Annotated in this window: 63 protein-coding genes (2 of these 63 only partly in view); 20 read left to right on the forward strand and 43 right to left on the reverse strand. The window is 57.6% G+C overall.

The features are described 5' to 3' along the window. A protein-coding gene (locus AC2FHX_RS17525) for a c-type cytochrome (protein WP_281973609.1) crosses the window boundary here: on the reverse strand, positions 1–28 show its 5' portion. It extends 440 nt beyond the left edge of the window; the window shows 28 of its 468 coding nt (coding positions 1–28); it begins with the start codon at positions 26–28; its stop codon lies beyond the left edge, outside the window. A gap of 86 nt (positions 29–114) precedes the next feature. On the opposite strand from AC2FHX_RS17525, the gene AC2FHX_RS17530 reads away from it, so the two are divergent. Together AC2FHX_RS17530 and AC2FHX_RS17535 are read left to right on the forward strand one after the other, a co-directional pair. Further along, positions 115–960 (forward strand): LysR family transcriptional regulator, encoded by an 846-nt coding sequence (locus AC2FHX_RS17530; protein WP_496703107.1) that lies wholly within the window; start codon positions 115–117, stop codon positions 958–960. 435 nt (positions 961–1395) lie between these two features. Then, positions 1396–2094, forward strand: a complete 699-nt coding sequence (locus tag AC2FHX_RS17535; RefSeq protein ID WP_281973611.1) for a hypothetical protein — start codon at positions 1396–1398, stop codon at positions 2092–2094. A gap of 469 nt (positions 2095–2563) precedes the next feature. Here the strand turns inward: AC2FHX_RS17535 and infB are convergent, their stop codons facing one another. The 6 genes from infB to pip all read right to left on the reverse strand — a co-directional run bounded on the left by infB (position 2564) and on the right by pip (position 9856). Next, the gene (gene infB, locus AC2FHX_RS17540; RefSeq protein ID WP_496692727.1) at positions 2564–5041 is read right to left on the reverse strand and encodes a translation initiation factor IF-2; all 2478 of its coding nucleotides are present in this window, start codon (positions 5039–5041) and stop codon (positions 2564–2566) included. Between the two features lie 8 nt (positions 5042–5049). Next, on the reverse strand, positions 5050–5673 hold the full coding sequence (locus tag AC2FHX_RS17545; protein ID WP_496703106.1) for an RNA-binding protein: 624 nt from the start codon (positions 5671–5673) through the stop codon (positions 5050–5052). Between the two features lie 22 nt (positions 5674–5695). Then, positions 5696–7309, reverse strand: coding sequence for a transcription termination factor NusA (gene nusA, locus AC2FHX_RS17550; protein ID WP_142638259.1), 1614 nt, complete (start codon positions 7307–7309; stop codon positions 5696–5698). Then, positions 7309–7899 carry a ribosome maturation factor RimP gene (rimP, locus tag AC2FHX_RS17555; RefSeq protein WP_282022176.1) on the reverse strand — a complete coding sequence of 197 codons (591 nt, stop codon included), beginning with the start codon at positions 7897–7899 and terminating at the stop codon, positions 7309–7311. The genes nusA and rimP overlap by 1 nt, the downstream gene beginning before the upstream one ends. Before the next feature lie 161 nt (positions 7900–8060). After that, a complete protein-coding gene (locus AC2FHX_RS17560; protein ID WP_282022177.1) occupies positions 8061–8882 on the reverse strand; it encodes an ABC transporter substrate-binding protein in 822 nt (273 codons plus the stop codon). Continuing rightward, positions 8879–9856 (reverse strand): prolyl aminopeptidase, encoded by a 978-nt coding sequence (gene pip, locus AC2FHX_RS17565; RefSeq protein WP_142638265.1) that lies wholly within the window; start codon positions 9854–9856, stop codon positions 8879–8881. The genes AC2FHX_RS17560 and pip overlap by 4 nt, the downstream gene beginning before the upstream one ends. A 48-nt stretch (positions 9857–9904) precedes the next feature. On the opposite strand from pip, the gene ubiG reads away from it, so the two are divergent. Next, a complete protein-coding gene (ubiG, locus tag AC2FHX_RS17570) occupies positions 9905–10651 on the forward strand; it encodes a bifunctional 2-polyprenyl-6-hydroxyphenol methylase/3-demethylubiquinol 3-O-methyltransferase UbiG (RefSeq protein ID WP_142638267.1) in 747 nt (248 codons plus the stop codon). 2 nt (positions 10652–10653) lie between these two features. Here the strand turns inward: ubiG and AC2FHX_RS17575 are convergent, their stop codons facing one another. Genes AC2FHX_RS17575 through AC2FHX_RS17590 form a run of 4 tightly spaced genes read right to left on the reverse strand, consistent with a single transcriptional unit; the run spans position 10654 to position 12933 of the window. Next, positions 10654–11094, reverse strand: coding sequence for a MarR family winged helix-turn-helix transcriptional regulator (locus AC2FHX_RS17575; protein ID WP_496703102.1), 441 nt, complete (start codon positions 11092–11094; stop codon positions 10654–10656). Positions 11095–11109: 15 nt separating this feature from the next. Beyond that, a complete protein-coding gene (locus AC2FHX_RS17580; RefSeq protein ID WP_271950785.1) occupies positions 11110–11940 on the reverse strand; it encodes a carbon-nitrogen hydrolase family protein in 831 nt (276 codons plus the stop codon). Continuing rightward, a complete protein-coding gene (gene grxC / locus AC2FHX_RS17585; RefSeq protein ID WP_142638273.1) occupies positions 11940–12197 on the reverse strand; it encodes a glutaredoxin 3 in 258 nt (85 codons plus the stop codon). The genes AC2FHX_RS17580 and grxC overlap by 1 nt, the downstream gene beginning before the upstream one ends. Before the next feature lie 37 nt (positions 12198–12234). Then, a complete protein-coding gene (locus AC2FHX_RS17590) occupies positions 12235–12933 on the reverse strand; it encodes a ComF family protein (protein WP_496730987.1) in 699 nt (232 codons plus the stop codon). A gap of 46 nt (positions 12934–12979) precedes the next feature. Between AC2FHX_RS17590 and AC2FHX_RS17595 the strand changes: the two genes are divergently transcribed. Beyond that, positions 12980–13810 carry a methyltransferase domain-containing protein gene (locus AC2FHX_RS17595; RefSeq protein WP_496703098.1) on the forward strand — a complete coding sequence of 277 codons (831 nt, stop codon included), beginning with the start codon at positions 12980–12982 and terminating at the stop codon, positions 13808–13810. 57 nt (positions 13811–13867) lie between these two features. Further along, a complete protein-coding gene (gene hemH / locus AC2FHX_RS17600; RefSeq protein ID WP_496703096.1) occupies positions 13868–14917 on the forward strand; it encodes a ferrochelatase in 1050 nt (349 codons plus the stop codon). Positions 14918–14992: 75 nt separating this feature from the next. Here the strand turns inward: hemH and AC2FHX_RS17605 are convergent, their stop codons facing one another. Both AC2FHX_RS17605 and AC2FHX_RS17610 read right to left on the reverse strand, forming a co-directional pair. Continuing rightward, complete coding sequence (locus AC2FHX_RS17605) at positions 14993–15175, reverse strand: hypothetical protein (protein ID WP_142638281.1); 183 nt, start codon at positions 15173–15175, stop codon at positions 14993–14995. Positions 15176–15314: 139 nt separating this feature from the next. Continuing rightward, positions 15315–15914 carry a L,D-transpeptidase gene (locus AC2FHX_RS17610; RefSeq protein WP_496703094.1) on the reverse strand — a complete coding sequence of 200 codons (600 nt, stop codon included), beginning with the start codon at positions 15912–15914 and terminating at the stop codon, positions 15315–15317. Between the two features lie 168 nt (positions 15915–16082). Here AC2FHX_RS17610 and dalA point away from each other — a divergent pair, with 168 nt between their 5' ends. Next, positions 16083–16598 (forward strand): divisome-associated lipoprotein DalA, encoded by a 516-nt coding sequence (gene dalA / locus AC2FHX_RS17615; RefSeq protein ID WP_142638285.1) that lies wholly within the window; start codon positions 16083–16085, stop codon positions 16596–16598. 50 nt (positions 16599–16648) lie between these two features. On the opposite strand, the gene AC2FHX_RS17620 is transcribed toward dalA, so the two are convergent. From AC2FHX_RS17620 to AC2FHX_RS17650, 7 genes are all read right to left on the reverse strand, one after another. Then, positions 16649–17113, reverse strand: a complete 465-nt coding sequence (locus tag AC2FHX_RS17620) for a PTS sugar transporter subunit IIA (RefSeq protein ID WP_142638287.1) — start codon at positions 17111–17113, stop codon at positions 16649–16651. A 60-nt stretch (positions 17114–17173) separates the two neighbouring features. Beyond that, positions 17174–17737, reverse strand: coding sequence for a ribosome hibernation-promoting factor, HPF/YfiA family (hpf, locus tag AC2FHX_RS17625; protein ID WP_271950796.1), 564 nt, complete (start codon positions 17735–17737; stop codon positions 17174–17176). A gap of 252 nt (positions 17738–17989) precedes the next feature. After that, complete coding sequence (gene lptB / locus AC2FHX_RS17630) at positions 17990–18748, reverse strand: LPS export ABC transporter ATP-binding protein (RefSeq protein ID WP_142638291.1); 759 nt, start codon at positions 18746–18748, stop codon at positions 17990–17992. After that, positions 18748–19200, reverse strand: a complete 453-nt coding sequence (locus AC2FHX_RS17635) for an LptA/OstA family protein (RefSeq protein ID WP_142638458.1) — start codon at positions 19198–19200, stop codon at positions 18748–18750. Before AC2FHX_RS17635 ends, lptB begins: the two co-directional genes overlap by 1 nt. 42 nt (positions 19201–19242) lie before the next feature. Further along, positions 19243–19842 carry an LPS export ABC transporter periplasmic protein LptC gene (locus tag AC2FHX_RS17640; RefSeq protein ID WP_496697374.1) on the reverse strand — a complete coding sequence of 200 codons (600 nt, stop codon included), beginning with the start codon at positions 19840–19842 and terminating at the stop codon, positions 19243–19245. 11 nt (positions 19843–19853) lie between these two features. Continuing rightward, positions 19854–20822 carry a KpsF/GutQ family sugar-phosphate isomerase gene (locus tag AC2FHX_RS17645; protein ID WP_142638295.1) on the reverse strand — a complete coding sequence of 323 codons (969 nt, stop codon included), beginning with the start codon at positions 20820–20822 and terminating at the stop codon, positions 19854–19856. Further along, positions 20819–21433, reverse strand: a complete 615-nt coding sequence (locus AC2FHX_RS17650) for a ribonuclease D (RefSeq protein ID WP_496703091.1) — start codon at positions 21431–21433, stop codon at positions 20819–20821. Before AC2FHX_RS17650 ends, AC2FHX_RS17645 begins: the two co-directional genes overlap by 4 nt. Before the next feature lie 161 nt (positions 21434–21594). Between AC2FHX_RS17650 and AC2FHX_RS17655 the strand changes: the two genes are divergently transcribed. From AC2FHX_RS17655 to AC2FHX_RS17685, 7 genes are all read left to right on the forward strand, one after another. After that, positions 21595–22914, forward strand: a complete 1320-nt coding sequence (locus AC2FHX_RS17655; protein ID WP_496703089.1) for an MFS transporter — start codon at positions 21595–21597, stop codon at positions 22912–22914. Between the two features lie 55 nt (positions 22915–22969). Next, on the forward strand, positions 22970–23398 hold the full coding sequence (locus AC2FHX_RS17660) for an Lrp/AsnC family transcriptional regulator (protein WP_142638301.1): 429 nt from the start codon (positions 22970–22972) through the stop codon (positions 23396–23398). A 157-nt stretch (positions 23399–23555) separates the two neighbouring features. Next, positions 23556–24170 carry a lytic transglycosylase domain-containing protein gene (locus AC2FHX_RS17665; RefSeq protein ID WP_496703087.1) on the forward strand — a complete coding sequence of 205 codons (615 nt, stop codon included), beginning with the start codon at positions 23556–23558 and terminating at the stop codon, positions 24168–24170. A gap of 69 nt (positions 24171–24239) precedes the next feature. Next, on the forward strand, positions 24240–26267 hold the full coding sequence (flhA, locus tag AC2FHX_RS17670) for a flagellar biosynthesis protein FlhA (protein WP_496703160.1): 2028 nt from the start codon (positions 24240–24242) through the stop codon (positions 26265–26267). Further along, positions 26264–27037, forward strand: a complete 774-nt coding sequence (locus tag AC2FHX_RS17675) for a flagellar biosynthetic protein FliR (protein ID WP_496703085.1) — start codon at positions 26264–26266, stop codon at positions 27035–27037. The genes flhA and AC2FHX_RS17675 overlap by 4 nt, the downstream gene beginning before the upstream one ends. Beyond that, the gene (gene flhB, locus AC2FHX_RS17680; protein WP_496703083.1) at positions 27034–28119 is read left to right on the forward strand and encodes a flagellar type III secretion system protein FlhB; all 1086 of its coding nucleotides are present in this window, start codon (positions 27034–27036) and stop codon (positions 28117–28119) included. Before AC2FHX_RS17675 ends, flhB begins: the two co-directional genes overlap by 4 nt. Further along, a complete protein-coding gene (locus AC2FHX_RS17685) occupies positions 28119–28505 on the forward strand; it encodes a hypothetical protein (RefSeq protein ID WP_496703082.1) in 387 nt (128 codons plus the stop codon). The genes flhB and AC2FHX_RS17685 overlap by 1 nt, the downstream gene beginning before the upstream one ends. A gap of 17 nt (positions 28506–28522) precedes the next feature. Here AC2FHX_RS17685 and AC2FHX_RS17690 read toward each other — a convergent pair whose 3' ends face one another. Genes AC2FHX_RS17690 through AC2FHX_RS17730 form a run of 9 tightly spaced genes read right to left on the reverse strand, consistent with a single transcriptional unit; the run spans position 28523 to position 33073 of the window. Continuing rightward, on the reverse strand, positions 28523–29032 hold the full coding sequence (locus AC2FHX_RS17690; protein WP_496703080.1) for a flagellar basal body-associated protein FliL: 510 nt from the start codon (positions 29030–29032) through the stop codon (positions 28523–28525). A 12-nt stretch (positions 29033–29044) separates the two neighbouring features. Further along, positions 29045–29776, reverse strand: coding sequence for a flagellar basal body L-ring protein FlgH (gene flgH, locus AC2FHX_RS17695; RefSeq protein ID WP_416383935.1), 732 nt, complete (start codon positions 29774–29776; stop codon positions 29045–29047). Next, positions 29776–30192, reverse strand: coding sequence for a flagellar basal body P-ring formation chaperone FlgA (gene flgA / locus AC2FHX_RS17700; RefSeq protein ID WP_496703078.1), 417 nt, complete (start codon positions 30190–30192; stop codon positions 29776–29778). The genes flgH and flgA overlap by 1 nt, the downstream gene beginning before the upstream one ends. Beyond that, positions 30192–30977 (reverse strand): flagellar basal-body rod protein FlgG, encoded by a 786-nt coding sequence (flgG, locus tag AC2FHX_RS17705; protein WP_142638319.1) that lies wholly within the window; start codon positions 30975–30977, stop codon positions 30192–30194. The genes flgA and flgG overlap by 1 nt, the downstream gene beginning before the upstream one ends. Positions 30978–30998: 21 nt before the next feature. Further along, positions 30999–31709 carry a flagellar hook-basal body complex protein gene (locus AC2FHX_RS17710; protein ID WP_496703076.1) on the reverse strand — a complete coding sequence of 237 codons (711 nt, stop codon included), beginning with the start codon at positions 31707–31709 and terminating at the stop codon, positions 30999–31001. Then, positions 31709–31981 (reverse strand): flagellar biosynthetic protein FliQ, encoded by a 273-nt coding sequence (locus AC2FHX_RS17715; RefSeq protein ID WP_496697355.1) that lies wholly within the window; start codon positions 31979–31981, stop codon positions 31709–31711. Before AC2FHX_RS17715 ends, AC2FHX_RS17710 begins: the two co-directional genes overlap by 1 nt. A gap of 3 nt (positions 31982–31984) precedes the next feature. Then, positions 31985–32275, reverse strand: a complete 291-nt coding sequence (fliE, locus tag AC2FHX_RS17720; RefSeq protein WP_142638325.1) for a flagellar hook-basal body complex protein FliE — start codon at positions 32273–32275, stop codon at positions 31985–31987. Between the two features lie 11 nt (positions 32276–32286). Then, a complete protein-coding gene (gene flgC / locus AC2FHX_RS17725; RefSeq protein ID WP_496697353.1) occupies positions 32287–32673 on the reverse strand; it encodes a flagellar basal body rod protein FlgC in 387 nt (128 codons plus the stop codon). A 13-nt stretch (positions 32674–32686) separates the two neighbouring features. After that, on the reverse strand, positions 32687–33073 hold the full coding sequence (locus tag AC2FHX_RS17730; protein ID WP_496703074.1) for a FlgB family protein: 387 nt from the start codon (positions 33071–33073) through the stop codon (positions 32687–32689). 87 nt (positions 33074–33160) lie between these two features. Between AC2FHX_RS17730 and AC2FHX_RS17735 the strand changes: the two genes are divergently transcribed. The 6 genes from AC2FHX_RS17735 (at position 33161) to AC2FHX_RS17760 (ending at position 40403) form a co-directional block, all read left to right on the forward strand. After that, complete coding sequence (locus tag AC2FHX_RS17735; RefSeq protein ID WP_496703073.1) at positions 33161–34498, forward strand: FliI/YscN family ATPase; 1338 nt, start codon at positions 33161–33163, stop codon at positions 34496–34498. An 85-nt stretch (positions 34499–34583) separates the two neighbouring features. Then, entirely contained in the window at positions 34584–35423 is an 840-nt protein-coding gene (locus AC2FHX_RS17740; RefSeq protein WP_496703071.1) for a flagellar motor protein MotB, read from the forward strand. Positions 35424–35521: 98 nt separating this feature from the next. After that, the gene (locus AC2FHX_RS17745; RefSeq protein WP_496703069.1) at positions 35522–36817 is read left to right on the forward strand and encodes a flagellar hook protein FlgE; all 1296 of its coding nucleotides are present in this window, start codon (positions 35522–35524) and stop codon (positions 36815–36817) included. Positions 36818–36850: 33 nt separating this feature from the next. Next, on the forward strand, positions 36851–38302 hold the full coding sequence (gene flgK / locus AC2FHX_RS17750) for a flagellar hook-associated protein FlgK (protein ID WP_496703068.1): 1452 nt from the start codon (positions 36851–36853) through the stop codon (positions 38300–38302). Positions 38303–38304: 2 nt separating this feature from the next. Continuing rightward, positions 38305–39312 carry a flagellin gene (locus AC2FHX_RS17755; RefSeq protein WP_496730994.1) on the forward strand — a complete coding sequence of 336 codons (1008 nt, stop codon included), beginning with the start codon at positions 38305–38307 and terminating at the stop codon, positions 39310–39312. Beyond that, positions 39309–40403, forward strand: a complete 1095-nt coding sequence (locus tag AC2FHX_RS17760; RefSeq protein WP_496703064.1) for a flagellar basal body P-ring protein FlgI — start codon at positions 39309–39311, stop codon at positions 40401–40403. Before AC2FHX_RS17755 ends, AC2FHX_RS17760 begins: the two co-directional genes overlap by 4 nt. A 52-nt stretch (positions 40404–40455) precedes the next feature. Here the strand turns inward: AC2FHX_RS17760 and AC2FHX_RS17765 are convergent, their stop codons facing one another. Genes AC2FHX_RS17765 through AC2FHX_RS17800 form a run of 8 tightly spaced genes read right to left on the reverse strand, consistent with a single transcriptional unit; the run spans position 40456 to position 48029 of the window. Next, on the reverse strand, positions 40456–41100 hold the full coding sequence (locus AC2FHX_RS17765; protein WP_496689870.1) for a DUF1523 family protein: 645 nt from the start codon (positions 41098–41100) through the stop codon (positions 40456–40458). Positions 41101–41110: 10 nt separating this feature from the next. Further along, positions 41111–41377 (reverse strand): hypothetical protein, encoded by a 267-nt coding sequence (locus tag AC2FHX_RS17770; protein WP_282022190.1) that lies wholly within the window; start codon positions 41375–41377, stop codon positions 41111–41113. A gap of 1 nt (position 41378) precedes the next feature. Further along, positions 41379–42716 carry a DUF6638 family protein gene (locus AC2FHX_RS17775; protein ID WP_282022191.1) on the reverse strand — a complete coding sequence of 446 codons (1338 nt, stop codon included), beginning with the start codon at positions 42714–42716 and terminating at the stop codon, positions 41379–41381. Beyond that, the gene (locus tag AC2FHX_RS17780) at positions 42713–43477 is read right to left on the reverse strand and encodes a hypothetical protein (RefSeq protein ID WP_496703062.1); all 765 of its coding nucleotides are present in this window, start codon (positions 43475–43477) and stop codon (positions 42713–42715) included. Before AC2FHX_RS17780 ends, AC2FHX_RS17775 begins: the two co-directional genes overlap by 4 nt. Continuing rightward, positions 43474–45405, reverse strand: a complete 1932-nt coding sequence (locus AC2FHX_RS17785; RefSeq protein ID WP_496703060.1) for an AAA family ATPase — start codon at positions 45403–45405, stop codon at positions 43474–43476. Before AC2FHX_RS17785 ends, AC2FHX_RS17780 begins: the two co-directional genes overlap by 4 nt. A 22-nt stretch (positions 45406–45427) precedes the next feature. Continuing rightward, positions 45428–46546, reverse strand: a complete 1119-nt coding sequence (locus AC2FHX_RS17790; RefSeq protein ID WP_496703058.1) for a hypothetical protein — start codon at positions 46544–46546, stop codon at positions 45428–45430. Beyond that, a complete protein-coding gene (locus AC2FHX_RS17795) occupies positions 46543–46935 on the reverse strand; it encodes a hypothetical protein (RefSeq protein ID WP_281995567.1) in 393 nt (130 codons plus the stop codon). Before AC2FHX_RS17795 ends, AC2FHX_RS17790 begins: the two co-directional genes overlap by 4 nt. Positions 46936–46949: 14 nt before the next feature. Further along, positions 46950–48029, reverse strand: coding sequence for a coiled-coil domain-containing protein (locus AC2FHX_RS17800; protein WP_271950875.1), 1080 nt, complete (start codon positions 48027–48029; stop codon positions 46950–46952). Positions 48030–48287: 258 nt separating this feature from the next. On the opposite strand from AC2FHX_RS17800, the gene AC2FHX_RS17805 reads away from it, so the two are divergent. Next, the gene (locus AC2FHX_RS17805) at positions 48288–49763 is read left to right on the forward strand and encodes an NAD-dependent succinate-semialdehyde dehydrogenase (RefSeq protein ID WP_496703056.1); all 1476 of its coding nucleotides are present in this window, start codon (positions 48288–48290) and stop codon (positions 49761–49763) included. Positions 49764–49885: 122 nt separating this feature from the next. On the opposite strand, the gene AC2FHX_RS17810 is transcribed toward AC2FHX_RS17805, so the two are convergent. From AC2FHX_RS17810 to AC2FHX_RS17835, 6 genes are all read right to left on the reverse strand, one after another. Continuing rightward, on the reverse strand, positions 49886–50353 hold the full coding sequence (locus tag AC2FHX_RS17810; RefSeq protein ID WP_142638359.1) for an Hsp20 family protein: 468 nt from the start codon (positions 50351–50353) through the stop codon (positions 49886–49888). 122 nt (positions 50354–50475) lie between these two features. Beyond that, a complete protein-coding gene (locus tag AC2FHX_RS17815; RefSeq protein ID WP_496703054.1) occupies positions 50476–51249 on the reverse strand; it encodes a trypsin-like serine peptidase in 774 nt (257 codons plus the stop codon). A 38-nt stretch (positions 51250–51287) separates the two neighbouring features. Then, positions 51288–52079 carry a trypsin-like serine peptidase gene (locus AC2FHX_RS17820; protein WP_281973552.1) on the reverse strand — a complete coding sequence of 264 codons (792 nt, stop codon included), beginning with the start codon at positions 52077–52079 and terminating at the stop codon, positions 51288–51290. A gap of 116 nt (positions 52080–52195) precedes the next feature. Beyond that, positions 52196–53518, reverse strand: coding sequence for a glycolate oxidase subunit GlcF (glcF, locus tag AC2FHX_RS17825; protein WP_496703052.1), 1323 nt, complete (start codon positions 53516–53518; stop codon positions 52196–52198). Positions 53519–53522: 4 nt separating this feature from the next. Then, positions 53523–54623 carry an FAD-binding protein gene (locus AC2FHX_RS17830; protein WP_496703051.1) on the reverse strand — a complete coding sequence of 367 codons (1101 nt, stop codon included), beginning with the start codon at positions 54621–54623 and terminating at the stop codon, positions 53523–53525. A gap of 14 nt (positions 54624–54637) precedes the next feature. Continuing rightward, a protein-coding gene (locus tag AC2FHX_RS17835; RefSeq protein ID WP_496703049.1) for an FAD-linked oxidase C-terminal domain-containing protein crosses the window boundary here: on the reverse strand, positions 54638–55381 show its 3' portion. Its footprint extends 711 nt past the window's final position; only the last 744 of its 1455 coding nucleotides appear in the window; its start codon lies beyond the right edge, outside the window; it ends in the stop codon at positions 54638–54640.

Here is a 55381-nt window from a genome sequence, read left to right on the forward strand (position 1 = left end):
CCGCCAAAATTGAGAACTTCTTCATCATGATGTCTCTCCCTGTTCAATACTTCGAATGTTAGCTTGAACGAATTTACTTGTAATTGTTTGTTATTCGCCGCCTCCTGTTAATTTATGAACAACGATAATTGGGATGACATTCGATATGTGCTTGCCGTTGATAGATTCGGTTCGCTGAACTCGGCGGCGGAAGCTTTGCGGGTAACGCATGCGACAGTCCTGCGCAGAGTGGTTGCCTTTGAACAGAGAAGTGGCTGTGCGATTTTTCGGAAGAGCTCTTCTGGATATTCCGCGCTGCCTGAGGCCAGAACAATTCTCTCGGCTATGGAAAACGTTGAAGATGCGGTGCTTTCAGTAGAGAGGGCAATCGTAGGCGCGAACCGCTCTCCTGTTGGTCACGTTCGCATCACGTCCACTGACAGTCTTTGCCAGATGGTATTGCCTCAGATTTTGAATGAAATTTCCAAAGAGTACCCAGGGTTGGAACTGACTTTGTTGAGTAGCAACAGCCACCGTGATCTATCCCGGCTGACTGCGGATATCGCTGTGCGCCCATCGATTAAACTTGAGGACGGCCTGGTCGGAGAACGATCAGGTACATTGTCGTTTGGGGTCTATGATGATGGTTCCCCAAATCGTAAATGGATGAGGCTTGACGGCGCGTTGAGCCGCTCTCTGCCTGCCAAGTGGCTAGCAGAAAACGCGAAAACCGAACAAGCTACCAACGGAGCAGACAGTTTTTTGGTGCTTCAGCAGATGGCCGCTTCCGGAGCGGGCAAGACATTTTTACCAGAATTCATCGGCGATGCTGACCCCCGCCTTCATAGATCGCACGGCATGAATCCCCAAATCGAAGTTCCGCTCTGGGTCGCAACACTAGAGGAAATCGCGCAGACACCAAGGTTTGCTCTCGTGCAACGGGCCTTGGTTGAACGTATAGCCAAAGCTCTAGCCAACTGAAATCACCCAAAAACAGTTGTAAGCAGTCGCATTATTTGCAGAGCAGCATTACGAGTTCAGTGTTTCAAAGGCCGACATTCCGATGCAAGGCATTCAGCGCAATAGCGGCTTTAGGCTGACTACGGACATTGCCGCAGTCAAGTCGGAAAGCTGCTTTGTCCAGCATCTGAGGCAATCGATCACAGCACGGTGGTGGAGTACGTCTGTCAGACCGGGCGTTCGCAATACTCGCGGCGAAAGTTTCGTGCGAACCCCATTTTGGGTTTGCCACAATGGTGACGAAAGTCGGCCATAACGTCTGTGCCGACCAATATTCCGTCAAGATATGTTTCGAAGGCTGAACTGTCATGTTCTCTAATCCCTGTGCGCTAATCGTGGACCCAAGCAATGCATACGGCTAGCATCGGAGATCAAACAGCAAGAAGGGAGAATCACATGTCGAAGTTCACCAACAGAACAGCTGTCCATGGGGTTGCTGCACTCGTAATCTGCTGTTTCGCGGCAATCGTTCAGGCACAATCGGCAGGCGATGAGATGTCGTTCTTCATCACTAGTGTAGGCAAAGGAGACGGTGCCAATCTAGGCGGCCTCGACGGCGCCGATGCTCATTGTAATGCACTTGCTTCTGCGGTCGGTTCTTCCAAAACTTTTTCGGCCTATCTGAGCACGTCAATGTCCATTGATCGCAGCACCGACCCGATGACAATAACCAACGGTATTTCGGCACGCGACCGAATCGGGGCGGGTCCATGGTACAATGCCAAGGGAGAACTCATCGCCAACAATGTAGAAGACCTACACAGCGACAGCGTGAACATTAGTATTCTGACCGCACTCGATGAAAACGGTAACCCTGTAAATGGGCGTGGTAGTCAGCCGAACAAACATGACATTTTGACTGGCTCCGATTCTGCCGGACATTTCTCGACGGCAGGTGGCGATACGACATGCAGCAACTGGACTTCGAATAGTGAAGACGGGTCCGCGATTGTCGGACATCATGACCGTGTGGGTCTCAATGATGCGCGAAACATGGTGTCTTGGAACTCGTCGCACGGCTCGCGTGGTTGTGGAGAAGAACATCTGCCACGTTCTGGCGGGGCGGGTCTGTTTTATTGCTTCTCAACGGACTGATCAGACAGCGCTGGTGCGTGTGCCTCCCGCATTGCCGCTAGTATTCACCAGGTCAATTTTTCGGGGCGCATTCTGGAAGCGCTCGTTGTCGCCATCGTAAGCAATGAGCGCTGTTTCATGCGTCCAGATTGTCCAATCTGGATGCACCGAAAGCTCCGTTCGAAATTCGGACTATGACCTTGCCTTGAATGGCCGGTTTGACGAAAAAAGTTGCACCGCAGCGATGCGCGTGCAGCAGCTGCTCACCGATGCTGCGTCAGCAATAGCAGCAGTTGCATAAGGCTGCTTTGACCGCATAGCCGACACCAACCTAGATTTACTTTGCCTCTTGAACCAAGGCTACCCGGTGCGACTTGATGATTAACTTCAAACAAACTCGCGCATAAAGTCAAAGGCTCACGTCAGCTCTCCAAAAGAAAAACAGCGGCCCGTTAGAGCCGCTGTTTTCCGAATTTCAGTTCTGTCCGGATCAATCCAGTGTCCGGGTGACCTCTTCGCGCTCGAAGATTTCGATGACGTCTCCGGCGCGGATATCGTCATAGTTCTCGAATGCCATACCGCATTCCTGACCCGACTGAACCTCGGCCACTTCGTCTTTGAAGCGCTTCAGCGTCTTCAGCGTGCCTTCGTGGATCACCACGTTGTCGCGCAGCAGGCGGACACCTGCGGAACGACGCGCCACGCCTTCTGTAACCAGACAGCCAGCAACCTTGCCAACGCCTGTAACCTTGAAGACTTCGCGGATCTCGGCATAACCGATGAACTTTTCGCGGATCTCGGCGCTCAACAGGCCTGATGCGGCGGCTTTCACGTCGTCGACCAGATCGTAGATCACCGAGTAGTAGCGGATTTCCACGCCCTTTTGGTTCGCGGTGTTCCGGGCTGAAGCATTGGCACGCACGTTGAAGCCCAAGATCGGGGCTCCGGACGCTTCCGCCAAGCCGACATCCGTTTCGGTGATCGCGCCGACGCCTGAATGCAGCACCCGCACGCGCACTTCGTCGTTGCCGATCTTCTCCATCGCCTGAACGATGGCTTCGGCAGAACCTTGCACGTCCGCTTTCATCAGAATTGGCAGTTCGGTGACGTTTTCGTCTTCCTTGGCCTTTTGCATCAGCTGTTCAAGGGTGGTTGCGGCACCGGCGGCGGCGCGTTTGTCCTTGGCGGCCTGTTCACGGTAGGCGGCGATTTCACGCGCCTGCGCTTCAGTCTCGGTCACGTTCAGAACGTCCCCGGCCTCGGGCGTGCCATTCAGACCCAGAACCTCAACCGGAACCGAGGGGCCTGCCTCTTTGACGCGTTCGCCCTTGTCGTTGATCAGTGCACGGACTTTACCGTATTGCTCACCCACAACAAAGATATCGCCCTGACGCAATGTACCGGTTTGAACCAGAACGGTAGCAACAGGTCCACGGCCCACATCCAACTGCGCCTCGATCACGGCACCCTGGGCGGCGCGATTCGGGTTGGCTTTCAGCTCAAGAATTTCGGATTGCAACGCGATGGCTTCCAACAGCTCATCCAGACCCTGACCGGTAATGGCGGACACTTCGACGTCCTGAACCTCACCCGACATTTTCTCAACGATGACTTCGTGCTGCAGCAGATCGGTGCGCACCTTGTCCGGGTTCGCATCCGGCTTGTCGACCTTGTTGATCGCAACGATCATCGGGACACCCGCCGCTTTGGCGTGGTTGATCGCCTCGATCGTCTGCGGCATCACCGCGTCATCCGCAGCAACAACCAGAACCACGATATCCGTGACCTGCGCCCCGCGCGAACGCATCGAGGTAAAGGCCGCGTGACCCGGTGTATCCAGGAAAGACAGCGTTGTGCCGCCATCGGTTTTCACCTGATAAGCGCCAATATGCTGGGTAATACCCCCGGCCTCACCCGCCACAACGCGAGCGTCGCGGATCGCGTCCAGCAACGAGGTCTTACCGTGGTCAACGTGACCCATGATGGTAATGACCGGCGGACGCGACTGCAGATCGCCTTCGCTGTCTTCGATCTCTTTGATGACGTCCTCGACGTCAGAGGCCGAGACGCGCGTGACCTTGTGGCCAAATTCTTCGATGATCAGTTCCGCAGTATCAGCGTCAATGGTCTGGTTCTGCGTGACCATCATGCCCATGTTCATCAGCGATTTGACAACGTCCGCGACACGCTCGGCCATACGGTTGGCCAGCTCGGACACGACAATCGCCTCGGGCAGCTGTACGTCACGGATAACCTTTTCCCGCTCGACAGCGCCGCCCATGGCTTTCTGACGCGCGCGCTCTTGCTTACGCTTCATGGCTGCCATCGAACGCTGGCGGTTGCCTTCACCACCGGTCGCCTGACCCAGAGTCAGCTTGCCTGAACGGCGGTTATCGTCACGGCCCTTGGTGCGCGTGCCGCGCTGTTCACGCTCGCGATCCTGCTTGCGTGGCGTTGCTGCGGGCGCAGGCTTGCTGGCCGGGCTGCGGGCGGCTTTTGGCTCTTCAGGAGTCGGGGTCGCCGCGACACGCTTAGCGGCATCTTCAGCCTCTTTGCGCTTGCGTTCTTCCTCTTCGGCCTTGGCGCGCGCGCGTTCTTCGGCCTCGCGCTGTTCGCGCTCTTTGGCCTCTAGTTCCGCACGGCGACGGGCACGCTCTTCCTCGCGCGCTTTTTCAGCGGCCTGACGCTCGGCGGCCTCTTCGACCTCACGCGCCTTGGCAGCCTGCAGCGCCTTCATCCGGCGCGCCATTTCCACGTCGGAAATCCCGGCTGGACGACGCGACGGATCACCTGATGGCGTAGCTCCACCACCGGTTTTGGCCGCACCCGGCTTGGGGACCACCACGCGTTTGCGTTTGGTTTCCACCACGACATTCTTGGTACGTCCGTGGCTGAAACTTTGTTTCACATTTCCGGGGCGCGCCCCGCCACGAAGACCCAATGTCTTTTTGCCGTCACTATCGCTCATAAAGCTTCTTACCCTTCCGCGCGGCCCTTGCCGCCGTCATCCGTTTCGCGCAAGCCATGCAGGCGCTGCGCTTCCTCTACAACACGTTTGGCGAGTCCGCCAGAGGCCAAGGCCGCATGAATCACGGTTTGGCGCCCAAATGCCGCCCCAAGTTCGTCTGCGGTCAACCAGCCGATGTATTTCCCAAAGTGCGGCGTGCTGAGTTTCGACTTGCCACGCCCCGATCCATCAGAAGCCTGAAGCAATACCTGGGCCTCTTCCCGGTCCAGCATTGCCTTGACCTTTTCATAGCCAGCAACCGCATCACCGGACTTGCGCGCGAGGCTCAAAAGCTCGATCACGCGCCGCGCAATCTGCTTTTCAACCTCATCGGCCAGATCCTTTGACACAGTGACCTGCGCCTTGAACCCCCGCGCGAACAATTTCTTGCCGATGGCTTTGTCCAACGCGCTGCGGTCGGCCGAGACATAAACACCGCGCCCCGGCAGTTTTGCCGCGACATCAGGAAAGACCTGACCGTCTGGCCCGACCACAAAGCGGATCAGCCCATATCTAGGCTGAACCTCGCCAGTGGCAATGCACTTGCGTTCGGGTCCGTCAGACCGATCCTTATGGACGCCACCGCGACCCATGTGCGCCACCCGAAGCCTGCGATCAGGCCTCGGCTTCCTCGTCGGCCGCTACGCCGTCTTCTTCAGCCTGCTCCAGTTCGGCAGGATCAACCCAGCCCAACATGATGCGTGCGGTCATGACCAGATCCTGCGCCTCTTCCAGCGTTATGCCAAAAGGCTCCAGAACGCCGTCATCCTTGATACGCTCACCATCAACTGTGGTCCAACCACCAGCCAGTTCCCAGTCAGCGCAGGTGGCAAAATCTTCCAACGTTTTCACGTCGTCCTTGGCCAGCGCTTCTACCATCTGGGGTGTCAGACCTTCGAATTCAATAAGGCTGTCCTCGACACCCAGCTCACGCGCTGCATCCAGCGCCGCTTTGGCCTGTGCTTCCAGGTGCTCACGCGCACGAGTCTGCAGTTCCTGCGCGGTGCCTTCGTCGACGCCGTCAATGACCAACAGCTCGTCAAGCTCGACATAGGCGACTTCTTCCAGGTTGGTGAAGCCTTCCGATACCAGCAACTGAGCAAAGAATTCGTCTAGATCCAGGCTTTCCATAAACAGGCCGGTGCGGGCTTCGAACTCTTTCTGACGACGCGCCGATTCTTCGGCCTCGGTCATGATGTCGATGTCCAGGTTGGTCAGCTGGCTGGCCAGACGTACGTTCTGACCACGGCGACCGATGGCGAGGCTCAGCTGTTCCTCGGGAACCACAACTTCGATCTTGCCGGCTTCTTCGTCCAGAACCACCTTGGACACCTCGGCGGGCTGCAGCGCGTTCACCAGGAAGGTGGGCTGATCTTCATTCCATGGAATGATGTCGATCTTTTCGCCCTGCAGCTCATTCACGACGGCCTGCACACGGCTGCCGCGCATACCAACGCAGGCACCGACAGGGTCGATCGAGCCGTCATAGGAAATGACAGCGATCTTGGCGCGCGATCCGGGATCACGAGCAACAGCTTTGACCTCGATGATGCCGTCATAGATTTCCGGCACTTCCATCTTGAACAGTTCAGCCATGAATTCAGGCGCGGTGCGCGACAGGAAGATCTGGTGGCCACGAACCTCGCGACGAACTTCCTTGATATAGGCGCGCACACGGTCATTGGGGCGATAGCTTTCGCGGCCAATCTTGTCGTTGCGGCGCAGAACAGCCTCGGCACCGCCCAGATCGACGATGACATTGCCGAACTCTTCGCGCTTGACCGCACCGTTGATGATGGTACCTGCGCGATCCTTGAAGTCTTCGTACTGGCGATCGCGCTCGGCTTCGCGAACCTTTTGCAGAATCACCTGCTTAGCGGATTGCGCCGCGATCCGGCCCATTTCGACCGGAGGCACTTCTTCGACATAGACGCTACCGACTTCCGGCGCTTCCATGTATTGCTTGGCCTGCTCGACGGTCATCTCGGCCTGATAGTTCTCAAGCTCTTCATCCTCAACCACGGTGCGGACGCGGGTAAAGGTCGCTTTACCGGTCTTGCGGTCGATGCTGACGCGGATATCCATCTCGGCGCCGTAGCGGCTTTTGGCGGCACGGGCGAGCGATTCTTCCATCGCTTCGACAACCAGACCGGGGTCGATCATCTTTTCGCGGGCCACGGCCTCGGCGGTCTGCAGCAGCTCCAGCTGGTTGGCTGAGGTGATTGCCATCAGTTCGTCTCCTCTTCGGACCCTTCGGTCTCAATCTCGTCGAAAGCGTTTTCGTTCAGGGCACCGGCGTCCTTGCGCTGGCGCAGCATCTCTTTGATCAGATCATCGGTCAGGACCAGCTTGGCATCGCTTAGCCAGTCAAACTGCAAGCCGATGGTGATCGTCTCATCTCCCTCGGAGATATTGATCAAAACCTCATCGCCTTCGATCCCGGCCAGCTCACCTTTGAAGCGGCGACGGCCTTCGATCAGTTCGGCGGTTTCAATCTTTGCCTCATAGCCCTCGAACATCTCAAAATCCTTGAGACGTGTCAGAGGCCGGTCGATGCCGGGGCTGGACACTTCCAGCGCATAGGCGTCAAGGATCGGATCTTCGACATCCAACGTGGCACTGACTGCGTTCGATATCTCGGCGCAATCATCCACTTCGATGCCACCATCGGGCTTGTCGGCCATGATCTGCAAGGTGGTCTGCTTGCCGCTCATCAGGCGGATACGGACCAGCTCATACCCCAGATCTTCGATCACTGGGGTGATGATCTCGGCCAGTCTCCGATCAATGGCAGCTTTGGCTATCAGTTCGTTTGTCATCAGCTACTCTACCCTGTCAGTCGGGCACAAAAAAACGGGCGCGCGGCCCGTCGAAATTCCCGGTGGAGCCCCAGACCAGAAGTCTGACACGCCGCTGTTGCAACTGCATATACGCAGGGTTTCCCGAGTCTGCAACCCCCGGCAGGAACCCTGACCGGAATTTACGCCAACCACCACCGTTCAGCGATGCGTCCGTCGTCCAGCGCGCGCGCGCCACCGATCTGCTGGGGCATACCAACATGAGCAGCCGCCGCCAGCGCAATATCCGATTCGCTGGGGTGAAGGCGCAGACCGCGCAGCCCATTCAAGCCTTCGGATGATGGCAGGGCAGCAATATCCACATAGCCATCCCGCAATGCTTCGGCCCGGACGCGGGCATCAGGAATGACGATAATCTCAAAAGCATCCGCCCAGCCGGCCTGAGTGCTCTTATAATGGTCAACAACTTTGCGGCCCAGAAAGTGGCGATCATCCTCAGCCCGTTCGACACGGTAGCATCCGGTGCCATTGGCGATCTGCAGCGGTTTGACGCTCTGACCAGCCCGCGGGATGACAAATTGACTTTCGGCCAGCAGGAAAGGCAGGCCGGGATTAGGTTTGGACAGTTCAAGATGCAGCCGGTTAGGGGCCAGCGCTTCGGCGCGCCCGACTTCGGCCAAAACCGCCATCACATCAGCGATATCCAATGCTACGCCGTCGTGGAACACCGCATCATCGCGCAGATCAAACGTCCAGATCCGGGCATCCGTATCGGTCTGCCATCCTGTTGCCAGCTCACCTCGCAAGGTACCGTCCGGTGCGATTTCGGTCAGCGTGTCAAACACCGCCCCCCGTGCAACCTGTTCAAGACTGTCGTCACGCGGCACCGCAAGCCGCAGGGTTCCGCCCGGCTTGGGCGTATTCGCCAGTGAGGCGCCTGTTGCCGCCAACAGCGCCGCAGCGGCACCTGATGCAAACAACGCGCGGCGGTCAATGCGGGTCATGCTACCCCCTCGGCCACGCGGTTCATAATGCGGACCAATTCGGCACTGATGCCGGGTTCAGACAGGGCATGGCCCGCCTGACGGACCATCTTCAATTCGACATTCGGCCAGCGCTCGGCCAGGTTCCAGGCAGAATGCGGTGGGCAGATCATGTCATAGCGGCCCTGAACGATATGGCCGGGAATATGAGCGATCCGATCCATCTGCTCCAGAATCTGCCCGTCCTGATCAAGGAAAGCCCGATTGATGAAATAGTGGTTCTCAAGCCGGGCAAAGGCGCGCGCATACTCACCCGGGCTTTCTCCGGTGGATCCGTTCGAATGGATTGACGCCAGCGCATTTTCCCAGGCGGACCAGGCCCGTCCGTACAGAACCTCAGTCGCCCGATCCCCTGAGAACAGGCGTTTGTTATAGGCCCCAATCGTATCGGAAAGCTCTGTCTCGGAGAGCAGAGCGGTGAACTTGGACCATTGCTCGGGCCAGAACTTGCCCGCGCCACCACCATAGAACCAGTCCAGCTCGGCCTGCGTTGCCAGAAACACGCCGCGCAATATCAGCCTATTCACCCGGTCGGGATGCGCCTGCGCATAGATCAACGCCAGGGTTGCGCCCCAGCTTCCGCCGAAAACGGCCCAGTCACTGATGTTCAACAGGGTGCGCAGCCGTTCGATATCGGCCACCAGATGCCAGGTTGTGTTGTCTGTGACCGACGCGTGCGGGCGCGAGCGTCCACAGCCTCTCTGATCAAACAGAATCACCCGAAAGACGTCCGGATCGAAATAGCGCCGCATTGCGGGGCTGCATCCGCCACCTGGGCCTCCGTGCAACACGACCACCGGCAGGCCATCCGGATTGCCGCATTGTTCCATATAGATAAGGTGACCATCGCCCACATCGACCATGCGCTGATCGAACGGGTCGATCGGCGGGTAAAGATATTGCACTGCGCGCTTTTGGTCCGGGTACTTGTCCATTATGGCCCTATATAGTCCTTAAACGTAAAAGAGCATACGGAGACAGGAATGCAAGCGCATCCGAACACGGTAGACCCGTCCGAGATCGCAAAATTCGAGGCGATGGCCGCCGAATGGTGGGACCCGCATGGGAAATTCAAGCCCCTGCATATGCTGAACCCCTGTCGTCTGGATTATATCACACAGCAAATCGCAGGCGAATTTGACCGTGATCTGAAGGCCCCGCGCCCGTTCGAGGGCCTGCGCCTGCTGGATATCGGATGTGGAGGAGGCTTGCTGAGCGAACCCATGGCTCGCCTTGGCGCTGAGGTCGTGGGCGCCGATGCCGCCGAGGGCAACCTGCCCGTCGCCCGCATCCATGCCGAGCAATCGGGGCTTGGGATCGACTATCGCCACACCACTGCCGAGGCTATGGCCGCCGCAGGTGAGCAGTTTGATGTGATTCTGAACATGGAGGTGGTCGAACATGTGGCCGACCCGCTCAGCTTTCTGACAGCCACGCGGGATTTGCTGAAACCAGGCGGACTTGAGATTTGTTCGACCATCAACCGCAACCCGAAATCCTATGCGATGGCTATCTTTGGTGCCGAGGTGATCATGCGCTGGCTGCCGCGCGGCACGCATGAGTGGAACAAGTTCATCACCCCTGACGAGTTGTTCGACCTGTTGCGTCAAGCCGGGTTGGACCCGGTGGACCGCAAGGGTTTCGTGTTCAACCCGATACTATGGAGCTGGTCGATCTCTGACCGGGATTTGAGCGTGAATTATGTGACGGCGAGCGTGAAGCCGGGGTGAACCTATTCCCCCTCCAACTGCGATCGCAAATCCCGCAGCACGGGCAGCGTGCTGCGCACCCGCTCCAGCCCCAGCTCTCCGACCACGCGATTGATCAGCGGCGCAATAGAGGAGATCGCCTGATCCCGAGCACTCCGCCCAGCGGGGCTGATGGCGACCATCTTGCGGCGGGCGTCGTCCCAGTCGGGGCGGATGTGGATATATCCGGCCCATTCCAGCTTGGCCAAGGTATTGGTCATGGCACCTCGGGTCACGTGAAACGTATCGGCTAGCTGTGCCGGGCTGCGTTCGTTGCCGACAAAGACAAGATGGTTCAAAACCGAGAAATGCGAAATTTCCATGCCCCTGGGCAGCACCCGGCTGAGCCGGTTCCGCAATAACTGGTCTGCGGTCAGGATCTCGCTGAACAGCGTGACCGCGAGGGCATTGGTATCGTTTGTCATAGTCCAGATTCTGGATCAGGGGCCGTCAAAGGGACGGACATGTGTCAGCGAAGGCACGCGGCTTCGTGCTTCTGTAACAGAACTATCATCCAAATTGAAAAAGTGAATGCCCTGATCGGTCCCTGCGTCGATGACGACCTCTCCCCATGGGGCAACGACCATGCTGTGACCGTAGGTTTTGCGGGTCTTTCCCCTGGTTTTAGGGTGTTCACCGGTCTGCGCCGGGGCCAACACCCAGCATCCGTTTTCAATCGCCCGCGCCCGCAACAGCGACTTCCAATGGGCCTCACCCGTGACCGGTGAAAAAGCGGCTGGAACCGTCAGAATGCGCGCTCCAGCCTGCGCCAGAGATGCGTATAGTTTGGGGAAGCGGATATCATAACATATACTCAGACCCACCTTGCCGAAATCTGTCTCGGCTATGACCGCCCGTGTGCCGGGACGGTAGTTTTTGGACTCGCGAAACGTCTCGGCCTCGGACACCTGCACGTCGAACATATGGATCTTGTCATACCACGCCACGATCTGCCCCTGAGGATCAATCATGAAAGACCGATTGGCAAACCGACCATCCGCATCATGTGTTTTGATCGCCAACGAGCCGATCAATAACCAGATCCCCAGGCTCGCGGCCTGCTCGCGCAGCCCCGCAAGTGTCAGGTCATCTTCTTCGTATTGCAGAATTTCCCGCTGCCGTGTGGACGAGGTGGACACGCAATTCGTCACCTCGGGCGTCAGAACGAACCGCGCACCCTGCCCTGCCGCTTCGGACATCAGGGCGCGCACCATTTTCAGGTTTTCAGCCGGATCATCCGACGAGGTGATCTGAAGCAGGGCGCTCTTCATCAGGCCGCCAGCAAACCGTCCAGCTTGCCCTGACGTTCCAGCTCATACAGGTCGTCGCATCCGCCCACATGCTGCGATCCGATAAAGATCTGGGGTACGGTCCGCTTGCCACCGGCGCGCTGGATCATTTCAGGTTTGCGTTTTGGGTTCCTCAGCACATCGACTTCCTGAAACTCGACGCCCTTCTGATTCAGCAGCCGTTTTGCAGCGTGACAGAAGCCACAGAGCGGCGAGGTATATATTTCTACCGATTTCATATTCCGTACCTTTGGGTTTCGCACAATCCTGGGCGAGTTAGGTATCCTTGGCAACGCGCGCTAGGGTCAACACAAAAATATGATTTGCCCCGGATGCACGACAGACACGTGCACATGAGGTCAATGTTGCGCCTGATGTCATGACATCATCGACCAGCAGAATATCGCGCCCCTGCATCTGCCGAAGCCGCCTGGGATGCGCTGCAATCGCATTCTCCAGCGTTTCCATGCGCTGTGCGGCTGTTTTTCCATCCAAAACAGGCGTTCTTGTCCGTCGGACCAGAAGGTCCGGACAGGCCTCCAACCCGGTTTGCCGCCCCAGATGCTGCGCCAACAGGGCGGATTGGTTGTACCTGCGTTTCAGCAACCGGGACCAATGCAGCGGTACCGGCGCGATCAGCATGTCCTCGCGAAACAAATCCCGACCCGCCAGGGCCATCCAGCGCGCCGCAGGGCGTGCAAGCTCGGGCCGGTCCCCATGTTTCAGAGCCAGAATCAGGGATCGCGCCTTGCCATCATACAAAAGCGCAGACCGCCCATCGCGCCAGGGGCGCGGCGTTTTCATACAGTCATCACATTCGATTCGGTGGCCATCGGCCTCACCCGGCAAGGGCACGCCGCAGCTTTCACATACAGCGCCACCGATAAAGGGCGTTTCACGCCAACAGGAGCCACAGAGGCCGAAATCCGCCTCGGTCAAATCACCGCATCCCAGACAGCGCGGGGGATAGATCATCTGGACAGCGGTTTGAATCCGCTGCCACATGCGATAGTTGCGCCCTATGAAACTGCCTGATTCCAACGCACCCTCACTGTTCGACCGCGCAATCCTTGCACGGCGTCGGTCCCGCGCACGGGAAGATGCCTTGTTCTTGCACCGCGCCGCAGTTGACGAGGTTCAGGATCGGCTCGCCTTGGTTAATAAAAGCTTTACGGCCCCGGCGATCGTGACCCCTTTTGCGCAAGTCTGGCAGGATGTGTTGCCAATGGCGCGGATCATCCCGGATAACGAGGTGCTGGACCTGACCCCCGGTACCCATGATCTGGTGATCCATGCTATGGCTCTGCACTGGACCAATGATCCGGTTGGGCAGTTGATCCAGTGTCACCGCGCGCTGCAGCCTGATGGGCTGTTGCTGGTGATCTGTCTGGGCGGTGAAACCCTGCAGGAACTACGCGCCTCACTTGGGCAGGCCGAGGTTGAGGTCACGGGCGGCCTCAGCCCCCGCATCGCGCCTATGGCCGAGCTGCGCGATCTGGGCGGGTTACTGCAACGCGCCGGACTGGCCCTGCCGGTTGCTGATACCGCGCGATTGACGGCGGAATATCGCGATCTGACCCACCTGATGCATGACCTGCGGGCAATGGGTGAAACCAACAGCCTGCAAAACCGCATGAAACACCCCACAAACCGGCAGGTCTTTGCCCGGGCGCAAGACATCTATGCCAATCATTTCAGCACTGATCAAAAACGCCTCAAGGCGACATTCGAGCTGGTCTGCCTAACCGGCTGGTCGCCCGATGAAAGCCAGCCAAAACCGCTGCGTCCGGGCTCGGCCCAGATGCGGCTTGCGGATGCTCTGGGTGCAAGCGAAGGCAAACTGTCCGATTGACGAATACGGAATTCCGGTTATCTCAGCCCGAAGCAAAGACATCTCAGGAAGTGAAACATGTTTGACGCCACACGCCCCGATCATGCCCCGGCGGATCACCCCAAAGTCAAAACGGGCCGCGTCGGCATCCTGCTGGCCAATCTCGGCACCCCCGACGATTACAGCTATTGGCCCATGCGCCGTTATTTGAACGAGTTTCTGTCGGACCAGCGCGTGATCGACTATCCCAAGTGGAAATGGCAGCCAATCCTGCAGGGGATCATCCTGACCAAACGGCCCTTCAGCTCGGGTGAGGCGTACAAGTCGATCTGGAACCACGACAAGGGCGAAAGCCCGCTGATGACGATTACCAAGGACCAGACCGCCAAATTGCGTGACGCGATGCAGGCACGCTATGGCGACAAGGTCATGGTGGAATTCTGCATGCGCTACGGCAACCCATCGACAAAATCAAAAGTCCGGGAAATGGTCGCGGCAGGCTGCGACCGGGTTCTGTTCTTTCCACTGTACCCACAATACGCAGGCGCCACGACCGCCACAGCCAATGACCAGTTTTTCCGCGCTCTGATGGATGAGACGTGGCAACCCGCCAGCCGTACCGTGCCCGCCTATTTTGACGAACCCGCCTATATCGACGCATTGGCGGGCTCGGTTAAAAAGGCCTATGCCGCGATGGTGGACAAACCGGACATACTGGTCTGTTCCTACCACGGCATGCCGGAACGCTACCTGCTACAGGGCGACCCCTATCACTGCCAATGCGCAAAAACGACTCGGTTGCTGAAAGAAAGGTTGGGCTGGTCGGACGACCAGCTTGTATCGACCTTCCAGTCACGATTCGGCCCGGAAGAATGGCTCAAGCCATATACGGTCGACCACGTGGCCGAACTGGCAAAACAGGGTAAGAAGAAGATCGCCGTTATCGCACCAGCGTTTTCCGCCGATTGCATCGAAACGCTGGAAGAGATCAACGAAGAGATCAAAGAGAGTTTTGAGGACGCGGGCGGCGAAAGCTTTACCTATATCCCATGCCTGAACGATGACGAATCGCACATAGCGGCCCTGGGCAAGGTGATCGAGGATAATTTGAAGGGTTGGCTGGACTAAGCCACCCAGTCGACTAGGCACAAAAAAAGGCGGTGGAAAGCTCCACCGCCTTTTCTTTAGATATCGCTTGTCGAATTAGCTTGCTGCAACAGCTGCGGCAACAACAACCAACAGGATCAGCGGCAGGATGATGCCGTTTGACGAACCCTGAGTTTCTTCAACAACAACAGGTGCTTCAACAACCGGCTCTTCCAGGTTGCCTGCATAAGCGGTCGAAGCAGCAGCAGTCAGTGCAGCGGCGAGAACGAGTTTCTTCATATTAACCTCCAGGATACGCACGGTTCCGTATAGTGAAACCATGCACTCAAGACTTACCTCGTGTTTTTTTCTAATCAGCTATCCAACTGGAATGCAAATGGAAGTTGCGTCACAAGCGGGTACCTGCGCGGAAATGTCGTCAAATTAGCAACACTTGCGTGCCAACCTTGGCCATTGAGAACAGTTCGGCAATATCGTTGTTGAAAAGACCGATGCACCCATTCGAAGATCGACGCCCGATTTTGCGCGTATCATGGGTTCCGTGAATTCGGTAATATTTCCAGCTTAGATATAAAGCATGTGTTCCCAATGGGTTATCTGGACCCGGCGGGATATAGTCCGGCCATTCCGGATTTCTTTTCTTCATCGAGGGTGTTGGCGACCAGCTTGGGCCCTCGACCTTGCGGATCACACTGGTCCGGCCGCGGCGCGTCAGCTCTTCGGTCAGGGGAACCGACGACGGGTATAGTTTGTACACCGATTGATCGTCAGACCAGTAATGCAGCGCCCGCGATACTGTATCGACAAGGATAGCGCCGTTTTTCGTGTTGGAAAAATAGGGCTGCCAGTCCAGCGCCCTGAAGCCAGAGATGTTACGGCGCACCGCAGGTTCGTCCTCGGGTGCGGGGCGCAGCGGGTCTCCGGGGGTGTATTGGGCAAACGCAGGCGAGGCGACCAGAGCCGAGACACCCGCGACGAATCCGCGTCGGGTTGTATGAGTAATGCTTTTCTTGACCATGATCGCAGGTCCTTTTCACAGAAAATCTAAAAATCCTGTGCATTTTATTGCCAGAATGCTTCAGTCGCAATTGAAACCGGCAGAATCACGCAGAACAAAGCCATTGTGCGTTTGCCCACAGCCTTCTGTCACGCTATGCCGTATGGCAACACAATAATCAGGTCGATCATGACGCGCATCATTTCATTACTGTTTGCTAGCTTTATTGCACTGGCCGCCTGTACGCCGGGTGGATCCCCAACCTATGGAGCAGATGGGCGCCCCCTGCCAACGGTGTACAAGATCCGTGGCAATCCAGAAAAGCTGCAATTCCGGATGTTGGATTCGGTTAACGCCCTCCGCCAGGCATCGGGCCTTCAGCCGGTACAACTGAATGCTCAGCTCAATGCCGCGGCCGCCACCCATTCCAAGGATATGGCGCGACAGAATCGGCCCTGGCACTTTGGCTCGGACGGATCTTCGCCGTTGGATCGGGCGACGCGCGTCGGCTATTACGGCACCTTCCTCGGCGAGGCGATCTCGGAAACCTATGAGACCGAGACCGAAACGCTGGCCGCCTGGATGCAGGAACCCGGACCGCGAAATGTCATCATGGATGCCAAAGCCACTCAGATGGGCTTTGCCTGGCACCAGGAGAACGGCGGGAAAATCTGGTGGACCCTGGAAATGGGAACCGGCGGTTAAAACGCAAAAGCCCCCGAAAACTGGGGGCTTTTTTATTGCCTTTGGGGCAGTTAAGCCGCCTGGACCGACTGCGCCTCGGTCAGAATTGCATAGAGCTTGACCGGATCAGGATTGGCGCGCAGCTTTGCGCAAACCGACGTATTGCGCAGCGTTCTGGACACCAGCGCAAGCGCCTTTAGGTGGTCCACACCTGCCTCTTCCGGGGCAAACAACGCAAAAGCGACATCAACCGGCTGGCGGTCTACCGCACCGAAATCAATCGGCTTTTCCAGCATTACGAAAACGCCAGCCACTTCGGCCAGATCACCCAGCCGCGCATGTGGCAGGGCGACTCCATGACCAACGCCTGTTGGGCCAAGGCTCTCCCGCTCGAGCAGGCCATCCACAACAACCTGCGCGTCAAGACCAAGGGCCCCCTCGGCAACATCGCCGATTTCCTGAAACAGCCGCTTCTTGCTGGAAGCGGCGGACAATACACGTACTGCCTCGGGCTTCAGTATGCTCGAAAGCTCCATGATCACGCTCCATGGCCTTGCCCCTGCTTGTGCAGGGGCTTGCCTTGCTATTCTTGCCTGTTACGGATCAATCCAGCCAATGTTGCCGTCCTCACGGCGATACACGACATTCAATCCGTCCTTGTTTTCATTCCGGAACACCAGCACCGGGGCGCCGGCTAGTTCCATCTGCATAACGGCTTCACCAACACTCAACGATGGGATCTTGGTTTCCATCTCAGCCACGATCATCGGCTGCAGCGTTTCAGGTTCATCAGCCGACTCTGATTCGTCAGAGGCGAGGATATAAGAGGAAGCACCAAAGAGTTCAACCGGCTCGGATCGGTCCTTGTGATGGTCCTTGAGGCGGCGCTTATACCGGCGCAACTGCGTTTCCATCTTGTCACAGCAGGCCTCGAATGCTGCGTAGATTTCGATAGCGTGGGCCTTGGCCTGCGCAGTCAGGCCGGTCGAAAGATGCACGGTGGCTTCGCAAACATACTCATGCGCAGAACGGGAAAAGACGACATTGGCGTCGGTCGGGCGCTGGGCATATTTTCCAACAACCTCCCCTAGCTCGGTCTGCACATGGGTCTGCAGTGCCTCGCCGATGTCGATCTGTTTTCCGCTAATTTGGTAACGCATGTGATCTCCTTCACAATTCACACCCATTTTGACGCTGCGTTACGCAGCGCACGTGTTTTTATCGGGTGGGGGATATCGGCATATTCCGCAGTTGCTGAGAAACGTACCCCTTAGCAAAGGTGCACCGCGATCCCGACTGGAACTGAAGAAATGCCATAACCCAATTGAGGCAAGAGACGGCGGCAGAGTCAATCAAAACAGGCGTGTATATACGTGATTTCAGCCATGCGCTGGGCGCAATTCCGCGCAAGCCTATGAAATACGGAAGTTTTCGCCCAAATAGACCCGGCGGACATTTTCGTTCTCGACGACTTCATCCGGCGTACCCGACATCAGCACCTGACCATCATGCAGGATATAGGCCCGGTCCACGATTTCCAGTGTTTCGCGCACGTTATGGTCAGTGATCAGCACGCCGATGCCGCGCTTTTTCAGGTCCGCTACCAGATGGCGGATATCGCCGACGCTGATCGGGTCTACGCCAGCAAATGGCTCGTCCAGCAACAGATATTTCGGATCAGCCGCAAGACAACGGGCAATTTCGACACGGCGACGCTCGCCGCCGGACAATGCCAATGCCGGGGCGCGGCGCAGATGTTCGATCGAAAAATCGGACAACAGCTCTTCCAGCCGCTCTTTCCTGCGATGGCTGTGCTTCACGGTGATGTCCAGAACGGCGGCAATGTTGTCCTCGACACTCATCCCGCGGAAAATCGACATCTCTTGTGGCAGATATCCGATCCCAAGCCGCGCGCGCCTATACATCGGCAGGGTCGTCACGTTTTGGCCGTCAATGGTCACAGTGCCAGCTTCGGGAAAGACAAGCCCGGCGACCGAATAGAACGTTGTGGTCTTGCCTGATCCGTTCGGACCCAACAAGGCAACCACCTCGGACCGGCCCAACGTCATCGAGACTTCGCGTATTACGGTCTTCTTACGGTATGATTTCCGCAGTTTCTCGATCCTGAGGCCGGAACCGCCTTCGGCCACAGACAAATTCGGACGCTCCATCAGTTGCTATCCGGATTCAGAATGGTTTTGACGCGGCCAGTCATCTTTGCCGTTCCGGTCGTCAGATTGGCATTCATCTGATCGCCGCTGATAACGCTGGGGCCTTGCGTCAAAAGCACATTTCCGCGCATCACGATTTCGCCCGAGTCGATTGTGTATTCGGCCCAGTCGCCTTCGGCTGCATCAGGCGGGCTGACAAGAACCACATCATTTGTCGCCTCCATCCGCTCGATTCCGGACCTGTCGGCGTTGTAGATGACCAGGACCCGCTCGGCGGTCAGGCGCATCTCACCCTGCACGATCAGGACGTTACCGATAAACTCGGCCGTGCCGTCTTCTTGATTGACGTTTAGGGATTCCGAGGTGACTTCGACCGGCTGGCTTGGATCCGCCTTGGCTGACCCGAAGGCGACCTGCGTTTCCTGTGCCGACGCCGAAAAGGCACCGACCATCAGCGCAAAACTAACAACAGCAAATCGCAAATCAATCACGGCTTATCTTTCTGTTTTTTCAGGCTCGTATACCAGCTTAACACCATCTGTAAAAAGAATATGGACCGGCCCATCCTTTTTTTCGGTTCCAAATGTCATGCGTCCCGCGGAAAAATCTCCGATGATGCCGGTGCCATCGACCTGACCCGGAGTGTCGCCGCGGATTTCATCCAGAGAGGTATTCAGAAGATCAGTTCTGACCTGAATTCCGTCTGTCGTCGTTATCAGGACGTCCCCAACAAACGTTGCGGAATTCTTGTCCGGGCGGATCATGCCGGAATTTGAATCCATCGTTATGATGCCGCCATTCAACAATCCCAACCGCCCTCTAAATTCGGCAGTCGTGGGCAATGACCCTTCGCGCCCCTGGGTCGCTTGGGCCGCCTGAATTTGAACTTCCTCGCCTTTTCTGGTTGTTCCAAGATAATGGGGTTGGGTCACCACTTGGTCGGCCAGACGTTCATCTATGTCTTTTTGGGTAAACGGGACGGACACGCTGGTTTCGATGCTGCGTGACAGCAGGAAAACCGTCGACAGCAGCACAATGGCTGCCAAAGGCAGCAACACCTTCAGAAATTGCACCATCCGGGAATGTCCGTCCATCGAACGCCCCTCTACCCCAGACCAACGCGCAGGCAATCATGGATATGCAGCACGCCCAAGGCCTGGCGATCACTGCCCTCCTCGACCACAAACAAAGAGGTGATCTTGCGGTCATTCATGATGGCCACCGCCTCTTCGGCCAACGCGCCGGGCGGGATGGTTGTTGGGTTCTGCGTCATCACCTGCTCGGCCGTTTTGCCCAGCAAGCCCTCCATATGACGCCGCAGATCGCCATCGGTGATGATGCCCACCACCTGACCTTGCGGATCGACAACCCCGGCAACGCCAAAGCCCTTGCGGCTGATCTCGATCAGCGCATCGCTCATGGGTGTTCCGACCGAAACCAGCGGCAACGCATCGCCCTTGTGCATCAGATCCTGCACCGTGCTCAGCTGTGCACCTAGTTTTCCACCGGGATGAAAGGCGCGGAAATCTTCGGGTTTGAAGTTGCGATACTTCATCAACGCTATCGCCAGCGCGTCGCCCATGGCCAAAGTCAACGTCGTGGAAATCGAAGGCACCATGCCATAGCCGCAGGCCTCGCCCAATGACGGGATCAATAGATGCACGTCTGCCTGTTTCATCAGCGTGCTTTCCGGCTTGCTGGACAGGCCAATCAGTGGAATGCCAAAGCGGCGGGTAAAAGCCAGCAGGTTGGCAAGCTCTGGCGCTTCGCCCGAATTCGAGATGGCCAGAACCACATCGCCTTTTGAAACCATGCCCAGATCGCCATGGCTGGCCTCGGCCGGGTGCACGAAATAGGCCGGTGTACCGGTGCTGGCCAGCGTGGCCGCGATCTTGTGCCCGATATGACCCGACTTGCCGATGCCGCTTATGATGATGCGGCCCGAGGCCTGCAAAATCAGCTGAACCGCTTGGGCAAAATGTTCATCCAGACCGTCGGCCAGTACCTCCAGCGCGCGGGCCTCGTCTGTCACCACCTGACGGGCGGTTCTCAGAAATGCTTCGGTATCAGTCATGAGTGCGCAAAAATATCCGTTTCTGGCCATCCGGCTAGATCGAGTTTCGCACGCATCGGCAAGAAGTCAAAACAGGCCTGCGCCATCTCGGTCCGGCTCTCTCTGGCCAGGCGCTTGTTCAACTCCTCCCGCAGGCGGTGCAGATACAGAACATCCGAGGCGGCATAGTCCAGCTGCGCCTCGCTCAACGTTTCGGCGCCCCAATCGCTCATCTGCTGCTGTTTCGAGATATCGACGCCGATCAACTCGTTGCACAGGTTTTTCAGCCCGTGCCGGTCGGTATAGGTGCGCACCAGACGGCTGGCGATCTTGGTGCAATAGACTGGCGCGGCTAACGCACCAAAGGCGTGATACATCGCGGCAATGTCGAAACGGCCAAAATGGAACAGTTTCAGCACATCCGGGTTTTCCAGCATGGCACACAAGTTCGGTGCCTCGGTCTTGCCCTTTTCGACCTGAACGATATGCGAATTGCCATCGCCGCCCGACATCTGGATCACGCAGAGGCGGTCGCGATGCGGGTTTAGACCCATGGTTTCACAGTCAATGGCCACCACCGGCCCCATATCCAACCCGTCCGGCAGGTCGTTTTTGTACAAATAGTTAGCCACCCGAGTATTCCTTTGCGCGGTATCGCCACCGAGATAGGCGCTTTATTCCCTAAACTCAACGCCATCCCTGTACGCCAGCCGGTTGCCGCTGTCGCAGTTGGTCAAGACCTAAATGAAGGTTTGGGGTGACAGAGCCTTTAGACTGCGGCAGATATCAATCAATGTTGAGCGTTCTTAGAAATCGGACCTATCGCCACCTGTTGGCCGCGCAGATCGTAGCCCTGACGGGCACTGGGCTGGCCACGGTCGCGCTGGGTCTGTTGGCCTTTGAACTGGCAGGGGATGCGGCCGGCCTGGTGTTGGGCACCGCGATGACCATCAAAATGGTGGCCTATGTCACGGTCGCGCCATTGGCGGCCGCGTTTGCCGAGCGGCTGGACCGGCGCAAGATGTTGGTGGTGCTTGACCTGATCCGTGCGGCTGTCGCGCTGTGTCTGCCTTTTGTGACCGAGGTCTGGCAGGTTTATGTCCTGATTTTCGTGCTGCAATCTGCCTCGGCCGGATTTACCCCTGCATTTCAGGCTACAATCCCCGATGTACTGACAGATGAGCGCGAATACACCCGCGCCCTGTCCCTATCGCGGATGGCATATGATCTGGAGAGCCTGCTAAGCCCCGTATTCGCCGCAGCCCTGTTGTTGTTGGTCAGCTTCAACAGCCTGTTCTGGGGCACCGCCCTGGGATTTGTCGCTTCGGCGCTGCTGGTGGTGTCGGTGGCTTTGCCATCACCCAAACCAAGTAAGCCGCGCGGGATATACGAACGGACAACACGTGGCATACGCATCTATTTGAATACACCCCGGCTGCGGGGCCTTCTTGCCCTGAGTTGGAGCGCGGCAGCACTCAGCTCAATGGTGATCGTCAACACTGTGGTCATCGTGCGATCAGATCTGGGGCTGTCGGAAAGCGCCGTTGCCGCTGCGCTGGCCGGTTTTGGTGGCGGCTCTATGCTTGCCGCTTTTATCCTGCCCCGGATGCTGGACCGGATCGAGGATCGAAAGGTCATGTTGGCCGGCGCCCTTCTGTGCTGCGTCACCATGGCCGGAGCCGCCGCGATATTTGCGACAACCCCGCTGTCTTTGGGTCTGTTGATCGTTTTGTGGGCCCTAGCTGGCTTTGGCTATTCCACCACGCTGACGCCGTCTGGCCGCCTGCTGACCCGCTCGGCCCATCCCGAAGACCGCCCCGCCGTCTTTGCGGCCCAATTCACGCTGTCTCATTGCTGTTGGCTGGTGCTGTATCCTCTGGCAGGCGGGCTGATGACCCTGTTTGGGGCCACAACCGCCCTGAGCTTTATGGCGGCGATGTCCTTTCTGGGTATTATCGGTGCGGTCACCCTTTGGCCGCGTTCTGATCTGCATTCGGTGATCCACGACCATCCTGACCTGCCGCGTGACCACCCGCACATGGCCGGCCCGCCACCGCATGCTCATCCCGTCATAATAGACGACCTGCACCCCCGTATCCCGCGTGAGCCTTGAGCCCTGCTGCCGTTTTGCCCTAAACCGGAAAAACCAGACCCGCACCGGAGCGCCAATGGATCAGCTTGACCGCCGCATCATCTCAGTCCTGCAACATAATGCCCGCGAGTCGACCACAAAAATCGCGGCAAAACTGGGCGTTGCCCGGACAACCGTGCATGAACGCATCAGCCGGATGGAAGAACGCGGCATCATTGCCGGCTATTCCGTGATCCTGAACAGCCCCGAAGATGCCCCCCGCGTCCAGGTTGTCGTTCTGCTCGAGGTCCAACAGAAGGAAACCACCCGTATCATCAAGCGGCTCGAGGCCTATCCCGAGGTTAAACTCTGTCTTTCGATCAACGGTGACTTTGACCTGCTGTTGACCGCTGACGCGCCAAGGATCGAGGATCTGGATATTCTCGTTGATGATCTGGCACGAATCCCCGGTGTTCTGCGCACCAATACGAGCGTTGTTTTTGGCCGGCGGATTGATCGAATCTGATTGACTGATAACCCTCTGTAAACCAAGGCAAGGCTAGCGTGGCCCGGATTGATCAGAATCCCGGACCGGCAGAATGCCAAATCGCCTATTCATTGTCATAGCATGTGTTGCGTTGCTTCTGGCAGCGCGTCAAAGCTTTGCGGGCGCGGAGGCCCGGATGTCTCAGACATGTGATCAGGCCGCCCGCCGCGCGGCCCTCGCCCAAGACATACCGCTTGATGTTTTGCGTGCCATAACGCGGGTTGAAACTGGCCGCGCGATCAAAGGCCGACTTGAGCCTTGGCCATGGGCAATCAATGTCGAAGGGCGCGGCCATTGGTTCCAATCTGAGCTGGAGGCTAAAGCCTATGTCGCGGATATTTTCCAAGCCGGAAAGCGCAGCTTTGATATCGGGTGCTTTCAAATCAACTATCGCTGGCACGGGCAGGCCTTTCAGTCGATCGATGCCATGTTCGACCCCGAGACTAACGCCAGCTACGCGGCGCAGTTTCTGAAACAGCTTTACGCCGAACTTGGGTCATGGTCGGCAGCGGCAGGTGCCTACCACTCGCGAACCCCGGCTTTGGCAAAAGCCTATTCCAGCCGATACCAGAATGTTCACGCGCAGCTTGATCCGGCCCCGGCAGTGCAAACCGCACGCATGTCGCGTGACCCTTTCACACAATCCGCCACACCGCTGTTTCCGGTGCAAACGACCCAGTTTCCGACCGGTGCGATGGGCTCTTTGATGCCCGCATCGGACACCCAAACAGCCTTTATCATCTTCAACTAGGAGAATTACGTGCCCAGACTTGACGTCCGCTCCCTGTTTTCTCCGACTGTATTGCTGGCGCTTGCGTTGATGACCGTCATCGTAATGATGATCCTGCCCATGCCGTCCTGGGTCCTGGATTTCGGGCTGGCCACGTCCTTCGCCCTGGCGATCCTGATTTTCACGCTGACCCTGTTCATCGAACGGCCGCTGGATTTCTCTTCCTTCCCGACTATCCTTCTGGGGTCTTTGATGCTCCGGCTGTCGTTGAACGTCTCATCGACCAAGCTGATTATCGGTCAGGGGCACACCGGCCCCAATGCCGCCGGCGATGTGATCGAGGGATTCGCAAGCTTCGTCATGGGCGGCAGCATATTCCTGGGCCTTGTCGTGTTCGGCGTCCTGTTAATCGTGAACTTTATGGTCATCAACAAAGGCGCGGCCCGCATGGCCGAAGTTGGTGCGCGATTTGCCCTGGATGGGATGCCCGGGAAACAGCTGGCCATCGACAGCGATATGTCCGCGGGCGCCATCGATCATCAAGAGGCCAAGGAACGACGCGAACGGGAACAACAGGAAACCACCTTTTTCGGCTCGCTCGACGGGGCGTCGAAATTCGTCAAAGGAGACGCGGTTGCCGGGCTTTTGATCACCCTGCTGAATCTGGTCATGGGTCTGGTCATGGGCGTGATCGTGCATGGGATGCCGGTGTCATCGGCGTTCGAAACCTACGCCATCCTGACTGTTGGCGATGGCTTAGTCTCGCAGATACCGGCTGTGATCATCTCGATCGCCTCCGCTTTGCTTCTGGCACGTGGTGGCACGCAGGGCGCAACTGACACCGCCATCTTATCGCAACTGGGGCGCCACCCGGCCGCCCTTGGCACTGTTGCCGGTTTGATGGTGCTTTTCGCGCTGGTTCCGGGTCTGCCGTTTCTGCCCTTTATTCTGGGGGCCTGCGTTTTGGGCTACGCCGCCTATGCGGTGCACCGAAAACAGCACCAGCGAGAAACTCAGGCACAAACCGCGACGGATGAGGCGGACACAGCGGTGTCGCAGGCGATTGGCGATATTCTCGACCTCGATGATGTTCACTTGGAATTCGCACCGGATCTGGTCAGCATGGTCCTGAACCCGGGCACCGGTCTGGATGCGCGCATTGCGAATATGCGGACCTATGTCGCCTCGACCTTTGGATTGATCCTGCCCGATATCCGCCTGACCGACCGGGCCGAGCTGCCGATGGGGACATATGTGATCAAGGTGCACGGCGTGGAACAGGCCCGTGGTGCGCTGAACCCCGATCTGATTCTGGCGCTTGTTCAGGACGGGCACGATCTTTTGCCCGAGGGGAGGGATGTCACCGAACCCGTCTATGGTGCACCTGCACGTTGGATCCTGCCCAAGGATCAAGAGGCCGCAGCAATGAGCGGCGCTACGATTGTCTCACCCCCGGAAATACTGGCCACGCATCTGCTGGAAATCATCAAACAGAACTTCTCGCGTCTGTTGACGCTCAAGGCCCTGCGCAAACTGCTGTCCGAGATGACCCGGCTCAGCGACCCGGTTCGCGCCGAGGCAAACCGGAAAATGCTAGACGAGTTGATCCCCGACAAGGTTCCAATCGACACGCTTCACGCAGTCCTGCGCCTTTTGCTGGACGAACGGGTTTCGATACGCAATCTGGCGCTTATCCTCGAAAGCATCGCCGAGGCGCGCCTGACCACCACCCAACCCGAGGGGATTTGCGAACTGGTGCGGCAGCGACTTGGGTTCCAGCTTGTGGCTGACATGAAACGCGAAGACGGGTCGATCCCGCTGATCCAGCTGGCACCGGAATGGGAAGACACATTTGCCACCTATCAGGTCGATGCGCCCAATGCCGGGCTGGATGTCGCCCTGCCGCCGAACCTGTTCAACAAGCTTGCGGACGGCGTGGTGGACAGTGTCTCACATTCTGCTGACCATGGCATCTTTCCCGCCGTCGTGACCTCGACCCGGCGCCGCAGGCTGCTGCGTACGATCATGCATGCGCGCGGCGTGTCCAATCCGGTCCTGTCATTTGAGGAAATCGGGCTCGAGGCGCGGCCCGCACTTGTAGGCACGGTACCCGCATGATCGCCCTCCCACCCGATCTCTTGCCGCACCTGGGCTCTGGGGCCTGGCATTTCTTCGGTGTTTTCCTACGCGTTTCGGCAATGGTATCCTTGATGCCTGCATTCGGAGAACGCAGCATCCCCACCCGTGTCAAACTTGGCACTGCCGTTGCCTTTACGTTGATCGTGGCACCGGCAGTGCCGACAAAGGAATTCAATCCCGAATTCCTGTCCATGGTCCAGCTGATCACCACCGAAATTCTTGTCGGAATGGCGCTGGGGATGGCGCTGCGCATCTTTGTTCTGACCCTGCAGACGGCAGGGTCCATCGCCGCACAGGCAACGTCACTCTCGCAAATTCTGGGCGGGGCAGCGGCTGATCCGGTTCCGGCCATGGGCTATCTGCTGACGCTGGCCGGGTTGGCCCTTGCTGTACTACTTGGCCTGCACATCCGTTTGGCAGAGTTCTTGATCCACAGCTACGATCTGTTTCCCACCGGGACCACACCGGAGGCGCCGGATTTGTCCCAATGGGGCGTGGAACGGGTCTCGTACAGTTTCAGCCTGGCATTCGCCCTGGCAATGCCGTTTGTGATTGCCTCGCTGATCTACAACCTTGCGCTTGGTGTCATCAACCGCGCCATGCCACAGCTGATGGTGGCGTTTGTCGGCGCCCCGGCCATCACATTTGCGGGGCTGTTCCTGCTGTTCGCCGGCGCGCCTCTGATCCTGTCGGTCTGGTCCGATGCCCTGTTTGATTTCATGCAGAACCCGCTGAAAGATCCGAGATGAGCGGACAGGACGACGACAGCGACAAGTCATATGACCCGACGCCGCAAAAGCTTCTGAAAGCGCGGGAAAAGGGTGAGGTCGCCAAGTCGAACGACCTGTCCGTGGTCGCGGCATATGTCGGGCTGCTGATCGGTTTGCTTTTCGCAGGCCAGATGGGCGTTCAGCATCTGGGCACCTTGTTTGTCGTCCTGATCGACCAATCCGATAAGATCAGCACCATGTTAACGGCTGGCCCCGCCGACGGCCTGGTGGGTGGGATGCTTGGCAAAGCTGCAATCTCGATGGCAACGATATTTGTTCTTCCTGCGACGGCGGTTCTGCTAAGCCTGATCGCCCAAAAGGCGCTGGTTTTTGCCCCCAGCAAGTTGCAGCCCAAGCTGTCCCGGATTTCGATCCTCTCCAATGCCAAGAATAAATTCGGGCGCGGTGGTCTGTTCGAATTTGCCAAAAGCTTTGCAAAGCTGCTGATCTACGGCATCTGCTTGTTTTTGTTTCTGCGCGCCAATCTGCCCGAGATTCTGACCGCCAGCGCCGCACCGCCGCAATCGTCGATCGTATTGATGATGAACCTGTTGTTCCGGTTTCTCTTCATCGTTGTTACCATCGCACTGGCCGTAGGGGTCGTCGACTATATGTGGCAATATTCCGAACATATGCGCAAGAACCGGATGTCCCGCAAAGAAATTCAGGACGAGACCAAAGACGCCGAAGGCGACCCGCATGTCAAACAACAGCGCCGCCAGCGCGCGCAGGAAATTGCGGCAAATCAGATGATGGCGGATGTCCCAACTGCGGATGTAGTCATCGTGAACCCGACCCATTATGCGGTAGCTCTCAAATGGCAGCGGACGGCGGGGTCGGCACCGATCTGCGTGGCGAAAGGCGTCGACCAGATTGCGGCCGCCATCCGCGCCTCGGCGGCCGAGGCCGGGGTTCCGATCCACTCGGATCCCCCCACCGCGCGGGCGCTCCATGCGACCGTCGAAATCGGGAATGAGATCGCCCCCGAACACTATCGCCCGGTCGCAGCGGCCATTCGCTTTGCTGAAGCCATGCGCAAACGTGCGAAGGACAAAATCTGATGCGGTTTACCGGACTTGCCGATCTGGAGCGTTTATCCGACGCGACCTTCCAAAAAGAGCAACAGACCTTGCGCCCATATGTCGAAGCCGAGGCCGAGATTTTGCAAAAACTGAGTCGATTGGATGCACAGCTTCAGCAGACCCGACAAAACAGCGGTCAAGCTGATGGATATCAGGTCACCGGCACTGATGTTCTGTGGCGTGGATGGGAAGAGGCAACCCGACGAAAACTCAATACAGACCTCGCGCGCGTCCGAGCGCAAAAGCTAACCAAGATGCAAGCCTTGCGGAAAGCGTTCGGACGCAAACAGGCCCTAGGACAGCTGATTGAAGAACAACAAAAGGCCCGCCGAGACATGCTTATGAAAAAGCGATCGCGGCAATAAGCGGGCCGAAACAGGCTTCAAGTATCCTGACGGTTAACACTCATGATCAGGACTTGCAGCACGTCATCACCCAAATCCTTCTTGGCGACCTGCAGCAAAGCCTTTCGGACCAAATCCAGATTGTCGGATTCCGTAAAGTTGCCGTTGAAACCACCGGTATTTGCGTGATCGAACAGAACCTGCAGAAACCCATCTCTCAACTTTGGCTCAAACTCATAAATCGTTTCAGCAACGCCGGGTTTGGTTTCCAGGCTCAGCGACATTGTGACCAACGCGGCAATCCGGTCGGACTTCACGACCGGGATCACAAACTGTTTCGTCATCTTCAGATATTCATACTTGCTGGACGCATCCTTTTTGTCCGACTTGGTCTTAGTGGCCTTCTCCTTGGCTTTCTTGGGTTCGGCGGCAGCGGATTTATCCATGTCACCATCTTTGGTTTTTCCAGAAGGAGACATGGCAATTCCCGCACCAATTCCACCGCCCAGGCCAACAAGCAGAAACAATATAGGAATTAGATTTTTCATTGTTATACGACCTCAGAACGGCAAAACTGTATCAAGGACCTGCTGGCCGTAACGGGGCTGCTGCACATCCATGATCTGACCGCGGCCACCATAAGACACGCGCGCCGAAGCAATCTTGTCATAGGTGATTTCATTTTTCCGCGAGATATCCTGTGGCCTCACATATCCCGTGACCAATAGCTCTCGGAGTTCGAAATTCACGCGCAGCTCCTGCGAGCCCGATATGGCCAGCACACCATTCGGCAAGGCGTCGATGACGGTTGCGGCGACTCTGAGTGTCAGCTTTTCCTTACGCTTGACCGAGCCCTTGCCCTTACTAACCGATGATGAGTCGATCCCAACAGCTTCGTCCAGCGTCGCCCCGTCGGGCAGCCGTTCCAGCGCCCGCTGCGGCAGGCCGAACAGGTCGGGAACCTCAAGGCTTTCTGACCCGCTGCGTGAGCGATTTGTGTCGTTGGATATCTCGGCTTTCTCGTCCAACTCGATGACAACCGTCAGAATATCGCCTTTTTTGATTGCGCGCTGATCTCCCAAAAGCGATTGTTGGCCACCGCTCCATAGCGAGGACCGATCAACATTGCGCTGTGGCTGCGTGTGCAACGGCAAACCCGGCCACAGCATGGCAACATGTTCAGCAGACTCGTCCGCGGGTGTGAAACTTGGCGGTTTTCCCAAATGATCCAGTCGACCACAGGCGGTCAGAGCCAGACATGCCATCATCAACAGTTTTAGTTTTCCGAACATCATTTTACCTCGATTTGACCGTTAGGCCGGATAAAGCCAACAACAGTTGTACGTGACGACAGATTCATGACCCGAATACGATCGCCGACAGCCCCGCGCCCAAGGGCACGGCCTTCGGCCGTGATCGAAAGGGGACGACGGTCAAAGACCAGAACCACCAGATCATTGCGGTCCACCAGCGCGGGCGGCCCGACATCTGCTGCGCGAACGGGGCGTCCGGGGTAAAGCGCGACGCGTGCTTCCTGACCGATCAGATCATCGGGGTTTGTGACCGCTCCGGGGACAACCTGATCTTTGATCTCAAGATCGGCGGCCGAGATCACCTCTTTGGCGCTTATGGTCCGGATCGGCACCACGATCTCAGCCAAGGCACAAAGCGGGCTGATCGTCACCAGTGCTATGAATAGGGCGCGCATCACCGCACCTGCGTTGTTGCGCCCATCATCTGATCGACGGCCGAGATGACCTTGGCGTTCATCTCATATCCCCGCTGGGCCTCGATCAGTTCGGTGACTTCGCGCACGGCATCGACCGAGCTGTCCTCGAGATATCCCTGACGCAGGGTGCCCATCCCGCCCTCACCCGGAGTGCCGATGACAGGCGCGCCCGAGGCTTCGGTTTCTTTGAACAGGTTGCTGCCGATCGCCTCCAGCCCCTTGGCATTGGAAAAACTGGCCAGGGTGAATTCACCCAGCAACTGTCCTTCGGCGGTATCATCGAAATAGGCGTAAACCTCACCCGATGCATTGATCGAGATCGACCTTGCATCGTCTGGGATTGTGATCTCTGGCGCGACAGCGAAGCCATCTGAAGTGACGATCAACCCTTCGGCCGAGCGTTTCAGGCTGCCGTCACGGGTAAAGCCAGACTGACCGCTGGGCAACGTCACCTCAAGATAGCCGCGCCCTTCGATTGCGACATCCAAATCGCTGCCAGTGGCCGCCAACGCACCCTGTGCCAGCTGCACGGTGACCGCAGCCGGGCGCACCCCCAGACCCAGTTGTATACCTGTGGGCAAGACGGTGCCGTCATTGGCATTCACCGTCCCAGCGCGCGCCATTTGTTGATAGTGCAGGTCTGCAAACTCGGCGCGGCGCGCGTTGTAGCCTGTGGTATTCATATTCGCCAGGTTGTTCGAGATCGTCTCAACCCGCATCTGCTGAGCGGTCATGCCTGTCGCTGCGATTTTCAGTGCCCGCATATCAATTCCTCCGTTATCAAATCAGCGCATCAGCGCCTTAAGCGCCCCACGCACACGTTCGTCTTCGGTTTCAAGAAAGCTCTGCCCCAACTCATAAGCGCGCTGGATTTCGATCATCCGGGTGACCTGTTCGATCGCGTTCACGTTCGATCCTTCGAGGAATCGGTGCACAATGACCGGCTCCTCCACGGGTTCAATCGCTGCATCTGACCGAAATTGCGTGCTGCCCTCGCGCACCAGGCTCGTGGGATCAGCAACGCGGTAGACGCCGATCTGTCCCAGAACTTGCCCTTCGATACTAAGCGTGCCGTCGCTGCCGACATCAATCGACGCGGCATCCGGCGGAATGAAAACAGGGGCGCCGTTGCTGTCCAGAACCCGGTACCCATCCATGGTAACCAGATCACCCTCGGCACTGGGTGAAAACGCACCCGCCCGTGTCAGCCGGTTGCCGCTGGGGGTTTCGATCATGAAAAACCCGTCGCCTTCGATGGCGAAATCAAATTGCCCGCCGGTTTCGGTCAGAACGCCTTGTTGCAACGAGGTATTGCGTGCCTCTGCCCGCGCCATGGACAAGGACGAATTGCCCGGCGAGGCTTTCACGAACTCGGAAAACACCAAGCCCTGCTGGCGGTAGCCCGTGGTATTGGCATTGGCGATATTATTCGCCACCAACCGCATTTCATTCATCAGCCCCGATTGGCGGGACAAGGTGGTATATGAGGTATCCATCAGCGGCCTCCGGCGATCAGTGGGATGAGGGTTGAGGTGAAGAACGTCACCAGCGTCTGGGTCATGAACCCCATCGAAATCCAGAAAACGATCACGATGGCGACCAGCTTTGGCACGAAGGTCAGCGTCATTTCCTGCACCGAGGTCAGCGCCTGGAACAGACCCACAACCAGACCCGAGACCAGTGCCACCGCCAGGATCGGGACGGATGTGATCACCGCAACCCACAATGCCTGGCGGACGATGTCATAATAGAGACCTTCGCTGAGCATCGATCAGACCGGCATCCGCAGGATTTCCTGATAGGCCTCGACCACTTTGTTGCGCACGATGACGGCGGTTTCGACGGCCAGTTCGGTCTGCGCCAACGCCTGAACCAGCGCGTGCGGATCGGCTTGGCCGGTCATCGCCGCGCCGGACATCTGCTCGGACTGTTTCAATGTTGCGGCAAAGTCCTGAAAGGTTGAGCGCAACCCCTGTGCCATTCCGGCAAGGTCGGGGTCGGGCTGCGTAGCGGGCCGCGCTACGGCATAGCTCTGCGCGGCGGTCAGGGATCGGATATCCATTCTGGTGTCCTTTATTTTCTGAGAAGTTCCATAAGGCTCGACGACATTTGTCGTGTCTGGTCGAACATCTTGAGATTGGCTTCGTAGCTGCGCTGCGCTTCGCGCGCGTCAGCGATTTCGATCATCAGATCAACGTTGGACCCGCGATAATGGCCGGTCTCATCGGCCAAAGCGTGGCCCGGGTCATAGATGCGGGCCAGGTCGCGGCGATCAAGCTTAACGCGCCCGGTCTCGACCATTTGCGCGCCGTCTTTGCTGACCGCTTCAAACGGCACGGTTTTGCGCCGATATCCCGGCGTATCCGCATTCGAGATGTTTTCGGAGACGTGCCGCAAACGGGCCGCCTGCGCGCGCAGGGCGCTGGCCGAGGCGGAAAGGGAATGGGAAAAATCGCTCATCTCTCAGCCCTCCTCACCCGCGACCAAGGCTGGTGCGCAGCATGCCAATCGAGGATTTATAGATCGCCAGCGCGCGATCATGTTGACGCTTGACCTCGACCGCTTTGAGCATTTCTTCCTCAAGAGAAACACCATTTCCGTTGGGATCGCCCGAGGGCGCGGCATCGAACTCGGCCCAGGGTTGGGCTGCGGCGGCGCCGTTCAGATGCCCGGCCCGCGTGGCGGTCATCGCAACCTCACGCCCGGAATTTTCGAAAGCTATCTGAAAGGTCTCGATATCGCGGGGCTGATAACCCGGCGTATCCGCATTTGCCATGTTTCGCGCAATGACAGACTGCCGTTGCCCGGCATGGGCTGCCATTGCGTACGCTGTCTTAAAGACGTTCAGGTCAGAGAACATCGGGGCTTCTCCCTCGATCAATTTCAATCAAGGCTTAACCCCGATTCCTTTAGAAACCGTTTTCAGAAACCCGTTGGAGAACCCACGATGACCGATCTCGACCCGATGCTTCTGAAATGCGAATTCGACCGTCTGTCCGCCATGCGTCATATGGGCCGCGTGGCCAGTGTTGGGCGCGGCGTCATAGAAATAGAGGGGTTGGAGTACGTTGCCCGCATCGGCGACAACCTGACCCTGCGGCGGCGCAGCGGCCCTGATCTGGCGGGTGAAGTTCTGCATGTCGAATCGGATCTGATCCACATGTTACCCGCCGCTGCACCCGATGGGGTTTGCTTGGGTGATCGGGTGATTCTAAATCAGACACCGGCATTTTCCCCCGGGCTGCACTGGCTGGGCCGGGTCATTGATCCCTTCGGCAAACCGCTGGACGGCAAGCCGTTGCTGTCGGGCACTCAGGAACGAGACATCCTGCAAAATCCACCACCTGCCGTTGTCCGCAAACCGCTGGGCGCACGGATGGAAACCGGGCTGAGCATTATGAACACCATGTTACCTGTGGTGCAGGGGCAGCGTATCGGCCTGTTCGCCGGGTCAGGGGTCGGCAAGTCGACCCTGTTGGCCACGCTGGCGCGGTCGATGCAGGCAGACGCGGTTGTGGTCGCTCTGGTCGGCGAACGGGGTCGTGAGGTCAATGAGTTCGTTGAACATGCGCTTGGAGCCAAGGGGTTGGCACGATCTGTGGTTGTGGCGGCAACCTCGGATCAGTCGGCACTGGCCCGCAGGCGCTGTGCATGGTCGGCACTTTCAGTCGCGGAATTCCTGCGGGATCAGGGGCTGAACGTCCTGTTTCTGGCCGATTCGGTCACCCGCTTTGCCGAGGCGCACCGCGAAATCGCCGTTGCGATGGGTGAGGCCCCCACTTTGCGCGGGTTCCCACCTTCGGTCACGCCCTTGATCGCTGGTCTTTGCGAACGAACCGGGCCGGGCACGGCTGATCAGGGTGATATCACAGCAGTTTTCAGCGTTCTGGTTGCGGGCTCGGACATGGATGAACCGATAGCGGACATTCTGCGTGGCGTTCTGGACGGGCATATCGTCCTGAGCCGCGAAATCGCCGAGCGCGGCCGTTTCCCCGCCATTGACCTTAGCCGGTCAGTTTCACGCAGCCTGCCGGGAGCTGCCTCCGAGGCGGAAAACCGGATGATCTCGGAAACCCGCAGGCTGGTTGGTAGTTACGAGCAATCCGAGGTTATGATCAAAGCCGGGCTTTATGCCGAGGGGGCAGACCCGTTATTGGATCAGGCAGTCCGGGTTCATGACGAGCTTGATGCCTTTTTCGGCAAGGCCGAGCCGGACGGAATCAGCAACAGTTTCAACCACCTGCAACTGATTCTGCGCCGTGCCGGGGCAGCATTACCGCAGTGAGGAATTCAAGACAGTTTTAAGTGTTAAGCCCACCTTAAGACCTGCCCGGCTACCCCTGTAACTGGGTGATAAAAAGGTGGTGGAGATGGGTGCGCAATCCAATGTGGCGCCAGTCATCATCAAGAAGAAACGTGTGTCAGGTGGCGATGGTCACCATGGTGGCGCGTGGAAAGTCGCATATGCCGACTTTGTCACGGCCATGATGGCGTTCTTCATGTTGATGTGGCTGCTGAATGCAACAACGGAACAACAACGCAAAGGGCTTGCGGATTATTTCTCGCCGACCATTCCCATAAACCCGGTTTCGGGTGGCGGCGATGGGGCCTTTGGCGGCAATAACATGTTCTCTGAGGAAACTCTGGTCATGGACGGGACCGGCGCCAGCAAACGCAGCCCGACGCCCGCGCGACAAGCGCGTGGATCGGTTGGCGTCAGCTCGGACGGCGGCGGAAAAGAAACGGTCGAAGACTTTTCCTCACTGGAATCAGAGCTTATGGGGCGAACCGGCGAAAGCATGGTGTCCGACAAAGTCCTCAAACATATCGTCACCCGCGTGACGGATGAGGGTCTGGTGGTCGAACTCTTTGCCACCAAGGATCAACCTCTGTTCGAATCAGGGACGAACCAACCAACCAATATGCTGCGTGCTCTGACATTGTTGGTGGCCCGATCCTCTGATCTGGTGACAAATGACATGGCGGTCGGAGGGCATGTCGGTTCCTCGCCGGTGGTTCTGGCCAAAAACCCGGCCTGGGATTTGTCTACCTCGCGCGCTCAGCAAGTTCGCCAAATGCTGCAGGACAAGGGTGTGGCACCGCTCAGGTTGGAGCGCGTAACCGGCCATGCCGACCGAAAATTGTCGGATGAAAACCCGATGGCCGCACGCAACAACAGGATCGAGATCATCTTTCTGCGCGGCACCTGAGAATAAAAGGATAGACGGCATTTTACCTGTTAGCGCGCTGTTAAGGCCCAGCGCGTTAGCTGTTGCATCAAGATTTGACGCAACAGAAGGGCGTGCCAATGACAATTTCCTCTTCGCTGAACGCTGGCGTGGCCGCCTTGAAGGCCAACGCAAACCGGCTGGCGACGATCTCGGACAATATCGCGAATTCATCAACCTTCGGGTATAAACGGGTGGAAACTGATTTCCATTCTATGGTCACCTCCGGCCAGGGCGGCAGCTATTCCGCTGGGGGCGTTCGCACCACCAGCCAACGCCTGATCGACCAGCGCGGTTCGCTGGTGACAACCAACAACTCCACCGACCTTGCGGTGCGTGGGCGCGGCATGATGCCTGTACGACCAAGTTCTCAGATCGCGGCCGGTTCGAATGAGATGTTGCTGACCACGACAGGGTCGTTCCGCACCAATGAAGAAGGATATCTGGTCACCGAATCAGGGCTTGTTCTGCTGGGTTGGCGTGCGAATGCGGATGGAACCATCCCTGCGGTTCCGCGTGACACTCCAGCTGCGCTTGAACCCATTCAGCTCAGTGTTAATCAACTGTCGGGCGCACCCACGACGCAGATGAATCTGCGCATGAACCTGCCCGCGACCGCTACGGATGCGGGTTCCCCTGGCGACATGCAACCCTTGTCCGTTGAATATTTCGACAATCTGGGAAAATCCGAAAGCGTTGATATCGAACTCGTCCCTACAGTGCCGGCCACCGGCAGCAGTAACGAATGGACGATGATCATGCGCGATTCAGCCTCGGGCGGCACCATTATCGGTGAATACACCCTGACCTTCACCGATAGCCGAACTGCGGGTGGCACGCTGGCCAGCGTAACTGCGGTCACCGGCGGTGCATATGACCCAGCAACCGGCAGCCTTGTGGTGAACGTGGCCGGCGGCCCAATGGAGATCAATATAGGGGAAATCGGGGATGCCGACGGAATCACGCAACTGTCCGATACATTTGCACCAGTTTCGATCACGCGCGATGGTTCGGCGGTCGGCACCATGACCAGCGTTCAGGTTGACGAAAACGGGTATGTTTATGCGTTCTACGATACCGGCGTCAGCCGACGCATGTACCAGATCCCATTGGCGGATGTTCCGAACCCAAATGGACTGACCGCGCTGGACAGTCAGACCTATGCACCATCCCGGGAAAGCGGGACGTTCTTTCTGTGGAATGCGGGGGACGGGCCAACCGGCGACCTGGTTTCTTTTGCGCGCGAAGAATCCACTACCGATGTGGCGACCGAGCTGACCTCGATGATCCAGACACAGCGGGCTTACTCTTCCAGCGCAAAGGTTATCCAAACGGTGGATGAGATGCTTCAGGAAACAACCAATATCAAACGCTGATCAGGGTTTTGATTCAGGAAAGGGACCTGCAGAATGAATATGTCCACAGCATTGAACAACGCGTTGGGCGGCCTGACCGCCGCCAGTCGCGGTGCGGCGGTTGTGTCCGAAAATATTGCAAACGCATTGACGCCCGGCTACGCGCGCAGGTCTTTGGAACTGGCAACCAACACGATTTCCGGCCACGGCGTGCGTACCGTAGGTGTCATTCGTCATCAGAATCCCGTCCTCACGTCCAACCGCCGGGCCACGGATGCCGATCTGGCCTTCCACACCACCATTTCAGACTTTCACACAAGGTTGGAATCTTTGGTAGGGTCCGCCGATGATCCCGCATCGCTTGCGGTTCGACTGGCTGATTTTGACAACAGCCTGTTAACAGCGGCAAGCCTGCCGGATTCCAGTGAACGACTGGACCAGGTCGCGCGCACGGCTCAGGATCTGGCACGCGGTCTGAACGCAGCCTCTGAAGGGTTGCGTCAGATGCGATCCAACGCGGACCGGTCCATCGGCAAACAGGTCGACACCCTGAATCAGACCCTCAAGGATATTGAAGAGCTGAATGCCAAGATCCCGGCCATTAAGTATACCGGCGCCGATATTGGTGGGCTACTGGATCAACGACAGGTCCTGATTGATCAGGTCAACGAACTGGTTCCTGTAAATGTGATTCAAAGGGACAATGATCAGGTCTCGCTTTATTCTGATGGCGGCTTGATATTGCTGGAAAACACTGCGGCCGAGTTCTCCTTTTCGACAACCGGCGACACCAAGCCCCATATGACCCTAGCAAACGGGTTGTTGTCCGGGCTTGAGATGAACGGAAACCCTGTCCGTACCAGTGGCGATTTCGCCCAAATTCGCGGTGGTGCCTTGATGGCCCAATTCCAGATTCGGGATGAAATCGCGGTTGAGGCTCAGGTCGATCTGGATGCCGTTGCGCGCGATCTTATCGAAAGGTTCGAAACGCCGGGGCTGGATCCGACCGCGCTGGCCACGGATCCGGGCGTGTTCACCGATGATGGCAACCGGTTTGATCCGGCATCGGTGACGGGATTGGCCTCTCGCATCAGTCTGAATGCAATCGTTGACCCGGACGCCGGAGGAGAGAGCTGGAAACTACGGGCCGGGCTGGGTGCGGCCACACCCGGCAGCGCCGGAGATGCCAGCCAACTGCGCGCCTTCAGCTCAATTCTGAACGACGAGCGCCCTGTTGCAGGCTCAGTTTTCGGGGCCGGAAACATGCGCGCCGCCGACATCTCCGAGGCGCTGTTGTCACGGGTTGGCTCGGACGCCCATGTGGCCGACGGGCGGCGGGTGTTTGCAAACAGCGCCAATCTGGAAATGACGGCCATTGAGGCCGAACAGGGCGTCGATACCGATCAGGAATTGCAGCGGCTAATGCAAATTGAACAAGCCTATGCGGCAAATGCCAGACTGGTTTCGGTCGTCGATGAACTTATGGACACATTGTTGAGGCTGTGATGATGAATGTAACCTCTATGGGCGACCTAGCGCGCGGATTGACCCTGAAATCGCGGGCGACTGATATCAAAAATCAGATCGAAACCCTGTCTTATGAGATGTCTTCAGGCAAAGTGCAGGATGTCTCCGGCCATCTGGACGGGGATTATTCCTATCTTCTGGATTTGGATCGAAACCTGTCACGCCTGGATGCCTTTCAGGTGGCCACAGCCGAAGCTGGCCTGTTCACTGACGCCATGCAGCTAAGCCTTACAACGGTCAACGACGCGGTGGGGCGCCTGACGTCATCCTTACTGGCATATGGGACCTCCAATCAGGCGGTCACGCATGAGCATGCCTCTGTCCAGGCCAGAAATGAGCTGGATACGGTCATGTCGGCATTGAACACCCGAGCGGGTGGCCGAAGCCTGTTTTCCGGCGTGGATACCGATGTGTCGCCTCTGGCATCTGCGGATACCTTGTTGACCGCGTTAGAGGCTGAGTTGACGGGGCTGACAACACTCACGGACATCACACAAGCTGCGGAAGACTGGTTCAATGATCCTGCGGGTTTCGATGCGGTTATCTATCAGGGTGCAGACACAACTCTGGCACCGATGAGCATTTCGGAAAACGAAAGTGTCTCCATTCCGATCACTGCGACCGATCCAACACTCAAAGCGGCGTTAAGGGATATCGCCGTTGCCGCCCTGGTTTCGGTCGATGGTCTGGGACTGCCGAATGATCTGCGGACGTCCTTATTCACCCAACTCGGGAGCGAGCTTGCCAACACGCAGGACGGAACAGTGAATTTGCGGGCGGATGTTGGCGCCGCCGAAGCCAGGATTGAACAAGCCGCCACGCGCAATGCGGCGGCGCGTACAAGCCTGGAATACAGCCGAAACTCTCTGATCGCCGCGGACCCGTATCAAACCGCAGTGCAACTGCAGACTGTCCAATTTCAATTGGAAAGCCTGTATTCTGTCACCGTTCGCAACGCGAACCTATCGTTGGTGAATTTCCTGAGATGAGATTACTTGCCATTCTCTTGATCCTGCTTCCAAGCCTGTCTTTTGCCGGGGCTATCCGGCTGAAGGACCTTGTCGATTTCGACGGGGTGCGCGGCAATGATCTGGTTGGTTATGGTCTTGTGGTCGGATTGAATGGAACCGGCGATGGGCTCAGGAATTCTCCGTTCACCGAAGAGATCATGTCCAATATTCTGGAACGGCTTGGTGTGAACGTGAATGGTGAGGATTTTCGCCCCAAAAACGTGGCCGCCGTGCTTGTGACAGCCAGCCTGCCCCCCTTTTCGCGGGTTGGTGGACAGATCGACGTCACCGTTTCGGCAATCGGCGATTCCAAAAGCTTGCTGGGCGGGACGCTTATTATGACACCGCTGAATGCGGCAGATGGTCAGATCTATGCGGTGGCACAGGGGTCAGTTCTTGCAGGTGGCGCCGTTGCCGAAGGCGATGCGGCTTCGGTCACCCAAGGGGTTCCGACATCCGGTGTGATCCCATCCGGAGCTCGGGTCGAACGTGAAATCGACTTTGAGCTTTCCGATCTGACCCAAATGCGCCTGGCCCTGCGTGAACCGGATTTCACAACCGCCGGTCGGATCGAGCAGGCAATCAATACCGAATTCAACCGGGCCGTAGCGATCATGCGCGATTCCGGGACGGTCGAACTGAATATTGCAGCGACACAGGCGATCTCGACCGCGCATGCGCTTGGGCGCATTGAGAACATCCTGGTAGAGCCAGAAACAAAGGCGCGAGTAGTAGTCGATCAGCGTTCGGGCACGATTGTCATGGGTCAGGAAGTGCGTATCTCACGCGTGGCAGTCTCGCAGGGCAACCTGACACTGACGGTCGAAGAGGCCCCAATCGCGGTTCAGCCAAACCCGTTCGCACGAGGCGAAACCGTCGTGGTTCCGCGTACCGTAGCCGGTATCGAAGAAGAGGAAGGCACCGGTTTGGCGGAAATTCCCGAGGCCACGACCTTGTCCGAAGTCGTCGCAGGGCTAAACGCTTTGGGTGTCTCACCCCGCGACATGATCGACATCCTGAAAACGATCAAAGCGGCCGGAGCATTACACGCCGAGTTCATCGTTCGATGAAGGGCTATCCCGGCGGTAGGCGCACAGCCCCAAGACCCGCCGGGAATTCACGTCATTTTGATTTCCAACTGTCCAACCATTTGCGGAATCGGTTGCGATGCTCGCCGATGGCGTCGCCGGTTGCATACAACCCATCCTCGACACTCTCGATCATCGGATCGATCCGCGCCTGACGGAACCTGCGCCAGCGCACCCAGATTGCCCAGACAATCGCAAAGAAGACCGTCAGGAAGACGATGTTGAACCAAGGGATCAGACGCGCATCCGGACCATCGACATGTTTGATAAAGACAGCGTTGGGAAAGATCGACATGAACTCATTCCGCCAGCCATAATGCGTCACGGCAACCCAGTCCGGGTCGTTTTTGTCCGAGATCGCGTCATTGGCTTCGGTATACAAATTGGCAGTGTCGAATTTGAAATAGGGCGGCCAACCCCAGCTGGTATCTTCGTTGCGATACACAATCGGTTTGCCATTGGCACGTACGGCCTGAATGAACTGTACATCCCGGTTCGACAGACTGGCCGACTGATCATCGGGCTCGGACCAGAAGATCCGGGTCCAGTCGTTCAGGTCCTGCCGTTCTTCATAGGTGTTGACGATCCGAACCACATCCCGTTGCGGCAGAGAATACTGAAGGATTACGGCGACCGTTCCCCAGAAAATCAGAATGAATGCCCATTTCAAATAGGCCATGCTTTACCTCTCACATGTAGTTCACAATGTAGATCAGCGACCCGATCGCTACCCAAGGCACAACATAGACACCCAGGATCAATTTGCGCCGGAACGAATTGTCATAGACGTGCAGCCCCCGTGCGACAAAGGCTGCCTTGTCTCCGGTTTTGCCCTTTTCGTCCCACCAACGCTCTAGCCTGCGGCGACGCGCACTGCGTGAATACAGCGACAGGGCAAAATAGGCCACGGTCTGGATGACTAGCAGGATCAGAAACAGGCGCATCGCTCCGAACATTTCAATCCTTTCCTAATGCGCCCCAGGGACCAACGCGGGCGATAACGGTTTCGCTGATCCTGTCTCGACCGCTCATATCCGGCTCATGTCCGAACAGGGCAGCGCGGGCACCCGCCTTGTCCACCTGATACTCACGCGCGAGGAAATCAGCAACATAGGCCTTCTTGGCCTCGGACCAGGATTTGTAGGTGCTATAGAACAGCTCTTTGTGGCAGATGAACATCTGGCGCGGGTCCAGTGGGGCCAATTCGGCCAGCAGCATGTTCACCAGATCACGGTTCGGCGTATCGGCAGCCCGCAGCGTATAGAAATACGCCGAATGATCCGAGGTGATCCGGGGCCACCGCCCGCCATCCGTCGCCCAACGCAATAGCTGCGCCAGCCCATGATAGGCCTCTGGCAACCGATCCGCGTGGGTGCGCGCCAGCCGACGCATATCACTGCGGTTCAGGCCAGTCAGATCGACCCCGGCATCAGCGGCCGCGTCGACGGTCAGGAAGTCCATCTTTTGCTGCAGGATCGCAGCAGCATCCACGCCGCGCGCTTTGACGATGGGTTCGACCAGGTCGTTATAGTCCAGGAACTTGGCGATCTGGTTCCGCTGCGACGGGTCAAACGTGTATTTGATGTTCAAATCGTCGGGCTTTTCGCCCATACAGATCGCCGCCGGGTGATCCATGTCTGGAAACAGATACAGCCCGCCGAAATGCGCTGTCCAAAAATTGCGCTGTTCGAACGCGGTATGACGCAGACGCACCGGGTTGCGGGTGACGTCGCCGGTTTCCTTGGCCGTCTCAATCATCTTGGCGATCAGCACGTCGTCGAACCAGGCATCCTCTTCCGTTTTGAACTGCTCAACCATGCCCGCCAGCCGCTCGGCTTTACGCAGGGTCCCGCCAGCAGTATCGGCCTCGATCTCGATCTTCTGGATGTTGAACAGGTCACGCGGGGTGCTGAGTTTGATGACCGAGTTCACCAGCTCTCCGGCCACCGCATCGGTGGCGGTCAGGGCGAACAGCTGCGCCTCGTTCATCTCGATGAATTCGCGCAGGATATCGCGCGAGGTCGAGAATTTGACGTTCAGCAGTGGCGCGCGTTTCTGCTCGGTCGTCAGCAGGATGAACTGCCGGTTGACCCCGTTGGGGTTGAGGTAGAGCTCGTCCTCCAGCTCAATCCCCACCTCCGGCGAATAGCCCGAGATATCGACATGGAAATCCGAAAGCGCCGTGGTCTTACCCGCCAGATGCCGCAACGCGCGGTTATACCGCTCGACCAGAGCCGGGCTGGAGATGTGGACGAGGTTGCCGAACATCAGGCCTTTTTTGATGAGGCGGATCATTCGTCGCTCCGAACAAATACTGGAATCACCGCGTCACTATCCGCTGCGATGAACTCAGGTTCTACGAAGTAACTTGTCTCTTTCGCCACTTTTCCTACTTTGCTCAGTACGAGACCAATCAATTCCGATTGTAGTTCCATGATCAGAAAAAAGACTTGTGAAGACCACTCTATCCAACTCTTCGCAAGCTCGTCTGGATCTTCGAATTTCTTGTCCGCATCGGAAAATCGTCGCAGGCGCTCCACGAACATCAGCCGTTCTCCCAAAACACTGTACGAATTACAGTCTAGAGAATTTAGGTAGACTGACGCATCTGCGTCTTCAGGCAGACTTTTGATATTCTTTTTAGCCAAATCGAAATCGTAGTGAAAACTCACATCGTTTCTAATATTTAGATTCTTTGCCCGGCCATCGGAGCTTTTTAACTCACTAATATTTTGCTCTTTTTTCTGAACTAGCCCAAAAATCTCAGAATCTGCCGATTTAGCTTTCTTACTCACTTGTCTGAGGAACTCGTGAGCCTCAAAAGCCTCAGAAGTTAAGGTTCTAAGTACCACATTGTACTGCAGATCAGCCGCAAATTTAACTGGGCCAATGTCGTCTACCTGCTGCTCAGTAAGCCTCAGAAATCGCGCGAAAACGTTTAGTTCGTTACAGATAAAAGACAGCGTACCTAGGACGGCCATCTCTTCTTTGGTCATCCAACTAAGGTCGGACTTTGTTAGTCTAAATTCATTGAAGTGTACTGGGATTTCACTCATCCCTTCCCCTCCAGATATCGCCGCTTGGCCTCTTCCATCCGGCCCATCTCACGCACCGCGTTTTCGATGGCGACCTCGTCGCTCTTGTCGGCATAGCGGAACTCGCTGTCGGCGTAGCGGTTGATCTCTTGTATCACCATCTCGACCGTGATCGGCTGGCGCAGGTCTTCGATCATGGCCTTCTTGGTGTCGTAGTCGCGGAACAGGAACAGGTCGGGGTTCTCCATCCATTCGTCGGGCAGTTCGAAATCCATCGCGCGGACCTTGACCGCGTCGGTGATGTTCTTGATTGCGCGGCCGGTGAACCGCTCATCCGCCTGTTGGATCGCCTTGAGATAGCTGCCCATCTTGGCAATCGTGTCCAACTGACCGATATCGCCGGACACCCGGTCATAGACCTGCAATAGAGCCTCTTCATGCGGGCGGGAATGACTTTCGAAACTGGCGGCGACGGCCTTCTTGATCTCTTGCGCGGCATAGGCTTCGTGCTCGCCCAGCGGGATGTCGTGGTTGCGGCCCATCAGCAGGTGCAGGATATCGATGTAATCCTCGCGCGTTTGCGGCCCGTCCACCAGGAACCGCGCGCCCGCCCGCTGGCGCAGGGCGTCGTCCACATTCTCGGGGTAGTTCGAGAACATGCCAAAGGTGCAGTTGCCCCGAACGACGGTGTTGGCGCCGGCAAAGCTCTCCATCAGCACGGCGGTGATTTCCAACTGCCCGGCCGAGGACTGTCGGTCGCCGCGCTTGCCTGCCAGCTGGTCGATGTCGTCGATGGTGCCAAAGCCGATGACCGAAGGGTCGATGATCGTGTTGATAAAGGCCTTGGCGTTCTGGCCGGATTTGCCCTGATAGCTGTCGATATTGTCGGTGCTCAGGTTCTGATAGCGGAACGGATATCCGGCGTTCTGGCAATAGTCGTTGATCAGCCCGGCCATCATCTGGATCAAGGTGGTCTTGCCGGTGCCCGGTTTGCCGTCGCCCATGAAGGTGAAGATGAACCCGCCAAGCTCGGCGAACGGGTTCAGACGACGATCGAAATCATAGGCCATTACCATCTTGGCCAGCTTCATCGCCTGATATTTGGCGATATGGTTGCCGACCACCTCGTTCGGTTTCTTGAACGTCATGGTCAGGGTGGTGGATTTAGCTTTGGAGGCCGGCTCAAAACCTCGGATGGTCAGATCGTCAGCCTCGATATGCCAGGCGGCGTTCTGGAACGGGGCCAGATGGCCCGCGGATTGCGCGCGCAGGGCGGCCTTGTCCATCAGTTGCTCGGCATAGGCGCTGGTGGCCGCGATCAAATGCGCATCATCGGGCGCGTGTTTGGCGAGGGTTTGGTCCAGCTCCCACAGCGCGCCGTGCAGGGCAAGCTGGCCGTTGTCGGTCAGAACTTCTTCGATTTCCCCGACATCAACTGTGGTCTCGCCCAGATGTGAGGACATCAGATAGGCCAGCGCATTTCCGAAGGTGTGGGACGTGATCAGAGCCTCCGCCGTCAGCAGTTCCGAGAATTCGGTCTTGCGCGCGGCGGGCAGATCGCCCGCAAGGTTTGCGCGTTTCAGATCGGCCAGAGGGGTTTGTTCGGCATAGGCCTCTGACACGGCCAGAGCGATGGCGATGGCGCGGCGAATGGCCTGTTGCGTGGTGGCCTGCGGCGGAGAAACCAGCGTATCGCCGTCATCTGACGCCTCGATCCGTTCCACCAGATGCACCCCGTCAGCCCGCACAGTCCGCCGTGTCACCAAACCAGGTGTGGTGGACCGAAACCGCCGACCTGTGGAGACGCCCGGCGACCTCTCAACCGCGGCCTCAACCGCTTTGGCAATCCGCGGCGCGTGCTCGAACCCGTTCAGCAAGGCGGTGGCCGCAGTGTAGTGGTTGCGAATATCGTCTTCGCGCAATTCCATCTGGTCTGACGTCAAACTCATCTCAAAATAGCCTTTACTGTCTTCAATATCTCAACACCTGCCCGGTCTTGCTGACGACGAACTTGCGCACGTCGGCAAAACCCGGCGGGTTGCGCTCGGCCAGTACCTGGAACGGGCGTTGTGGCAGAATGATCGAGCGCTCGGTTTGTGTCGCCCCCGTCTCGGCCCCCTGCCCGCCGAATGGGTCCAGCGCAAAAACCTCGCGGTCGACAGTCCCGAACCAGCCTGAGCGTTCTTGAATCACATCCTCGCTTCGCAGCGCTTCAGTGGTCCAGGCCAATGCCCAATCCTGACCCGCAGGGGATTTCGCATCCTCCAGCACCTGCCGCAGCGGGCCGGATTGCTCGGTAAAGGCCGAGGAATACATCGGCCCCACATGAATGCGGCGCAGGTGTTTGGGATGCAGGTCGTCGAAATCCTGATCAAAGCCTTTGGCGATGGTCACCAGTTTCAACCCACCCAAGGATTGCGCCATCAGATGCGCCTGCACTTCGGGCCAGCGGCGTTGATCTTTGGGCAGGGCCGTGCGCCCCGAATCCTCCAACTCCATCAGGTAGATGACCGGCAGGTTGATCTGGCTGTCGTACACGGCCCAGTGGATCAGGAACCTGCGCCGCTCGCCCTCATTGCCAATCCAGTGACATTCGGGATCATTACGGGCCCAGAACAGCTCACCCTTCAGCAATTCCTCGTAATAGAGCCTTTGGGACAGCGCGAATTGCAGCTTGGTCGGGATCTCCCGGTCGCTGATAATGGTGCGCACCATGTCGGTTTTCAGCTCATCCTCGGACGGCATATTCGCCAGATGCACCTGCGCCTGCTGCGCATCGTTGGCCATAGTCAGCAGCTCGGCCGCCACCGGAAACCCACTGTCGCGCTTGTCCATGGCGAGGCTTCCAAAGAACCGCCCCGTATCGCGCCCGACCAGCAGGTATTTCATGGATAGCGCGCGGAAGGTGAAGAGCAGCCCCGAGAGATAGCGCGACACGGTCCGCACCTCTTGCTTGCTGATCGCGCCCTCAGCCTCCATCGTTGCGGCCACGCGCAGAAGGTGGACGGTGATCACCTCGAATTTGCGGAAATAGCGGCGCGAGGCGAGGGTGTCGGTCAGGCCGACATGGTCTTGGGTGAGGTTAGTCATTGGGCGCGCGTCTGATAGAGTTCTCTTCTGCAACTATCTACTTGAGCCACAAAATTTATTGCACCGAGCCCTACAACCACGATCAGAGGCACCCCCACTTCCAAGAACTTTGGGAACAAGTAAAGCATGCATGCGAAAGGCAGCGCCCATACCTTCGCATATTTTAGCCATAAATTTTTGGATCGAATGGATTCGCCAAAGCTGATTTCTTGGCTCATTTCTTTTTTCGAAGCGGATGTCAGCCGCGCAAATTGGTGGATCAAAAAGAACCCTGGCATCAAAGACCAAAATGCAACTAGCCCGAACATGTAAGCTTCGAAAACTAGACTGAATCCCATGGCGACAAACCAGGCCGCCAGCCAAGCTGATATACAAATGTCTCGTGTCATCTTGAGCAATGGGCTCACCCACCATACAAATTCTTGTCATGCTTCTCGACAATCGAGGCAAACCGGCGGGCAAAGCGTTCATCTGCCTTGGCCTTTTTCTCCAGCACATCGCGGGCAAAGACCATGTGGTCCTCATGCGCCTCAAGCATGTCGGCCATCTTCTGGTTGGTTGCGGTGCCGATCGAGGCCATGGCGGTTTGCGCCTCTTGGTCGGTCTGCACGCCGATCTCGTTGATGCGGTGGGCCACGTCCTGCTGCTGCGCGGTTTTCAGCGATTTGGTCAGGGCGTCATACAGCACTACGCGCTGTTGCGTGTCTGTCTGCAGCTTGTTGATCAGCACCATCTGCGTCGCCGCCTGGTTCTGCAGGGAATCGACCCAGGTCTTGCCCTTTTCGATATAGCGCTCAAGCGTTTGGCTTTTGGCCAGCTTGACCTGCTCTTCCTGAACCTTGGCGTTGTATTGCTTGTTCAGCTCGGCCAGCTCGGTCTCCAACTGGGTGCGCGCGGCGGCGTCCTGTTCGACGCTGATCTTGTTCTCCAGCGTGATAATTGTCGGGTCCATGCCCTGAATCTCAGCCCGCAGCGCTTCCAACTCGGCCACGGTGGCCTCACGGTCATCCAGCGTGCCGGTCAGGTTGTTTTCGACCTTCACGCGCTGTTCTTCCAGCACCGACAGCTGCCCTTCCAGCAGCTTCACGATCACGTCGGATTTGGCGATCAGGTCCTGCAGCTTGTCGTCAATACTGGCTGTGCGCATCCGCTCCTGCCGCATCGATTCAGATTTACCCTTCGAGAAGATGCCAACAAACGTCTCCCACCCGGATTTTGAACGCATCTCGTCAAAATCCTTAGAGAATGCGCTGGTGACGTCATCCAGACCCATGATCAGCTCGGCGATATTGGCGTTCATGACTTCGGTATGGGCGTGCACATCTTCCAAAGTGGCGTTCTCGATATCGATATCCGCCTCGGCCGTGCCAATCTTGGCCCGTGCAGCCTCAATCCGCGAGGTCAGCCCTTGGATCTGCGACTGGCTTTCGCGCACTTTCGTCTGTGTTTCTTCAATCAACGCTTCGAATTGCTGGTTCGACATCTCTGCTGTCCCCTGTTTTCTTTATTTACCCAATAAGATAGGGAATGTTATGTTCATTTACATCCCCTTGAGCCCTCAAATCACCGAGACTTTTACAATTTCGTATCGAAAAAGATAGGCCACGCAGGCGAGATATCTGCACTCTGCAACGATGAATTTGATCAAATCTGGATTGATCCTGCCCGCCGAGTGGACATAGACAAATGCGACGCCACCTGTTTGGGTGCGCGCAAACCCTTTTCTGCCGGAGTCCGACCCATGCTGGATACTACGACCGACCTGAAATCCATTCTGAAAAACCCCGATCTGCTGGTGACCAAGGCCTATATCGGCGGCCAGTGGGTCGATGGTGACAATGGGACGTTTTCCGTCACCAACCCTGCGCGGGGCGACGTGATCGCCGAGGTCGCCGATCTGAGCCGTGCACAGGTTGCAGGTGCCATCGCTCAGGCTGAGGCCGCGCAAAAGGAATGGGCCAAGCTGACCGGCAAGGAACGTGCGGTGATCCTGCGCCGCTGGTACGATCTGATGATGGAAAACGCCGAGGATCTGGGCAAGATCCTGACCGCCGAACAGGGCAAGCCGCTGGCCGAAGCCGTGGGTGAGATCGGCTATGGTGCCTCGTTCATCGAGTTTTTCGGCGAAGAGGCCAAGCGCATCTATGGCGAGACTATTCCAGGTCATCAGCGCGACAAACGCATCATGGTGCTGAAACAGCCCATCGGCGTTGCGGCCTCGATCACGCCCTGGAACTTCCCCAATGCGATGATCACTCGAAAGGCCGGACCGGCGCTTGCAGCCGGATGCGCCTTTGTCGCCCGGCCTGCCGCCGAGACACCCTTGTCGGCGCTGGTTCTGGGCGCATTGGCCCAGCAGGCAGGCATCCCCGCCGGTGTGTTCAACGTGGTGCCCTCGTCGCGCGCCAGCGAAATCGGCAAGGAGTTCTGCGAAAACCCCGGCGTGCGCAAGCTGACCTTTACCGGCTCGACCGAGGTGGGGCGCATCCTGCTGCGGCAGGCGGCGGAACAGGTGATGAAATGCTCGATGGAACTGGGCGGCAATGCGCCGTTCATCGTGTTTGACGATGCCGATCTGGATGCCGCCGTCGAAGGCGCGATGATGTGCAAGTTCCGCAATAACGGCCAGACCTGTGTCTGCGCCAACCGCATCTATGTGCAGGCCGGTGTCTATGACGCGTTTGCTGCCAAGTTGAAGGCCGCGGTCGAGGCTCTGAACGTCGGCGACGGCCTGAACGAAGGCATCACCACCGGACCGCTGATCAATGATGACGCCGTTGCCAAGGTGCAAGAACACATCAAGGATGTAACCGACAAAGGCGGCCAAATCCTGACCGGTGGCCTGCCGCACGATCTGGGCGGCACCTTCTTTGAGCCGACCATTGTCACCGGTGTGACGCAGGACATGCTAGTGGCGCAGGACGAAACCTTTGGCCCGCTGGCACCGCTGTTCAAGTTCGAGGATGAAGACGACGTGATCGCCATGGCCAATGACACGATCTTTGGTCTGGCCTCGTATTTCTATGCCAAAGATCTCAGCCGCGTTTACAAAGTGGCCGAGGCACTGGAATACGGGATCGTTGGTGTGAACACCGGCATCATCTCAACCGAGTTAGGCCCGTTCGGCGGCGTCAAACAATCCGGCTTGGGCCGCGAAGGCAGCCATCACGGCATGGAAGACTATCTGGAGATGAAATACATCTGCCTGTCGGTCTGATCCGCCCAAACCTTCACTGAACAGCTGGCCGTAAAGGCAACGCCCCGCGTCTGGAGGAACGCGGGGCGCATGGTGCGGCAATCCAGAGAGGAACGATTACCGCGGCGTGGTGACTGACTGCCTCAGTTTACGGCTTTGGCGTCAACCACATCCTTTTCGATGGCCTTGCTGGACGAAATCTCGATCCGGCGGGCTTTCAGGGCTTCGGGCACCTCGCGCTTGAGATCGATATTCAGCATGCCGTTCTCATGGCTGGCACCGGTAACACGAACGTGGTCGGCAAGGGCAAAACGGCGCTCGAACGCGCGGGTGGCGATGCCGCGGTGCAGATAGCTGCGATCTTTGTCTTCCGCAGTTTTCTTACCGGCGACGACCAACGAATTCTCTTTCACTTCGACCGAAAGATCGGCCTCGGAAAAACCGGCAACAGCAACCGAGATACGATAGGTGTCGACATCGGTTTTTTCGATGTTGTAGGGCGGATAGCTGGGTTGAGCCACATCATTGGTCAGAACGCGATCCATCATGTCAGCGATCTGGTCAAAACCTACAGTGGCGCGGTGCAGCGGTGCAAAGTCAAATGTACGCATATGTCGTATCCTCATGTTTGAGCGATGAACGTAATGCCCTCCGATCGGACGGGCGTTCGATTGTCTCAGGCCCCGTTTGCGGCGACCCGATACATTTGACATGGGAAACGTTCTGGCCGAGTTCAACCCCCTCCGGAGCTGATGAATTTCGCACCGGTATCCGACTTGCCTGATCCCACCTGCAATCGCTTTATTGTCGCCTTTGGTTTAGGGGCATCCCGGCGCAGAGTCGCCTTCAGATCGGCCACAATTTCCTGCAATTCCATACCGAATCCCACTTTCTGCCGACCATCTGTACCAACTGCAGAGACTACTGAAAGTATTTGCCAGCGCGGACCGTTTCGCGCCAACAGAGCCGAACCCGAGGACCCAAATGTAATGTCGCAGTTGAATGTGATCAGGCCCTGATAGCGCTGCAGGATTTTACAGGACCGTTCCCGCGTAATCGCATTCGATCGGCCCCGACCATACGATGCAAGGCTGACCTCATCCCCCGCCACGCGCCCGTTATGCAACGCAAAGGGATCAGCCACGGAATAGGGGATCGGTTGATCCAGCCGCATCAACGCGACATCAACGCGCACGGCATCGGGCGACAGTTGAGCGAAACGTGTGTAATCCGGATGTGCCGCGATCTGCACCACCTTGCGATCTGCCAACGCAGTTCCGTCGCTTAGCCCTGCCCGAAAGGTTACCTGCCCCGGCCCATAGGGTTGACCGGTTCTTTTGTCCAAGGCGCAATGGGCCGCGGTCAGTACCAGATCCTGTGCGATCAACGTACCCGTACAAAACCCCTCGGAGGCGATATCCAGGCGGCCGACGGCCTCCCAGCCATATAGGTCATCGCGGTCGGTGAGTTTGCGTTTTGCACTTTGCGCCTGGGACATCGTTGTCATCATAGACAGGCATAAAAACAGACTTGCCCAAAATCGCATCATGGCCGGACGAACCTGGCGCCAATATGACGGCTTGCCGAATCGCCGGTTTCCGAGCCGCTGAATCCGCGCCCGGCGGACAGTTCACTCCGCAGCAAAGGCAGCGAAACCTCGACTGCGGTACCTATGGCCACAGGCTCGCCATTGAATTCCGCCTTGGCCGCCACGACCGAGACGATCCGTGGTCTTTCGCCCTCGAACGCAAATACCGGGGCGCCGGAGGATCCAAACTCGACATCACAGGACAGGACAAGAACCTCGGAAACGCCGGTCACGACCGAGCAGACCTCTTGCAGTGATGGCGCCTCGGCGCGGTCCTTCGCATAGGACACAACCCCAACTTCCTGTCCGCGAACGGGCCGATCGCCGGTATCAAATGGAATGACCGAGGTACTGCGGATTGGCTGCCATAGCTCGATCAGCGCAATATCGCTACCGATCCGGTTGGTCGGGGTTTCGTCGTCGTAAAAGTAATCGGGGTGAATCACCGCCCTGCGCGCCGCACGATAGGCTGATGCCCGACCCAGACGCCAGGCGGCAAGAAATTCGACCTTAGACAGGTCAATACGTTGGCCTGTGGCCTTATCATAAAGACAATGCGCTGCCGTCAGCACCTGGTTCTGCGCAATCAGCGTCGCGGTGCAAAATGCTTCGCCGTCAATATTCAAGCGCCCGACAGCCATCCAGGCCCGCCCGGCATCGGTGGTGTCCAGACTCTTCAGCCCGCTATCCTGCGCCGTTGCAGCCATCGGTATGAGTGCCAGCGCCAAAGCCTTGATCCAGTTTCTCAAGCGGTTCTCCGGCGTTGCTTTCGGCATATGTTCATAGCTGTCAGGTACGGCGAAAATAGGGCATCGACAGTATAGCACGTTTCCCGGTCTACCTGATGCAGCCCTGCATCAGGTAGCTAACGCAGGATCGGCACGGCCGTTCCCACCTCATGACCCTGCTGCATCGCACGCGGCAATGGCCCGCCGGTGGACCAATCCAACAGCTCGACCGTATGCAAAATAGGTATCTGCGTGGCCGAACCGATCTGCATCATGCAACCAATATTGCCTGCAGCGATAACATCGGGGTTCTTAGCCTCAAGCGTCCGAACCTTGCGTTGCTTTAACTGACCCGAGATTTCGGGCTGCATCAGGTTATAGGTCCCGGCGCTGCCACAGCACAGATGGCTGTCTGAAGGCTCTAACACGGTGAAACCCGCGTTCTTCAGCAGGTCTTTGGGATGGTTTTTGATCTTTTGCCCATGCTGCAAAGAACAAGCGGCATGATAGGCGACGGTCATGCCCTTGTGCTGGCCTCCGGGCAGGTCCAGCTGCACCAGCAATTCGCTGATATCCATGGCAATCTCCGAAACCCGCGCGGCATCTGCCGCCAAATCCTCGTTTCGGAACATGTGCCCGTAATCCTTGACGGTCGTACCACAACCCGAGGTGTTGATGACGACGGCATCCAGCCCCTGGCCATCGATCTCATTGGTCCAGGCCTGTATATTGGCCGCCGCCGCTTTGTGGCTGTCAGCCACCTTGCCCATGTGATGGGTCAGCGCACCACAGCATCCCGCGCCTTTGGCCACAACGACTTCGCAGCCCAGCCGGGTCAGCAGGCGAATCGTGGCATCGTTGATATCCGTGTTCAGCGCCTTTTGGGCGCAGCCTGTCATCAGTGCCACGCGCTTTTTCGGCGCTCCTTTAGGGGCAAAGCGTTGCGGGTCATCGTTGCGGCTGACCGGAGGGATATGTTTTGGTGCCATCTCCAGCATCGCCCGCAGCCGCGCATCCGGCATCAGAAACCGAAAGGGACGGCCCAGCTTGGCCCCGATCAGGGCCCAGCGAAACCGCGTCGGATAGGGCAGAATCTGCGCCAGAACCCAACGCAGAAGGCGATCGGTCAGTGGGCGTTTGTAGTTTTGCTCGATATACTCGCGCGCGTGATCGACCAGGTGCATATAGTGAACGCCCGACGGACAGGTGGTCATGCAGGCCAAACAGGACAGGCAGCGGTCGATATGTTTGACGGTTTTCTCATCCGGGACACGCTCATTCTCAAGCATGTCCTTGATCAGGTAGATCCGTCCGCGCGGGCTGTCGAGCTCATCCCCCAGCACCTGATAAGTCGGGCAGGTGGCAGTACAAAAGCCGCAATGAACACAGCTGCGCAGGATCTGGTTCGATCGCTGGATCGCCGGATCCTGCAACTGTTTTTCGGTGAAATCTGTCTGCATTACCCTACCCCATCAGCCCTGGGTTAAACAGCCCTCGGGGATCAAATCTCGCCCGAATGCCTTTTATTAGAGCCTGTGTAGCTACACTCTCAGGCTGGAACCGGCCCAGCCGCTCGACCATTTCCGCATCGCCGCGCACAAGGGTTGCATGACCAGAAAAAGTGCCAAGACGCGCGCGCAAATCGGTTCCCGCAGGAAGACGCAGCCAGATCAGACCCCCGCCCCAGTCGTAGAGCACCTGTTCAGCCTCGGCCCGCGCCGCGATCATCGGGGCGTCACCGGGCGTGACAGACAGACGCCAAACGTCGCCAGCCTTGCCCCGGAACGCGTGAACATCGCGGATCGCCGTCCACAGTGTTGCCGGTTCATCGACATTTGCGATCTGGCCGAACCCAGACAGTTCGGATGTCAGCCTCTCGGTTCTGTAAGCGACGGAATCGGCAAAACCTTCGACTCTAATTAAGGCCTTTTCGCCTTCCGGGTCATAAGCTGCGCCAGTGACCTCGAACGGAGATCTAAGCGCTGCGGACAGCGTTTTTATCGCTGCTTCTGCATTAGATACGGTCACTGACAGCGTTGCTGTGTGTTCTGGCTTGGGCAGGACTTTCAGCGATACTTCGGTCAGCACGCCCAACGTTCCCCAGGACCCACACATCAGCTTGACCAGATCATAGCCAGTGACATTCTTCATCACCCGCCCGCCATTTTTGATCACCTGCCCGGTGCCATCGACATATCGCACCCCCAGCAAGAAATCGCGACATGCGCCTGCCTGAATGCGGCGCGGCCCCGAGATGTTAGCAGCAACCACACCGCCGATGGTCGGTTCGCCTTGGGTGCCCAACAGGCTGCGATGGTCCATCGGCTCAAAGGCCAGTTGCTGGCCCTCGGCGTCCAATGCGGCCTCAACCTCGGCCAACTGTGTCCCGGCCTGCGCAACCAGCGTCAGGGCACCGGGTTCATACAGTGTGATGCCTGTCAGCCTGCTGGTCTCAATCACTTCGTCAGGCCCCGCGATACCACGGGTGCCGCCGCCGGCGATACGCACGGCGCCTGTCAACCCGGCCACCATCTGGGCCAGTTCAGTTTCTGACGTGGGTTTCATCATATTTCTCTTTGTTAGAGCCTATTTGCAGCCATTTGCGGGTCGCGACGGGATTCGGAGGCATCCAGCGGGAACACTTTGGCGGGGTTCAGCAACCATCCTGGATCGAACACATCCTTAACCGCCATCTGCGCCTCAAGATCCGCAGGGGCATATTGATGATGCATCAGATCGCGCTTTTCAATTCCCACACCGTGCTCACCGGTCAGGCAACCGCCCTCATCCACACAAAGTTTCAGGATTTCCGCCCCGAACGCCTCACATTTTTCGAGGTCGCCGGGTTTGTTGGCATCAAACAGGATCAAAGGGTGCATGTTCCCGTCGCCGGCATGGAATACATTTCCAACCGGCAGGCCGAACTCATCGCTCAGCTCACCAATCCGGCGCAATACGGCGGGCAGCGCCGATACCGGGATGGTCCCATCCAGGCACATATAGTCGTTCATCTGCCCCATGGCGCCAAAGGCCGATTTGCGGCCCAACCAGATCCGGGCGCTTTCATCCGCCGACTGGCTCTCGCGCAGCTCGACCGGATCGTGGCGTTTTGCAATCTCGACAATCTTGGCCAGCTGGCTGTCGATCTCGGCCTCCGAGCCTTCGACCTCGACAATCAACAATGCTTCGCATTCCGGATACCCGGCATGTGCAAAGTTTTCGCAGGCCTGAATGCACAGGCGATCCATGAACTCAATCGCAACAGGCAAGATACCGGACTTGATGATGTCCGAAACGCATTGGCCTGCGATTTCATTGTCATC

This window comes from Ruegeria sp. CDSC042 (assembly GCF_059610745.1).

Coding starts and splice junctions, on each gene's coding strand:
- AC2FHX_RS17530 (WP_496703107.1), top strand. CDS start 115: ATGAACAACGATAATTGGGATGACATTCGATATGTGCTTGCCGTTGAT.
- AC2FHX_RS17535 (WP_281973611.1), top strand. CDS start 1,396: ATGTCGAAGTTCACCAACAGAACAGCTGTCCATGGGGTTGCTGCACTC.
- infB (WP_496692727.1), bottom strand. CDS start 5,041: ATGAGCGATAGTGACGGCAAAAAGACATTGGGTCTTCGTGGCGGGGCG.
- AC2FHX_RS17545 (WP_496703106.1), bottom strand. CDS start 5,673: ATGGGTCGCGGTGGCGTCCATAAGGATCGGTCTGACGGACCCGAACGC.
- nusA (WP_142638259.1), bottom strand. CDS start 7,309: ATGGCAATCACCTCAGCCAACCAGCTGGAGCTGCTGCAGACCGCCGAG.
- rimP (WP_282022176.1), bottom strand. CDS start 7,899: ATGACAAACGAACTGATAGCCAAAGCTGCCATTGATCGGAGACTGGCC.
- AC2FHX_RS17560 (WP_282022177.1), bottom strand. CDS start 8,882: ATGACCCGCATTGACCGCCGCGCGTTGTTTGCATCAGGTGCCGCTGCG.
- pip (WP_142638265.1), bottom strand. CDS start 9,856: ATGGACAAGTACCCGGACCAAAAGCGCGCAGTGCAATATCTTTACCCG.
- ubiG (WP_142638267.1), top strand. CDS start 9,905: ATGCAAGCGCATCCGAACACGGTAGACCCGTCCGAGATCGCAAAATTC.
- AC2FHX_RS17575 (WP_496703102.1), bottom strand. CDS start 11,094: ATGACAAACGATACCAATGCCCTCGCGGTCACGCTGTTCAGCGAGATC.
- AC2FHX_RS17580 (WP_271950785.1), bottom strand. CDS start 11,940: ATGAAGAGCGCCCTGCTTCAGATCACCTCGTCGGATGATCCGGCTGAA.
- grxC (WP_142638273.1), bottom strand. CDS start 12,197: ATGAAATCGGTAGAAATATATACCTCGCCGCTCTGTGGCTTCTGTCAC.
- AC2FHX_RS17590 (WP_496730987.1), bottom strand. CDS start 12,933: ATGATCTATCCCCCGCGCTGTCTGGGATGCGGTGATTTGACCGAGGCG.
- AC2FHX_RS17595 (WP_496703098.1), top strand. CDS start 12,980: ATGAAACTGCCTGATTCCAACGCACCCTCACTGTTCGACCGCGCAATC.
- hemH (WP_496703096.1), top strand. CDS start 13,868: ATGTTTGACGCCACACGCCCCGATCATGCCCCGGCGGATCACCCCAAA.
- AC2FHX_RS17605 (WP_142638281.1), bottom strand. CDS start 15,175: ATGAAGAAACTCGTTCTCGCCGCTGCACTGACTGCTGCTGCTTCGACC.
- AC2FHX_RS17610 (WP_496703094.1), bottom strand. CDS start 15,914: ATGGTCAAGAAAAGCATTACTCATACAACCCGACGCGGATTCGTCGCG.
- dalA (WP_142638285.1), top strand. CDS start 16,083: ATGACGCGCATCATTTCATTACTGTTTGCTAGCTTTATTGCACTGGCC.
- AC2FHX_RS17620 (WP_142638287.1), bottom strand. CDS start 17,113: ATGGAGCTTTCGAGCATACTGAAGCCCGAGGCAGTACGTGTATTGTCC.
- hpf (WP_271950796.1), bottom strand. CDS start 17,737: ATGCGTTACCAAATTAGCGGAAAACAGATCGACATCGGCGAGGCACTG.
- lptB (WP_142638291.1), bottom strand. CDS start 18,748: ATGGAGCGTCCGAATTTGTCTGTGGCCGAAGGCGGTTCCGGCCTCAGG.
- AC2FHX_RS17635 (WP_142638458.1), bottom strand. CDS start 19,200: ATGGTCGGTGCCTTTTCGGCGTCGGCACAGGAAACGCAGGTCGCCTTC.
- AC2FHX_RS17640 (WP_496697374.1), bottom strand. CDS start 19,842: ATGGACGGACATTCCCGGATGGTGCAATTTCTGAAGGTGTTGCTGCCT.
- AC2FHX_RS17645 (WP_142638295.1), bottom strand. CDS start 20,822: ATGACTGATACCGAAGCATTTCTGAGAACCGCCCGTCAGGTGGTGACA.
- AC2FHX_RS17655 (WP_496703089.1), top strand. CDS start 21,595: ATGTTGAGCGTTCTTAGAAATCGGACCTATCGCCACCTGTTGGCCGCG.
- AC2FHX_RS17660 (WP_142638301.1), top strand. CDS start 22,970: ATGGATCAGCTTGACCGCCGCATCATCTCAGTCCTGCAACATAATGCC.
- AC2FHX_RS17665 (WP_496703087.1), top strand. CDS start 23,556: ATGTCTCAGACATGTGATCAGGCCGCCCGCCGCGCGGCCCTCGCCCAA.
- flhA (WP_496703160.1), top strand. CDS start 24,240: ATGACCGTCATCGTAATGATGATCCTGCCCATGCCGTCCTGGGTCCTG.
- AC2FHX_RS17675 (WP_496703085.1), top strand. CDS start 26,264: ATGATCGCCCTCCCACCCGATCTCTTGCCGCACCTGGGCTCTGGGGCC.
- flhB (WP_496703083.1), top strand. CDS start 27,034: ATGAGCGGACAGGACGACGACAGCGACAAGTCATATGACCCGACGCCG.
- AC2FHX_RS17685 (WP_496703082.1), top strand. CDS start 28,119: ATGCGGTTTACCGGACTTGCCGATCTGGAGCGTTTATCCGACGCGACC.
- AC2FHX_RS17690 (WP_496703080.1), bottom strand. CDS start 29,032: ATGAAAAATCTAATTCCTATATTGTTTCTGCTTGTTGGCCTGGGCGGT.
- flgH (WP_416383935.1), bottom strand. CDS start 29,776: ATGTTCGGAAAACTAAAACTGTTGATGATGGCATGTCTGGCTCTGACC.
- flgA (WP_496703078.1), bottom strand. CDS start 30,192: ATGCGCGCCCTATTCATAGCACTGGTGACGATCAGCCCGCTTTGTGCC.
- flgG (WP_142638319.1), bottom strand. CDS start 30,977: ATGCGGGCACTGAAAATCGCAGCGACAGGCATGACCGCTCAGCAGATG.
- AC2FHX_RS17710 (WP_496703076.1), bottom strand. CDS start 31,709: ATGGATACCTCATATACCACCTTGTCCCGCCAATCGGGGCTGATGAAT.
- AC2FHX_RS17715 (WP_496697355.1), bottom strand. CDS start 31,981: ATGCTCAGCGAAGGTCTCTATTATGACATCGTCCGCCAGGCATTGTGG.
- fliE (WP_142638325.1), bottom strand. CDS start 32,275: ATGGATATCCGATCCCTGACCGCCGCGCAGAGCTATGCCGTAGCGCGG.
- flgC (WP_496697353.1), bottom strand. CDS start 32,673: ATGAGCGATTTTTCCCATTCCCTTTCCGCCTCGGCCAGCGCCCTGCGC.
- AC2FHX_RS17730 (WP_496703074.1), bottom strand. CDS start 33,073: ATGTTCTCTGACCTGAACGTCTTTAAGACAGCGTACGCAATGGCAGCC.
- AC2FHX_RS17735 (WP_496703073.1), top strand. CDS start 33,161: ATGACCGATCTCGACCCGATGCTTCTGAAATGCGAATTCGACCGTCTG.
- AC2FHX_RS17740 (WP_496703071.1), top strand. CDS start 34,584: ATGGGTGCGCAATCCAATGTGGCGCCAGTCATCATCAAGAAGAAACGT.
- AC2FHX_RS17745 (WP_496703069.1), top strand. CDS start 35,522: ATGACAATTTCCTCTTCGCTGAACGCTGGCGTGGCCGCCTTGAAGGCC.
- flgK (WP_496703068.1), top strand. CDS start 36,851: ATGAATATGTCCACAGCATTGAACAACGCGTTGGGCGGCCTGACCGCC.
- AC2FHX_RS17755 (WP_496730994.1), top strand. CDS start 38,305: ATGAATGTAACCTCTATGGGCGACCTAGCGCGCGGATTGACCCTGAAA.
- AC2FHX_RS17760 (WP_496703064.1), top strand. CDS start 39,309: ATGAGATTACTTGCCATTCTCTTGATCCTGCTTCCAAGCCTGTCTTTT.
- AC2FHX_RS17765 (WP_496689870.1), bottom strand. CDS start 41,100: ATGGCCTATTTGAAATGGGCATTCATTCTGATTTTCTGGGGAACGGTC.
- AC2FHX_RS17770 (WP_282022190.1), bottom strand. CDS start 41,377: ATGTTCGGAGCGATGCGCCTGTTTCTGATCCTGCTAGTCATCCAGACC.
- AC2FHX_RS17775 (WP_282022191.1), bottom strand. CDS start 42,716: ATGATCCGCCTCATCAAAAAAGGCCTGATGTTCGGCAACCTCGTCCAC.
- AC2FHX_RS17780 (WP_496703062.1), bottom strand. CDS start 43,477: ATGAGTGAAATCCCAGTACACTTCAATGAATTTAGACTAACAAAGTCC.
- AC2FHX_RS17785 (WP_496703060.1), bottom strand. CDS start 45,405: ATGAGTTTGACGTCAGACCAGATGGAATTGCGCGAAGACGATATTCGC.
- AC2FHX_RS17790 (WP_496703058.1), bottom strand. CDS start 46,546: ATGACTAACCTCACCCAAGACCATGTCGGCCTGACCGACACCCTCGCC.
- AC2FHX_RS17795 (WP_281995567.1), bottom strand. CDS start 46,935: ATGACACGAGACATTTGTATATCAGCTTGGCTGGCGGCCTGGTTTGTC.
- AC2FHX_RS17800 (WP_271950875.1), bottom strand. CDS start 48,029: ATGTCGAACCAGCAATTCGAAGCGTTGATTGAAGAAACACAGACGAAA.
- AC2FHX_RS17805 (WP_496703056.1), top strand. CDS start 48,288: ATGCTGGATACTACGACCGACCTGAAATCCATTCTGAAAAACCCCGAT.
- AC2FHX_RS17810 (WP_142638359.1), bottom strand. CDS start 50,353: ATGCGTACATTTGACTTTGCACCGCTGCACCGCGCCACTGTAGGTTTT.
- AC2FHX_RS17815 (WP_496703054.1), bottom strand. CDS start 51,249: ATGACAACGATGTCCCAGGCGCAAAGTGCAAAACGCAAACTCACCGAC.
- glcF (WP_496703052.1), bottom strand. CDS start 53,518: ATGCAGACAGATTTCACCGAAAAACAGTTGCAGGATCCGGCGATCCAG.
- AC2FHX_RS17830 (WP_496703051.1), bottom strand. CDS start 54,623: ATGAAACCCACGTCAGAAACTGAACTGGCCCAGATGGTGGCCGGGTTG.